At 73.2% G+C, this 57671-nt stretch carries 51 protein-coding genes and 2 pseudogenes (2 of these 53 cut by a window edge); 14 read left to right on the top strand and 39 right to left on the bottom strand.

Annotated elements, in window-relative coordinates; all coding sequences use genetic code 11:
* The 5 genes and pseudogenes from AC5K6T_RS05980 to hisI all read right to left on the bottom strand — a co-directional run.
* Positions 1-235 carry the 5' portion of a DUF2752 domain-containing protein gene (locus tag AC5K6T_RS05980; RefSeq protein ID WP_493206270.1) on the bottom strand. 218 nt of this gene lie to the left of the window's left edge, so only the first 235 of its 453 coding nucleotides appear in the window; the start codon lies at positions 233-235; the stop codon falls past the left edge of the window.
* Between the two features lie 155 nt (positions 236-390).
* Positions 391-666 carry an HGxxPAAW family protein gene (locus AC5K6T_RS05975; protein ID WP_493206269.1) on the bottom strand — a complete coding sequence of 92 codons (276 nt, stop codon included), beginning with the start codon at positions 664-666 and terminating at the stop codon, positions 391-393.
* Between the two features lie 349 nt (positions 667-1015).
* Positions 1016-1672: pseudogene (locus AC5K6T_RS05970) on the bottom strand (TIGR02234 family membrane protein); the annotation flags it as partial.
* A 148-nt stretch (positions 1673-1820) separates the two neighbouring features.
* Positions 1821-3317: pseudogene (locus tag AC5K6T_RS05965) on the bottom strand (anthranilate synthase component I); the annotation flags it as partial.
* Between the two features lie 11 nt (positions 3318-3328).
* On the bottom strand, positions 3329-3721 hold the full coding sequence (gene hisI / locus AC5K6T_RS05960; RefSeq protein ID WP_493206268.1) for a phosphoribosyl-AMP cyclohydrolase: 393 nt from the start codon (positions 3719-3721) through the stop codon (positions 3329-3331).
* Positions 3722-3975: 254 nt separating this feature from the next.
* Between hisI and AC5K6T_RS05955 the strand changes: the two genes are divergently transcribed.
* Positions 3976-4611, top strand: coding sequence for a TIGR03085 family metal-binding protein (locus tag AC5K6T_RS05955; protein ID WP_493206267.1), 636 nt, complete (start codon positions 3976-3978; stop codon positions 4609-4611).
* 72 nt (positions 4612-4683) lie between these two features.
* Here AC5K6T_RS05955 and hisF read toward each other — a convergent pair whose 3' ends face one another.
* Genes hisF through hisD form a run of 8 tightly spaced genes read right to left on the bottom strand, consistent with a single transcriptional unit; the run spans position 4684 to position 10490 of the window.
* The gene (hisF, locus tag AC5K6T_RS05950; RefSeq protein WP_493206266.1) at positions 4684-5439 is read right to left on the bottom strand and encodes an imidazole glycerol phosphate synthase subunit HisF; all 756 of its coding nucleotides are present in this window, start codon (positions 5437-5439) and stop codon (positions 4684-4686) included.
* On the bottom strand, positions 5436-5849 hold the full coding sequence (locus AC5K6T_RS05945) for a RidA family protein (RefSeq protein WP_493206264.1): 414 nt from the start codon (positions 5847-5849) through the stop codon (positions 5436-5438). Before AC5K6T_RS05945 ends, hisF begins: the two co-directional genes overlap by 4 nt.
* Positions 5846-6571, bottom strand: a complete 726-nt coding sequence (priA, locus tag AC5K6T_RS05940) for a bifunctional 1-(5-phosphoribosyl)-5-((5-phosphoribosylamino)methylideneamino)imidazole-4-carboxamide isomerase/phosphoribosylanthranilate isomerase PriA (protein WP_493206263.1) — start codon at positions 6569-6571, stop codon at positions 5846-5848. The genes AC5K6T_RS05945 and priA overlap by 4 nt, the downstream gene beginning before the upstream one ends.
* On the bottom strand, positions 6568-7302 hold the full coding sequence (gene hisH, locus AC5K6T_RS05935; RefSeq protein ID WP_493206262.1) for an imidazole glycerol phosphate synthase subunit HisH: 735 nt from the start codon (positions 7300-7302) through the stop codon (positions 6568-6570). Before hisH ends, priA begins: the two co-directional genes overlap by 4 nt.
* On the bottom strand, positions 7299-7463 hold the full coding sequence (locus AC5K6T_RS05930) for a hypothetical protein (RefSeq protein WP_493206261.1): 165 nt from the start codon (positions 7461-7463) through the stop codon (positions 7299-7301). The genes hisH and AC5K6T_RS05930 overlap by 4 nt, the downstream gene beginning before the upstream one ends.
* Positions 7460-8053 carry an imidazoleglycerol-phosphate dehydratase HisB gene (hisB, locus tag AC5K6T_RS05925; protein WP_493206259.1) on the bottom strand — a complete coding sequence of 198 codons (594 nt, stop codon included), beginning with the start codon at positions 8051-8053 and terminating at the stop codon, positions 7460-7462. The genes AC5K6T_RS05930 and hisB overlap by 4 nt, the downstream gene beginning before the upstream one ends.
* Positions 8050-9168 carry a histidinol-phosphate transaminase gene (locus AC5K6T_RS05920; protein ID WP_493206257.1) on the bottom strand — a complete coding sequence of 373 codons (1119 nt, stop codon included), beginning with the start codon at positions 9166-9168 and terminating at the stop codon, positions 8050-8052. The genes hisB and AC5K6T_RS05920 overlap by 4 nt, the downstream gene beginning before the upstream one ends.
* Positions 9165-10490 carry a histidinol dehydrogenase gene (hisD, locus tag AC5K6T_RS05915; RefSeq protein ID WP_493207371.1) on the bottom strand — a complete coding sequence of 442 codons (1326 nt, stop codon included), beginning with the start codon at positions 10488-10490 and terminating at the stop codon, positions 9165-9167. Before hisD ends, AC5K6T_RS05920 begins: the two co-directional genes overlap by 4 nt.
* A 228-nt stretch (positions 10491-10718) precedes the next feature.
* Here hisD and AC5K6T_RS05910 point away from each other — a divergent pair, with 228 nt between their 5' ends.
* The 4 genes from AC5K6T_RS05910 to ybaK all read left to right on the top strand — a co-directional run bounded on the left by AC5K6T_RS05910 (position 10719) and on the right by ybaK (position 15268).
* Positions 10719-12233: an oxidoreductase gene (locus AC5K6T_RS05910; protein WP_493207369.1), complete on the top strand. Its 1515-nt coding sequence runs from the start codon at positions 10719-10721 to the stop codon at positions 12231-12233.
* A gap of 686 nt (positions 12234-12919) precedes the next feature.
* Complete coding sequence (locus AC5K6T_RS05905; protein ID WP_493206255.1) at positions 12920-13999, top strand: hypothetical protein; 1080 nt, start codon at positions 12920-12922, stop codon at positions 13997-13999.
* Positions 14000-14010: 11 nt separating this feature from the next.
* Entirely contained in the window at positions 14011-14751 is a 741-nt protein-coding gene (locus AC5K6T_RS05900) for an LON peptidase substrate-binding domain-containing protein (RefSeq protein ID WP_493206253.1), read from the top strand.
* Positions 14752-14755: 4 nt separating this feature from the next.
* Positions 14756-15268, top strand: coding sequence for a Cys-tRNA(Pro) deacylase (gene ybaK, locus AC5K6T_RS05895; protein ID WP_493206251.1), 513 nt, complete (start codon positions 14756-14758; stop codon positions 15266-15268).
* A 213-nt stretch (positions 15269-15481) separates the two neighbouring features.
* On the opposite strand, the gene AC5K6T_RS05890 is transcribed toward ybaK, so the two are convergent.
* The 4 genes from AC5K6T_RS05890 to AC5K6T_RS05875 form a co-directional block, all read right to left on the bottom strand.
* Positions 15482-16141: an AAA family ATPase gene (locus AC5K6T_RS05890; RefSeq protein WP_493206250.1), complete on the bottom strand. Its 660-nt coding sequence runs from the start codon at positions 16139-16141 to the stop codon at positions 15482-15484.
* A gap of 34 nt (positions 16142-16175) precedes the next feature.
* Positions 16176-16997 carry an ABC transporter permease gene (locus tag AC5K6T_RS05885; RefSeq protein ID WP_493206249.1) on the bottom strand — a complete coding sequence of 274 codons (822 nt, stop codon included), beginning with the start codon at positions 16995-16997 and terminating at the stop codon, positions 16176-16178.
* A 109-nt stretch (positions 16998-17106) separates the two neighbouring features.
* Positions 17107-18081 carry an ABC transporter ATP-binding protein gene (locus tag AC5K6T_RS05880; RefSeq protein ID WP_493207367.1) on the bottom strand — a complete coding sequence of 325 codons (975 nt, stop codon included), beginning with the start codon at positions 18079-18081 and terminating at the stop codon, positions 17107-17109.
* A gap of 154 nt (positions 18082-18235) precedes the next feature.
* A complete protein-coding gene (locus AC5K6T_RS05875; protein ID WP_493206248.1) occupies positions 18236-19468 on the bottom strand; it encodes an NYN domain-containing protein in 1233 nt (410 codons plus the stop codon).
* 234 nt (positions 19469-19702) lie between these two features.
* On the opposite strand from AC5K6T_RS05875, the gene AC5K6T_RS05870 reads away from it, so the two are divergent.
* A complete protein-coding gene (locus AC5K6T_RS05870) occupies positions 19703-19870 on the top strand; it encodes a hypothetical protein (RefSeq protein WP_493206246.1) in 168 nt (55 codons plus the stop codon).
* A gap of 191 nt (positions 19871-20061) precedes the next feature.
* Here AC5K6T_RS05870 and dnaE read toward each other — a convergent pair whose 3' ends face one another.
* Positions 20062-23598: a DNA polymerase III subunit alpha gene (gene dnaE / locus AC5K6T_RS05865; protein ID WP_493206245.1), complete on the bottom strand. Its 3537-nt coding sequence runs from the start codon at positions 23596-23598 to the stop codon at positions 20062-20064.
* Positions 23599-23910: 312 nt separating this feature from the next.
* Between dnaE and AC5K6T_RS05860 the strand changes: the two genes are divergently transcribed.
* The 6 genes from AC5K6T_RS05860 (at position 23911) to AC5K6T_RS05835 (ending at position 30729) form a co-directional block, all read left to right on the top strand.
* Positions 23911-25245, top strand: a complete 1335-nt coding sequence (locus tag AC5K6T_RS05860; protein WP_493206243.1) for a DUF2252 domain-containing protein — start codon at positions 23911-23913, stop codon at positions 25243-25245.
* A 70-nt stretch (positions 25246-25315) separates the two neighbouring features.
* A complete protein-coding gene (locus AC5K6T_RS05855) occupies positions 25316-26002 on the top strand; it encodes a hypothetical protein (protein ID WP_493206241.1) in 687 nt (228 codons plus the stop codon).
* A gap of 200 nt (positions 26003-26202) precedes the next feature.
* Complete coding sequence (locus AC5K6T_RS05850) at positions 26203-27051, top strand: thioredoxin domain-containing protein (RefSeq protein ID WP_493206240.1); 849 nt, start codon at positions 26203-26205, stop codon at positions 27049-27051.
* Between the two features lie 144 nt (positions 27052-27195).
* Complete coding sequence (locus AC5K6T_RS05845) at positions 27196-27588, top strand: hypothetical protein (protein ID WP_493206239.1); 393 nt, start codon at positions 27196-27198, stop codon at positions 27586-27588.
* Between the two features lie 120 nt (positions 27589-27708).
* Complete coding sequence (locus tag AC5K6T_RS05840) at positions 27709-29370, top strand: alkaline phosphatase D family protein (RefSeq protein WP_493206238.1); 1662 nt, start codon at positions 27709-27711, stop codon at positions 29368-29370.
* Between the two features lie 321 nt (positions 29371-29691).
* Positions 29692-30729 carry a zinc metalloprotease gene (locus tag AC5K6T_RS05835; RefSeq protein WP_493206236.1) on the top strand — a complete coding sequence of 346 codons (1038 nt, stop codon included), beginning with the start codon at positions 29692-29694 and terminating at the stop codon, positions 30727-30729.
* A gap of 39 nt (positions 30730-30768) precedes the next feature.
* On the opposite strand, the gene AC5K6T_RS05830 is transcribed toward AC5K6T_RS05835, so the two are convergent.
* Positions 30769-31338 carry a dienelactone hydrolase family protein gene (locus AC5K6T_RS05830; protein WP_493206234.1) on the bottom strand — a complete coding sequence of 190 codons (570 nt, stop codon included), beginning with the start codon at positions 31336-31338 and terminating at the stop codon, positions 30769-30771.
* Positions 31339-31367: 29 nt separating this feature from the next.
* Between AC5K6T_RS05830 and AC5K6T_RS05825 the strand changes: the two genes are divergently transcribed.
* Positions 31368-32555, top strand: a complete 1188-nt coding sequence (locus AC5K6T_RS05825) for a mechanosensitive ion channel family protein (RefSeq protein ID WP_493206233.1) — start codon at positions 31368-31370, stop codon at positions 32553-32555.
* Between the two features lie 7 nt (positions 32556-32562).
* Here the strand turns inward: AC5K6T_RS05825 and AC5K6T_RS05820 are convergent, their stop codons facing one another.
* The 6 genes from AC5K6T_RS05820 to AC5K6T_RS05795 form a co-directional block, all read right to left on the bottom strand.
* Entirely contained in the window at positions 32563-33303 is a 741-nt protein-coding gene (locus AC5K6T_RS05820; protein ID WP_493206231.1) for an SDR family NAD(P)-dependent oxidoreductase, read from the bottom strand.
* Between the two features lie 146 nt (positions 33304-33449).
* Positions 33450-35036: a Na+/H+ antiporter gene (locus tag AC5K6T_RS05815; protein ID WP_493206230.1), complete on the bottom strand. Its 1587-nt coding sequence runs from the start codon at positions 35034-35036 to the stop codon at positions 33450-33452.
* 211 nt (positions 35037-35247) lie between these two features.
* Entirely contained in the window at positions 35248-35712 is a 465-nt protein-coding gene (locus tag AC5K6T_RS05810; RefSeq protein WP_493206229.1) for a GNAT family N-acetyltransferase, read from the bottom strand.
* Entirely contained in the window at positions 35709-36653 is a 945-nt protein-coding gene (locus AC5K6T_RS05805) for an RluA family pseudouridine synthase (RefSeq protein WP_493206227.1), read from the bottom strand. The genes AC5K6T_RS05810 and AC5K6T_RS05805 overlap by 4 nt, the downstream gene beginning before the upstream one ends.
* A gap of 258 nt (positions 36654-36911) precedes the next feature.
* Complete coding sequence (gene lspA, locus AC5K6T_RS05800) at positions 36912-37619, bottom strand: signal peptidase II (protein WP_493206226.1); 708 nt, start codon at positions 37617-37619, stop codon at positions 36912-36914.
* A gap of 61 nt (positions 37620-37680) precedes the next feature.
* Positions 37681-38892, bottom strand: coding sequence for a TraR/DksA family transcriptional regulator (locus AC5K6T_RS05795; RefSeq protein WP_493206224.1), 1212 nt, complete (start codon positions 38890-38892; stop codon positions 37681-37683).
* A gap of 598 nt (positions 38893-39490) precedes the next feature.
* Between AC5K6T_RS05795 and ileS the strand changes: the two genes are divergently transcribed.
* The gene (ileS, locus tag AC5K6T_RS05790; protein ID WP_493206222.1) at positions 39491-42634 is read left to right on the top strand and encodes an isoleucine--tRNA ligase; all 3144 of its coding nucleotides are present in this window, start codon (positions 39491-39493) and stop codon (positions 42632-42634) included.
* Between the two features lie 315 nt (positions 42635-42949).
* On the opposite strand, the gene AC5K6T_RS05785 is transcribed toward ileS, so the two are convergent.
* From AC5K6T_RS05785 to AC5K6T_RS05720, 14 genes are all read right to left on the bottom strand, one after another.
* A complete protein-coding gene (locus tag AC5K6T_RS05785; protein ID WP_493206221.1) occupies positions 42950-44098 on the bottom strand; it encodes a DivIVA domain-containing protein in 1149 nt (382 codons plus the stop codon).
* A gap of 55 nt (positions 44099-44153) precedes the next feature.
* Positions 44154-44441, bottom strand: coding sequence for a YggT family protein (locus AC5K6T_RS05780; RefSeq protein WP_493206219.1), 288 nt, complete (start codon positions 44439-44441; stop codon positions 44154-44156).
* Positions 44442-44500: 59 nt separating this feature from the next.
* The gene (locus tag AC5K6T_RS05775) at positions 44501-45142 is read right to left on the bottom strand and encodes a cell division protein SepF (RefSeq protein WP_493206218.1); all 642 of its coding nucleotides are present in this window, start codon (positions 45140-45142) and stop codon (positions 44501-44503) included.
* 128 nt (positions 45143-45270) lie between these two features.
* Complete coding sequence (locus AC5K6T_RS05770; protein ID WP_493206217.1) at positions 45271-45990, bottom strand: YggS family pyridoxal phosphate-dependent enzyme; 720 nt, start codon at positions 45988-45990, stop codon at positions 45271-45273.
* 6 nt (positions 45991-45996) lie between these two features.
* Positions 45997-46728, bottom strand: a complete 732-nt coding sequence (pgeF, locus tag AC5K6T_RS05765) for a peptidoglycan editing factor PgeF (RefSeq protein WP_493206215.1) — start codon at positions 46726-46728, stop codon at positions 45997-45999.
* Positions 46725-47918 (bottom strand): cell division protein FtsZ, encoded by a 1194-nt coding sequence (gene ftsZ, locus AC5K6T_RS05760; RefSeq protein WP_493206213.1) that lies wholly within the window; start codon positions 47916-47918, stop codon positions 46725-46727. The genes pgeF and ftsZ overlap by 4 nt, the downstream gene beginning before the upstream one ends.
* Before the next feature lie 279 nt (positions 47919-48197).
* On the bottom strand, positions 48198-48992 hold the full coding sequence (locus AC5K6T_RS05755) for a cell division protein FtsQ/DivIB (protein WP_493206211.1): 795 nt from the start codon (positions 48990-48992) through the stop codon (positions 48198-48200).
* A 52-nt stretch (positions 48993-49044) separates the two neighbouring features.
* On the bottom strand, positions 49045-50142 hold the full coding sequence (gene murG, locus AC5K6T_RS05750; RefSeq protein ID WP_493206209.1) for an undecaprenyldiphospho-muramoylpentapeptide beta-N-acetylglucosaminyltransferase: 1098 nt from the start codon (positions 50140-50142) through the stop codon (positions 49045-49047).
* A 6-nt stretch (positions 50143-50148) separates the two neighbouring features.
* Entirely contained in the window at positions 50149-51525 is a 1377-nt protein-coding gene (ftsW, locus tag AC5K6T_RS05745; RefSeq protein WP_493206208.1) for a putative lipid II flippase FtsW, read from the bottom strand.
* Between the two features lie 20 nt (positions 51526-51545).
* Positions 51546-53006 carry a UDP-N-acetylmuramoyl-L-alanine--D-glutamate ligase gene (murD, locus tag AC5K6T_RS05740; RefSeq protein ID WP_493206206.1) on the bottom strand — a complete coding sequence of 487 codons (1461 nt, stop codon included), beginning with the start codon at positions 53004-53006 and terminating at the stop codon, positions 51546-51548.
* Positions 52988-54058, bottom strand: coding sequence for a phospho-N-acetylmuramoyl-pentapeptide-transferase (mraY, locus tag AC5K6T_RS05735; RefSeq protein WP_493207366.1), 1071 nt, complete (start codon positions 54056-54058; stop codon positions 52988-52990). The genes murD and mraY overlap by 19 nt, the downstream gene beginning before the upstream one ends.
* Positions 54058-55488 carry a UDP-N-acetylmuramoyl-tripeptide--D-alanyl-D-alanine ligase gene (locus AC5K6T_RS05730; RefSeq protein ID WP_493206204.1) on the bottom strand — a complete coding sequence of 477 codons (1431 nt, stop codon included), beginning with the start codon at positions 55486-55488 and terminating at the stop codon, positions 54058-54060. Before AC5K6T_RS05730 ends, mraY begins: the two co-directional genes overlap by 1 nt.
* 4 nt (positions 55489-55492) lie before the next feature.
* Positions 55493-57148, bottom strand: a complete 1656-nt coding sequence (locus AC5K6T_RS05725; protein ID WP_493206203.1) for a UDP-N-acetylmuramoyl-L-alanyl-D-glutamate--2,6-diaminopimelate ligase — start codon at positions 57146-57148, stop codon at positions 55493-55495.
* Positions 57149-57187: 39 nt separating this feature from the next.
* On the bottom strand, positions 57188-57671 hold the final stretch of the coding sequence (locus tag AC5K6T_RS05720; RefSeq protein ID WP_493206201.1) for a peptidoglycan D,D-transpeptidase FtsI family protein. The gene runs 1484 nt beyond the window's last position; 484 of the gene's 1968 nt are visible here — the last part of the coding sequence; the start codon falls outside the window, past its right edge; the stop codon is at positions 57188-57190.

Below are 57671 nucleotides of genomic sequence, written 5' to 3'. Positions count from 1 at the left end.
CGAAGGCGTGCGCGCTGCGCAGCCCGCCGCAGCCGGGGCAGTACAGGCCGGTCAGGTGCAGCAGGGGGCAGACGGGGTAGTGGCCGGGTTCGTAGGGGTCGACGGTCCCGACGTAGGCGAAGGCCCCGGCGACGGCCGCGAGCATTCCGGCGGGTACGGCGAACCGGCGCAGGGGGCGGCCGTCGTGGTCGGCGGGGCGGGGCACTGGCCCGGGGTCGGCGTTCACGTCTCGCATTGTGCCCGCCGGGCGGTCTCCGGGCATGCCCGGGGGCGGCCCGGTCACCGGGCCGCCCCGTGGGTGAGCGGTTGCGCGAGTGCGCCGGGGCGCGGCCGCCCGCGTACGGCCGTGCCGGGCCGGTCGCGCCGGGCCGGTCGCGCCGGGTGCGGGGCTCAGCCCTCCGCGGGCACCGGCTCGCGGGACGCGGCCGCGGGGACCACGGGGGCGTCGGCCATGGCCAGCGGCTGGGCCTTGGGGGCACCCATGCCCATGGCGCGCATGGCGACACCGACGACGCCGCCGAGGACCACGACCACCATGCCGGCCCAGAAGCCGAGCGGGTTGTCCATCACCATGAAGGCGCCCGCGGCACAGAAACCGATGAAGGCGATGATGACACCCGTCCAGGCGGCCGGGGTGTGACCGTGACCGTCGCTGCTGCCCGCCATTGCTTGCTCCTCGTAGCTGTGTGCGTGTGTGAGCCTGACGCTCGTCGTCCATTGTCCCGTACGCGCGGGCGTGCGGGACGCGGGGGTGCGAACCGATCACGTCGGTTCCGTCACGTGGGTGGCGTCGCGTCCATGGCGTCACGTAGGTGGCGTCACGTCCATGGCGTCACGTCGGTGGCTCGCGCCCGCGGCACGGCCGTCAGGCCGGATCGGTGCCGGCGGAGCCGGTGCCCCTGCGAGCGGCACCCTCGGGGCCCGTGCCGGCGGGATCGGTGCCTGTGGGGTCGGTGCCGGTGAGGTCGGTGCCGGCGGGGTCGGTGCCGGCGGGATCGGTACCGGCGGGGTCGGTGCCGGTGGGGTCCTCGCCGCGGTCGAGCGCCTTCCACAGCTCCTCGGGCCGGTCGGGGTCGGCCGGCGGCCGGCCGCGGCGGGGGCGGGCGGTCCCGGCGCGCTCGTAGCGGCCGGACATCGCGGGCCAGTGCCGGCCGTGCCGCAGGGCGAGCAGCCCGGCGACCAGGATCAGCAGGCCGCCGGCCGCGGCCACGTAGGGCCAGGCCGTGTGGCCGAGCGCGCCGACCGTGGCGGAGGTGTCACCGGAGACCCGGGCGGCCTGCTCGTCGAGCGCGGAGCGGTCGGCGGCGCCCGCCAGGGCGGCCGCGACGGTACCGGCACCGGCCAGCGCGAGCAGCCCGGCGACCAGGAGGCGGCCGGCCCGGCGGACGGCGAACACGGCGACGAGCGCGGCCAGGCCCACCACCGCCAGCGCGGCGGGGACGCCGGTGACGTCGCTGCCGCTGACGCTCAGCGGGAAGTCGCCGCCGGCCACCGTCGCGGTGCCCTCCGACCAGCTGCGGCGGGTGGCCAGCAGCGTCACGGCCGCGCCGAGGGCCCCGCACAGCAGGGCGACGGCGAGGCTGCGGCGACCGCTCCGGGCGGTTCGGGCGGTTCGGGGGGTTCGGGCGGCTTCGGTACGGGGGTGAGGTACGGCAGCAGTCACGTACTCCACTATCACCCGGACCCCGGGTGAACCGGCACCCGGGGCCCGCGTGAGAAGCGCCCTAGTTTCCGCCCGGGACGCCGGGGGCGCCCCGCCCGGCCGCACCGCTCACCGCGGCCGGACCCCGCGAACCGCCCGGCCCGCCCGGGGCGTTGCCGCCGATCCGGTTCGCCGTGTGCACGGCGCGCAGCACCGCCGCCGCCTTGTTGCGGCACTCCTGGTCCTCGGCGGCCGGGTCGGAGTCGGCGACGATGCCGGCGCCCGCCTGCACATGGGCGGTGCCGTCGCGGAGCAGGGCGGTGCGGATGGCGATGGCGGTGTCGGAGTCGCCGGCGAAGTCGAGGTAGCCGACGCAGCCGCCGTACAGGCCGCGCCGGGACGGTTCCAGCTCGTCGATGATCTGCATCGCCCGCGGCTTGGGCGCGCCGGACAGGGTGCCGGCCGGGAAGCAGGCGGTGAGCACGTCGAACGCGGTGCGGCCGGGGGCCACCTTGCCGGTGACGGTGGAGACGATGTGCATGACGTGCGAGTACCGCTCGATCGACATGAAGTCGACGACCTCGACCGAGCCCGGCTCGCACACCCGGCCCAGGTCGTTGCGCCCGAGGTCGACGAGCATCAGGTGCTCGGCGCGCTCCTTGGGGTCGGCGAGCAGCTCGTCGGCGAGGGCCTGGTCCTCCTGCGGGGTGGCGCCGCGGTGCCGGGTGCCGGCGATGGGGTGCAGCATCGCCCGCCCGTCCTCGACCTTGACGAGCGCCTCCGGGGAGGACCCGACCACGTCGAAGGCGCCGCCGTCCTCGTGGGGCAGCCGGATCAGGTACATGTACGGCGACGGGTTGGTCGCCCGCAGCACCCGGTACACGTCCAGGGCGCTCGCCGTGCACGGCGTCTCGAACCGCTGCGAGGGCACCACCTGGAAGGCCTCGCCGGCCCGGATGCGCTCCTTGATGTCCTCGACGGCGTCCCGGAAGTCGGGGCCGCCCCAGCGGACGGTGTACTCCGGCAGCTCGGAGGGCGGCAGCACGGCCGGGGGCTGGGCGACCGGGCGGGCCAGGTCCGCCTCCATGGCGTCGAGGCGGGCGACGGCGTCCGCGTAGGCCTCGTCGACGCCGGTGTCCAGGTCGTTGTGGTTGATCGCGTTGGCGATCAGCAGGACCGAGCCCTCCCAGTGGTCCATCACCGCGAGGTCGCTGGTGAGGAGCATGGTCAGTTCGGGCAGCTTCAGGTCGTCGCGGTCGCCGGGGCCGATCTTCTCCAGGCGGCGCACGATGTCGTAGCCGAGGTAGCCGACCATGCCGCCGGTGAAGGGCGGCAGGCCCTCCTGGTGCGGGGTGTGCAGGGCCTCGACGGTGGCCCGCAGGGCGGCCAGCGGGTCGCCGTCGACGGGGACGCCGACGGGCGGGGTGCCGAGCCAGTGGGTACGGCCGTCGCGGACGGTCAGGGTGGCGGCGGAGCGGACGCCCACGAAGGAGTACCGGGACCACTGGTACGCGGCGCGTCCGTTCTCCGCGGACTCCAGCAGAAAGGTGCCGGGGCGCTCGGCGGTGAGCTTGCGGTAGAGCCCGACCGGGGTGTCGCCGTCGGCGAGGAGTTTGCGGGTGACGGGGACGACCCGCCGGTCGGTGGCGAGCTTGCGGAACGTGTCGAGGTCCATGGCGGCCGACCCTACTTCTCCCGGGCGGCGGCGCCGTCGCCCGCGTCCCCGAGCAGAACGGCCTCGTCGAAGCAGGTGCGCGCTCCCGTGTGGCAGGCGGCGCCCACCTGGTCGACCTTGACGAGCACGGTGTCGGCGTCGCAGTCCAGGGCCACCGATTTCACCCGCTGGACGTGGCCGGAGGTGTCGCCCTTGACCCAGTACTCCTGCCGGCTGCGGGACCAGTACGTGCAGCGGCCGGTGGTGAGGGTGCGGTGCAGCGCCTCGTCGTCCATCCAGCCGAGCATGAGCACCTCTCCGGTGTCGTACTGCTGGGCGATGGCGGGCAGGAGTCCGTCGGGGCTGCGCTTGAGGCGCGCGGCGATCTCGGGGGCGAGGCCGCTGGGCGGGGGCGTACTGGTCATGGGTGCCATTGTGCCGGGTGGTCCGGACGGTGACGGGCGGCCGTCCAGGGCGTGGACCCGGGGGCCGCGCTCCGGCCGGGTCCCCGGAGGCGTCCGGGAGGCGTCCGGGAGGCGTCTCGGGGGCGGCCCGGCGCCTTCGGTACCCGGGGCCGGCCGGCTGGGCCGCGCGGGCCTCCGGGGCCCGGGCCGGACGGGACGGGCGCGGGACGGAGCGTCCACTGGGCGGCCTCACCGTCCGGACGTAGGCTTGCCGCATGTCGACCTTCGCGATGCGTGAACGGCTTCTGCTCGCCGACCTCTTGGAAACCGCCGGACCGGACGCCCCGACCCTGTGCGAGGGCTGGCGCACCCGGGACCTGGCCGCCCACGTGGTGGTGCGCGAGCGCCGCCCCGACGCCGCCGGGGGCATCCTGATCAAGCAGCTCGCTCCGCGCCTGGACAAGGCGATGGAGGAGTTCGCGGCCAGGCCGTACGACGAGCTGCTCGACCTGATCCGCACCGGGCCGCCGCGGTTCTCCCCGTTCAGCCTCAAGCAGCTCGACGAGGCGTCCAACACGATCGAGTTCTATGTGCACGCCGAGGACGTGCGCCGCGCCCAGGAGGGCTGGACCCGGCGCGAGCTGGACCCCGTGTTCCAGGACGCGCTGTGGTCGCGGCTGGAGCGGACGGCCCGGCTGATGGGCCGCGGCGCCGCGACCGGGCTGGTGCTGCGGCGCCCGGACGGGCAGACGGCGGTCGCCCGCCGCGGCACGCCCGTGGTCACGGTGACCGGCGAGCCGTCGGAGCTGGTGCTCTACCTCTACGGCCGGCAGGCCGCGGCCGAGGTGGACGTGGAGGGCGACGCGGAGGCCGTCGCCCGGCTGCACGCGGGCAAGCAGCTCGGGATCTGACACCGGGGCGCGCCCCGGGCCCCTTCGCGGAGGGCCGGGGGCACGGCCCGGTCAGGCGGGCCGGGTGACGGGCTACCGGACGGGGTGGCCGGCCTCCCGCAGGGTCTGCTTCACCTCGCCGATGCGCAGGTCGCCGAAGTGGAACACCGAGGCTGCCAGCACCGCGTCCGCGCCGGAGTCGATGGCGGGCGGGAAGTGGCCGAGGCTGCCCGCGCCGCCGGAGGCGATCAGCGGCACCGACACATGCCTGCGGACGGCCTCGATCATCCGAAGGTCGTAGCCGTCCTTCGTGCCGTCGGCGTCCATCGAGTTCAGCAGGATCTCCCCCGCGCCCAGCTCGGCCGCCCGGTGCGCCCACTCGACGGCGTCGATGCCGGTGCCGCGGCGGCCGCCGTGGGTCGTCACCTCGAACGACCCGCCCGCGGTGCGCCGCGCGTCGACCGACAGCACCAGCACCTGGCGGCCGAAGCGCTCGGCGATCTCGCGGATCAGGTCCGGGCGGGCGATCGCGGCCGTGTTCACCCCGACCTTGTCCGCGCCCGCCCGCAGCAGCCTGTCCACGTCCTGCGCGGTGCGGACGCCGCCGCCGACGGTGAGCGGGATGAACACCTGCTCGGCGGTGCGGCGCACCACGTCGTAGGTGGTCTCGCGGTCGCCCGAGGAGGCGGTGATGTCGAGGAAGGTCAGCTCGTCGGCGCCCTCGGCGTCGTAGATCCTGGCCATCTCGACGGGGTCGCCCGCGTCCCGCAGGTGCTGGAAGTTGACCCCTTTGACGACCCGGCCGTTGTCCACGTCCAGGCAGGGGATGACTCGGACCGCCAGGGTCATGAACCGGACTCCTCCGACTGTGCTCGGTATGCCTCTATTTCCACTTCGACCAGGATGCGCGGGTCGATGAAGCCCTCCACGACGAGGAGGGTCGCCGCCGGGCGGACGGCGTCGAAGAACTCGTGGTGGGCCCGGCCGACCGCCTCGACGTCCCGCTGGTGCGTCAGGTACATCCGGGTCCGGATCACCGACTCGGGTCCCAGCCCGAACGCGGAGATCGCCTCCAGGGAGGTCGCGAACGCCGTTCTGGCCTGCTCGTAGGGGTCGCCCTCGCCGTGCAGCACCGCGCCGCGGAACGCCGTGGTGCCGCTGACCAGCACGCGGTCGCCGGCCGCGACGGCGCGCGCGTATCCGATGGACTCCTCCCAGGGGCTGCCGCTCTGCACCCGCCGTACGCCGTCGGACGTCATGACGCCACGGCCTCCAGCGCCTCTTCCAGGGTGAACGCCTCGGCGTACAGGGCCTTGCCGACGATGGCGCCCTCGACGCCGAGCGGCACCAGCGCGGCGAGGGCGCGCAGGTCGTCCAGCGAGGACACGCCGCCGGAGGCGACGACCGGGCGGTCGGTGGCCGCGCACACGTTCTTCAGCAGCTCCAGGTTGGGGCCCTGCAGGGTGCCGTCCTTGGCGATGTCGGTGACGACGTAGCGTGCGCAGCCCTCGCCGTCGAGGCGCTTCAGCGTCTCGTAGAGGTCGCCGCCGTCGCGGGTCCAGCCGCGGCCGCGGAGGGTGGTGCCGCGGACGTCGAGGCCGACGGCGATCCGGTCGCCGTGCTCGGCGATGACCCGCGCGACCCATTCGGGGGTCTCCAGGGCGGCGGTGCCGAGGTTGACGCGGGTGCAGCCGGTGGCCAGGGCTGCGGCCAGGGAGGCGTCGTCGCGGATGCCGCCGGACAGCTCCACCTTGATGTCCATGGCGCGGGTGACCTCGGCGACGAGTTCCCGGTTGTCGCCGGTGCCGAACGCGGCGTCCAGGTCGACCAGGTGCAGCCACTCGGCGCCGGCGCGCTGCCAGGCGAGGGCGGCCTCCAGCGGGGAGCCGTAGGAGGTCTCGGTGCCGGACTCGCCGTGCACCAGGCGGACCGCCTGGCCGTCGCGGACGTCGACGGCGGGGAGGAGTTCGAGCGTGCTCACAGGGTTCCGATCCAGTTGGTGAGGAGCTGGGCTCCGGCGTCGCCGGACTTCTCGGGGTGGAACTGGGTGGCCCACAGGGCGCCGTTCTCGACGGCGGCGACGAAGGGCTCGCCGTACGTCGTCCAGGTGACCCTGGGGGCGTCGATGCGCGGGTTGTGGATCTCCAGCGTCCAGTCGCGGACGGCGTAGGAGTGCACGAAGTAGTAGCGCGCGTCCGCGTCGAGACCGGCGAACAGCTCCGAGCCGGCCGGTGCGTCGACGGTGTTCCAGCCCATGTGGGGCACGACGCCGGCCCGGAGCGGTTCGACCGCGCCGGGCCACTCGTCGAGGCCCTCGGTCTGCACGCCGTGCTCGATACCGCGCGCGAACAGGATCTGCATGCCCACGCAGATGCCCATCACGGGGCGCCCGCCGGACAGCCGCCGGTCGACGACCCAGTCGCCGCGGGCCTCCCTGAGGCCCTTCATGCAGGAGGCGAAGGCGCCGACGCCGGGCACCAGCAGGCCGTCGGCGTTCATCGCGGTGTCGAAGTCGCGGGTGATCTCCACGTCGGCGCCGACGCGGGCGAGGGCGCGCTCCGCGGAGCGGACGTTGCCGAAGCCGTAGTCGAAGACGACGACCTTCTTGGACCGGGACCGGGACCCGGATCCGGTCCGGGATCCGGTCCGGGATCCGGTCTGGGATCCGGTCTGGGATCCGGTCTGGGATCCGGTCTGGGATCCGGTGCTCAATTCCACACCTCCAGCCGCACCACGCCGGCGAGCAGGCACATGCCGGCGCCGATCGAGAGGAGCACGATCAGGCTCTTCGGCATCTGCTGCTTGGCGAAGGAGATGATGCCGCCGACGAGGAACAGCCCGACGACGATCAGGACGGTCGACAGGCCGTTCACAGCGCGCCCTTCGTGGAGGGGAGGATGCCGGCCGCGCGCGGGTCGCGCTCGCTGGCGTAGCGCAGGGCGCGGGCGAGGGCCTTGAACTGGCACTCCACGATGTGGTGCGCGTTGCGCCCGTAGGGCACGTGCACGTGCAGGGCGATCTGCGCCTGGGCCACGAAGGACTCCAGGATGTGCCGGGTCATGGTGGTGTCGTAGGCGCCGATCATGGGGGCCATGTTCTCGGGCTCGGTGTGCACCAGGTAGGGCCGGCCGCTGAGGTCGACGGTGACCTGGGCGAGGGACTCGTCCAGCGGGACCGTGCAGTTGCCGAAGCGGTAGATGCCGACCTTGTCGCCGAGGGCCTGCCGGAACGCGGCTCCCAGGGCGAGGGCGGTGTCCTCGATGGTGTGGTGGGAGTCGATGTGCAGGTCGCCCTCGGTCTTCACGGTGAGGTCGAACAGGCCGTGCCGGCCGAGCTGGTCGAGCATGTGGTCGTAGAAGCCGACCCCGGTCGCCACGTCGACCTGGCCGGTGCCGTCGAGGTCCATCTCGACGAGGACCGAGGTCTCCTTGGTGACCCGCTCCACGCGTCCTACGCGGTTCATGCGCTCTGCTCCTTCTTCAGTTCACGGACCGCGTCCAGGAACGCGTCGTTCTCCTCGGGGGTGCCGGCGGTGACCCGCAGCCACCCCGGTACGCCGTTGTCCCGGACCAGGACGCCCCGGTCGAGGATCCGCTGCCAGGCGGCGTGGGCGCCGCCCTCGCCGTCGAAGCGGCCGAACTGCACGAAGTTGGCGTCCGAGGCCGTCACCTCGTAGCCGGTCGCACGCAGTTCGGCGACCAGCCGGTCCCGTTCGGCCTTGAGCTGCTCGACGTAGCCGAGCAGGGTGTCGGTGTGCTCCAGCGCGGCCAGCGCGGTGGCCTGCGTGACGGCCGACAGGTGGTACGGCAGCCGGACCAGCTGCACGGCGTCCACCACGGCCGGGTGCGCGGCGAGGTAGCCCAGGCGCAGGCCGGCCGCGCCGAACGCCTTCGACATGGTGCGCGAGACGACCAGGTGGGGCCGGCCCGCGAGCAGCGGCAGCAGCGAGTCGCCGTGGCTGAACTCGACGTACGCCTCGTCGACCACCACCATCGACGGCCTGGCCGCCTGCGCCGCCTCGTACAGCGCACGGACCGTGTCGGCCGGGACCGCGTTGCCGGTGGGGTTGTTGGGGGTGGTGACGAAGACGACGTCGGGACGGGTCTCGGCGACGGCGCGCTCGGCGGCCGGAAGGTCGATGCCGAAGTCCTCGCCGCGGGGCCCGGCGACCCAGCGGGTGCCGGTGCCCCGGGCGATGAGGGCGTGCATGGAGTACGACGGCTCGAAGCCGAGCGCGGTGCGGCCGGGGCCGCCGAAGGTCTGCAGCAGCTGCTGGATGACCTCGTTGGAGCCGTTGGCGGCCCACACCTGGTCCGGGCCGACCTCGTACCCGCAGCTCCGGGTCAGGTAGGCGGCGAGCCGGGTGCGCAGCTCGACGGCGTCGCGGTCGGGGTAGCGGTTGAGGTGGCGGGCGGCCTCGCGCACCCGCTCGGCGATCCGCTCGACCAGCGGCTCCGGCAGCGGGTAGGGGTTCTCGTTGGTGTTCAGCCGTACGGGGACGTCCAGCTGGGGCGCGCCGTAGGGGGACTTGCCGCGCAGCTCGTCCCGTACGGGGAGGTCGTCGATTCCGGGGTTCACTTGCTCGTCGGTACCTTCCAGCCGAACCGTGCCTTGACCGCTGCGCCGTGTGCGGGCAGATCCTCCGCCTCCGCCAGTGTGACCACGTGGTGGGCGACGTCGGCCAGCGCCTCGCGGGTGTAGTCGACGATGTGGATGCCGCGCAGGAAGGACTGGACGGACAGGCCGGAGGAGTGGCAGGCGCAGCCGCCGGTGGGCAGTACGTGGTTGGACCCGGCGGCGTAGTCGCCGAGGGAGACCGGCGCCCAGGGGCCGATGAAGACCGCGCCGGCGTTGCGCACCCGGTCGGCGACGGCGGCCGCGTCGGCGGTCTGGATCTCCAGGTGCTCGGCGCCGTAGGCGTTGACGACGCGCAGGCCCTCGTCGACGCCGTCGACCAGGACGATCGCGGACTGCTTGCCGCTGAGCGCGGGCATGATGCGGTCCTCGATGTGCTTGCTGGCGGCGACCTGGGTGACCAGTTCCTTCTCCACCGCGTCGGCGAGGTCCGGCGAGTCGGTGACCAGGACGGCGGCGGCGAGCGGGTCGTGCTCGGCCTGGCTGATCAGGTCGGAGGCGACGTGCGCCGGGTCGGCGGTGGCGTCGGCCAGGATCGCGATCTCGGTCGGACCGGCCTCGGCGTCGATGCCGATCCGGCCGGTGAAGTAGCGCTTGGCGGCGGCGACCCAGATGTTGCCGGGGCCGGTGACCATGGCCGCGGGCGGGCAGGACTCGGTGCCGTGGGCGAACATCGCGACGGCGGTGGCGCCGCCGGCCGCGTACACCTCGTCGACGCCGAGCAGTGCGCACGCGGCGAGGATCGTCGGGTGCGGCAGGCCGCCGAAGCCGGCCTGGGCGGGTGAGGCGAGCGCGACGGAGGCGACGCCGGCCTCCTGGGCGGGCACGACGTTCATCACGACGGACGACGGGTAGACGGAGCGGCCGCCCGGGGCGTACAGGCCGACCCGGTCGACCGGCACCCACTTCTCGGTGACCGTGCCGCCGGGCACGACCTGGGTGGTGTGGGCGGCGCGGCGCTGGGCGCGGTGGACCAGCCGGGCGCGCCGGACGGACTCCTCCAGGGCGGCGCGGACGGCCGGGTCGAGCTCGTCCAGGGCCCGGGTGAGCGCCTCCGCGGGGACCCGGACGGACTCCAGCCGCACCCCGTCGAACTGCTCCGCGAAGTCGATCAGCGCCGCGTCGCCGCGATGATGCACGGCCTCGCAGATCGGGCGCACCTTCTCCAGGGCGGCCTGAACGTCGAAGTCGGCTCGGGGCAGCAGGTCGCGCAGGGCGGGGCCCTCCGGGAGGGCGTCGCCGCGCAGATCGATTCGGGAGATCATTCGGGAGATCACGGTGCCAATTCTCGCAGACCGGCGTCCCGGGCCGTTCGCGCGTATCAATGGCTGATACAACCCCGGGTGCCTCACCGTCACCATCGGCGTTCGGCGCGTCACCCACCGGGCATGAACGGTCGTACCCGGCGTGCGTGACGCCGGGGAGGGAGGCGTTCGGTCGTGACCGAGGGGCACGGGGAGCCGCCGGAGGACCTGACGGCCGCCGAGGTGGGCATGTGGCAGGCGTTCCGCAACGGCAGCGTGTACGACCTGGGCAGCGGGGACCGGGCGGCCGACGATCCGCACGGCGGGCGGCCGTGGGGTCCGGAGCGGACCGTGCGGGCGCGGATCGTGTGCTGGCTGCTGCTGGACGGGCCGCCCGCGCTGGCCGGGCGGGTGTCGTCGCTGAAGCTGTCCGGGGTGCGGATCCGGGACACGGTGGACCTGGCGGGCGGCACGGTGGTGCCCTACGTCGAACTGCGCGGCTGCCGGTTCGACCGGGAGGTGCTGGTGCCGGAGGCCCGTTTCACCACGCTGCGGCTGGTGGACTGCGCGGTGCCGCGGCTGGAGGCCGCCCGGGTGCACACCGAGGGCGATCTGCACCTGCCGCGCTGCCGCTTCCCGCACGGCGTGCGGCTCACCGACGCGCACATCGGCACCGACCTGATGCTGAACCAGGCCGTCGTCGGCGCCGACCGGCACGGCCGCTCCATAGCCGGGGACGGCCTGAGCGTGGGGCAGGACGTGCAGGCCGAGCTGCTTCAGTCCCGCGGCGAGCTGCGGCTGCGCGGCGCTTCGGTCGGCGTGTCGCTGAGCCTGCGGGGGGCGCGGCTGGCCAACCCGGAGGGGCGGCTCGCGCTCAACGCGCCGCAGCTGACCGTGGGCCGCACGGTGTACATGACCCCGGCGGCGGTCGACGGCGGCCTGCTCAGCGGGCTGACGCCGCCGCGCGGGACGCGGATCCAGCCCTTCGAGTGCGTGGGCGGGGTCCGCCTGGACGACGGCCGGTTCGGGGACGCCGTGGACCTGGAGCGGGCCCGGCTGGAGCTGGCGGAGGACCAGGAGCTGTCGCTGCGCCGGGTGCAGACGCCCGAGCTGCGCTTCCTCGGTGAGGCGCCGCGGTTCGGCAGTGTGGCGCTGTCCGGGGCGCGGGTCGTGAACCTGGTGGACCGGGCGGCCAGCTGGCCGGGGCCCGGCCGGCTCCACATCGGCGGGTTCGCGTACGAGAACCTGGTCCCGCACGGGCCGTTCTCGCCCGCCCAGCGGCTGGCGTGGGTGGCCGCGGCGACCGCGGAGTACAGCCCGGAGCCGTACGAGCGGCTGGCGTCCGTGCTGCGGGCGGGCGGCGAGGACGTGGACGCCCGCAGGGTGCTGCTCGCCAAGCAGCGCCGCCGGCGCGAGACGCTGCCGCTGGGGCCCAAGGTGTGGGGGTACCTCCAGGACTGGGTGGTGGCCTACGGGTACCGGCCGGGGCGGGCCGCGCTGTGGATGGTGGTGCTGTGGGCGGCGGGCTCGCTCGCCTTCGCCTTCGCGGGCCGGCCCGCGGTGAAGGAGGACGCCGGGGACCCGCCGTGGAACCCGCTGCTGTTCGCCCTCGACCTGCTGCTGCCGGTGATCGACCTGGGGCAGGCCGGGATGTGGCAGCTGCGGGGCGGCTGGCAGTGGCTGGAGGCGGCGCTGGTCCTGCTGGGCTGGGTCCTGGCGACGACGGTCGCCGCGGGAGCCACCCGGCTGCTGCGACCGGGGTGACGCCGGGGCCGCCGCGGCCGGGCGCGCCCGCGGCGTCGCTGCGCGGCGAGGGCTCCCGGCACCGCGGCGGCCCCGGCGGTCCCCGAGGCCGCGGCCGGGCTCGGGACCGCCGGGGGCTCGGGGCCGCCGGGGGCTCGGAACCGCGGCCGGGCTCGGGACCGCGGGCCGGGCCGGGTACCGCGGTCGGGCCAGGGACCTGCGGTGTCTCCGGTGGCTGCCGCGGTCCGGGGCCCTGGGAACTGCTGTGGCCCGAGCGACCCAGGGGGCTGTTGAGGCCCGGGTGACCCCGGGGCCTGCTGAAAACGAAGGGCCTGCTGAGGTCCAGGGGCCTGCTGAGGTCCAGGGCCTGCTGAGGTCCTCCCGGGGGCCTGCTGAGGTCCAGGGGCCTGCTGAAGTCCAGGGGCCTGCTGAAGTCCAAGGGCCTGCTGAGGTCCAGGGCCTGCTGAGGCCCCAAGGGCCTGCTGAGGTCCCGGGGCCTGCTGAAAACGAAGGGCCTGCTGAGTTCCAGGGGCCTGCTGAGGTCCAGGGGCCTGCTGAGGTCCGGGGGCCCCGGGGGGCTGCCGGGTCCCGGCTGGCTCCTGAGGTGGCGCCCTTTACCCTTCCTTGACCGAGTGGTGTACAACCTTCGCCGGTTTGCGTACGGAGTCTGGCGCGGTCCGGTCCCGCGGACCTTGAATGGGCGGACCATGGCTCTGCTGCACCCCTTCCTCCGCGCCGTCGGGCTGTCCCGCTCCTCGTCCGGGACCGGCGGCCCCGCCGCCGGCCCGCCCACCGGCCCGTCCCCCCGCGCGCTCCGCACCGCCGGCCTGCCGGCCGACGACGACGTGCTGCTCGACGCGCCCGACGACCGCCTCGGACCCGCCCTGGTCGGCGCCGGCCGCGGCGAGTACGGGCCCGCCGCGGCGCTGCTCGCCCGGACCCGGATCCGCCGCGAGTGGGAGTCCCGCGACCGCTACACGGCGCGGCTGGCGTTGTTCGCACACGCGCGCCCGGAGTGGCTGCACGAGTGGCGTGCGGCCGCCCCGCACGACCCCGACGCGCTGCTGGTCGGCGCGCAGCTCGCGGTGGACCGCGTCTGGGCGTCACCGGCCCGCGCGGAGCTGCTGCGCGAGCTGAGCCCGGTGATCACGGCCACCGCGCACGGCGACCACCGCGACCCGGTGCCGTGGCGGCTGGCACTGGACCACGCCCGCGGCTCACGAGCCGGGCACACCTACTTCGGCGAGCTGTGGGAGGCGGCGGTCCGGCGCTGTCCGCACCACCACGGCTGCCATGTCGCGGCCCTGCGCTACCTCGCCGCGTCGTACCCCGGCTCGCACCGGGCCTGCCTCGACTTCGCCGACCGCGCCGCGCAGGACGCGCCCGAGGACTCCCTGGTGCAGGCGCTCCCGGTGCGGGCGGCCTACGCCTGCCTGGCCGACGGCTGCGGGCCCGAGGTGCCGCGCGCCCGGCTGCACGCGGCCGCCGACCGGGCGCTCGCGCTGTCGTCCCGGTTCCCGGCGGCCGACCCGTGGCCCGCGCAGGTCCGCAATCTGCTGGCCTGCGTGCTGGTGCTGCTGGGCCGTTGCGGGGACGCCCTGGAGCAGCTGCGGCTGACCGGCCCGTACGCCACGTCCTTCCCGTGGAGCCGGGTTGGGGAGGACGCGCTGGGGGTGTTCCTGCGGGTGCGCGCCGGGCTGCTGGCCGGGGGCCGCCCGGCCGGGCTGCTCCCCGTCCGACACCCCCACGCCGGACGCCCCGGACCCGCCCGCTCCGCCGACCATTAGGCTTTTGCGCCGTGACCACCGTCCGCCTGCCGCTCTTTCCGCTGAACTCGGTGCTGTTCCCGGGGCTCGTGCTCCCGCTGAACGTCTTCGAGGAGCGCTACCGCGCCATGATGCAGACCCTCTTGAAGACGCCCGAGGACGAACCCCGGCGGTTCGCCGTCGTGGCGATCCGCGACGGCCACGAGGTCGCGCCCAGCGAGCCGGGCCTGCCCGATCCGACCGCCGTGCCGGAGCACGGGCCCGCCGCCGGGTTCGGCGCCGACCCGGCCAAGGCGTTCCACGCGGTCGGCTGCATCGCGGACGCGGCGACGATCCGGGAGCGGCCCGACGGCACCTTCGAGGTGCTGGCCACCGGGACCACCCGGGTCCGGCTGCTCTCCGTCGACGCGACCGGGCCGTTCCTCACGGCGGAGCTGGAGCCGCTCGACGAGGAGCCGGGGGACGAGGCGGGGGCGCTCGCCGAGGGCGTGCTGCGCGCCTTCCGGCAGTACCAGAAACGGCTCGCGGGCGCCCGGGAGCGGTCCCTGACGACCGGGACCGAGCTGCCGGACGAGCCCTCGGTGGTGTCGTATCTGGTCGCCGCCGCGATGGTGCTGGACACCCCGGCCCGCCAGCGGCTGCTCCAGGCCCCCGACACGGCGTCCAGACTCCGGGACGAGCTGAAACTCCTTCGCGCGGAGACCGCGATCATCCGTAGTCTGCCGTCTCTGCCGGCACAGGACCTGACGCGCGGTCGTACGAGTCTGAACTGAGGACATGGCAAAGAAGCAGAAGCAGCAGAAGCAGAAGCAGCCGGGCGGGGGTACGCCGGCGACGGTGGCCCTCACGGCGGCGGGGGTGGACTACCGGGTGCACTCCTACGACCACGACCCCTTGCACCCCTCCTACGGCGAGGAGGCGGCCGAGGCGATGGGCGTCTCCCCCGACCGGGTCTTCAAGACGCTCGTCGCGGACGTGGACGGGTCACTGACCGTCGCCGTCGTACCCGTCGCGGGCTCCCTCGACCTCAAGGCGCTGGCCTCCGCGGTGGGCGGCAAGCGGGCGGCCATGGCCGAGCCCGCTCTCGCCGAGCGCACGACGGGGTACGTGCGGGGCGGGATCTCCCCGCTGGGGCAGCGGAAGAGACTGCCGACCGTCCTGGACTCCTCCGCCTCCTCGCACGCCACGATCTGCGTCTCGGCCGGGCGCCGCGGTCTGGAGGTCGAGCTGGCCCCCTCCGACCTGGCCGCCCGCACCGACGCGGTCCTCGCGCCCATCGCCCGCCTCTGAGCCCCTGCGCCCTCCCGGACCCGGGCCGCCCGTGGCCGGGTGCGCGGTTCCCCGAGCCCCCGGGGTGCGGCCGCGGGCGGGCGTGCCTGCCGGGCGGCGGCCCACCCGGCGCCGCCCCGCCCCCGCGTGCGCCCCGTTCGCGGGCCGTCCGGGGCCGGTCACGCGGATCCCCACCCCGGCCGGTACACCCGGCGGTCGGCTGCTCTCCGGCGGTCAGGCGGGGGGAAGCGGAGGTTCGGGGTCGGGGCGGGTGAACAGGGCGGTGAGGCCGAGGTGGGTCAGGAGGGCGGCGATCGGCCAGGCCAGCACCGCCACCCCCGCGTTCAGCTCCAGCGGCGCCGAGAAGGTCACCCCGGCCCCGACCTCCTTGGCGCGGGCCAGCACGTCCTGCGCGGGCCCGAGCCGCACCCCGAGCCACCAGGCCAGCAGAGAACCGAGCAGCCCGCCGAGCGCCAGGGCGGCGACCAGCGGTACGCCACCCCTGCGCCGGACGAGGAACACCGCCAGCGCGGTCACCGCGCCGAAGGCCAGCCCGAGCAGAGTGAACGTTCCGTCGGCCCCGATGGCCTGCTCCCCCTCGGTGTCCTTGACGTAGACGACCCAGTTCCCGTCGGTCAGCTCCCCGACCAGCGGGATCCGCGGGGCGAGCCAGCTCCACAGCACCCCGAGCAGCAGCCCGCACAGCGCCACCGCGACGGTGATCACCGCCGCCTCCCGCAGTTCCGTCTTCATCCCGGGACCGTCCTGTCCGTCCGCGTGTCCGGCCGTCCCGCCGTCCGGCGGCGGCCACGCACCGTACGGCCCGGAGGACCAGCGGTGCGCCGGCTGTTCGTGTTCGTGCGGTGGCGGCGGCGGATTCAGCGGTGCGGTCACCCTGACATCGTGCCAGGCCCGCCCGGCCGGTGCGTCACCGGACGGCGGCCCGGCGGTACGCCCAGGTGGCCACGGCCAGCGAGATCCCGCCGACCCCGGCGCACACGGCGAGGTCCCCGGCGACCGCGGCCCAGCCGGGCTGCGCGGAGAAGGTGCGGGCGTACGCCTCGACGCCGTAGGTCGAGGGCAGCAGATCCCGCGCGAACCGCACGAACTGCGGCATCCGCTCCGGCGGCAGCACGCCCAGCAGCAGCGCCGCCGACATGCCGAGCTGCCCCAGCACGGTGGCCAGCTCCGGCCGCGGCGCGAGCAGCCCGAGCGCGGCGCCCAGCCCGGACAGCGCGGCCCCGGCGAGCGGTACGACGGCGAGCAGCACCCACAGGTTGGTCAGCGGCAGCCCGAACAGCAGGCACCCGAACGCGGCCGTCACGAAGGTCCCGGGCACGGTGAAGGAGGCGTACGCCCCCGCCGCTCCGAGCACCACCGCCGCCGGCGGCACCGGCAGGGTCGCGTAGTGGTCGAGCCCGCCGGTCGCCCGCAGCTGCCCGAAGTACTGTGCGAGCAGGTTCAGCGCGACGAAGGCGACCACGAGCACCGCGGCGCCGGCCACCACGTGCTCGGCCTGGCTGCCGCCGTCGACCACCCCGCGCATCATGACCAGGATGCCGACCGACTGGAAGGTCGCCACGAACAGCAGCGGGATGCGCGCGACCCGCGCCCGGGACAGCTGTGCCCGGTACACGGCCGCCAGCGACGGCCACAGCCTCGCCCGCGGCCCGAGCTCGGCCGCGTCGGCGGCCCGCCCCTCCGGCTCCAGGGCGCTGCCCCGCAGCACCTGAGCGGGTACGGCACTCACTTCGCGCTGCTCCCCTTCCCGGGCTTGCCCGCGGTCGTCGCCCCGGACCCCGCATCGTCGCGCACGGCCCGCGCCGCATTCTCCCGTACGGTTCGCGCGGCCCGGCCGCTCACGCCTTCACCAGTCCCTGCCGCGCGGCCCCGCCCAGGGCCAGGTACACGTCCTCCAGGCTGGGGGTGGCGAGGGTGAAGTCGTCCAGGGCGGCGAACGCCGCGCCGCCGGTGACCGTGGCCACGACGGCGCGCGCCTCCTCCGGGCCGAGCCGCAGGGTCCAGCGGCGGCCCGCCTCCACGGCCGCCTCGCGCAGCGCGGCGACCTCGGGCACCTCCAGGGGCGCCCGGTCCCGCCACACCAGCTCCACCCGCACCTCGCCCGCCACCTGCTCCTTGAGCCCGGCCGGTGTGTCGCAGGCGATCACCCGCCCGCGGTCCAGCACGGCCACCCGGTCCAGGACCGTCTCGGCCTCGATCACGTTGTGGGTGACGAGCAGCACCGTCGTGGCGTGCTCGGCGCGGCGCCGGTCGACGGCGGACCAGACGGCGCGCCGTGCGACCGGGTCCATCGCGGTGGTCGGTTCGTCGAGCACCAGCAGCGGCCGGGGGCCGACCAGGGCGGCCGCCAGACAGGCCAGCCGGCGCTGCCCGCCGGACAGCTTCTTCAGCGGCCGGGAGGCGAGAGCGGTCAGGCCCAGCTCCTCCAGCACACCGTCCCGCTCGGTCCGCGCCCGGCGGGCGTCGAGCCCGCGCAGCCGGCCGGTCGTCTCGGCGGCGAGCGCCACGGTCAGGTCGTCCAGGGCGGTCGAGTCCTGCCCGAGGTACGCCAGGATGCGCGCGGCCCGTTCGGGATGGCGCACGATGTCGTGGCCGAGGATGCTCACCGCGCCCGCGTCGGGCCGCATCAGTCCGGTGAGCTGGCGGACCAGCGTGGTCTTCCCGGCCCCGTTCGGGCCCAGCAGCCCGAAGATCTCGCCGCGCCGGATGTCCAGCGCGATACCGTCGGTGGCGCGCACGGCGGGCGCGGCCGGCACTCCGCGGCGTCCGCGGGTCGCCGGATAGGTCTTGGTCAGCCCGCGCACCGAGCACACGACGTCCCCGGGGTGTCCCTCGGCCTGTGCCGCGCGCGTACTCACAAGGGACGAGCCTACGGGGTCACGGGCCCGCTCCGGTTCCCGGGGCGGCCCGCGCCGCACCGCATCCGCGCCCGCGGCGGACGGGCGGGCGGCGCCCGGCCGCGAGGGGTCACTCCCCCGCGGACGCGTGCTCCGCGCTCGCGGGGACGTCGAACTCGCGCCAGAACCCGGCGCGGATGGCGTACCGGTCGTGCTCGTCGATCTGGTCGTCCTTGTGGGCCAGCAGCCCGAAGCGGGCCGCGTACCGGAGCAGCTCCCCGTCGATGCGGTGCGGGATGCGCGGGTACATCGCGGCGAGCCGCTGGAGGTGCCCCTGGTCGCCCAGCCGCGCGATCCACCTGCGCGCGAAGACCTGCCCCACCTCGTACGGGTCACCGCCGACCGTGGTGATGTCCTCCTCCCGGTCGGCCCAGCGCTGCTCGGCCGTGGTGAGCTGGGCCAGGGTCGGCATGGAGGCGATCTCCGGCGGCTCCGCGGCGACGCCGGGCCGGTCCACCCATCCCTTGTCGGAGGACCAGCGCAGGGTGGCGCTCGCCGGGTGCTGGGGCGGATGCGGGGCGGGGTGCGCGCCGGGCCCGTGCAGGGCGGCGAGGTCCTTCGGCGTGGGAACGCCCTTGGAGGCGGGCGCCCGCTCCTCGGCGGGAGGCGGTCCGGCCCCGGCGGCCGGATGCGCGGCGGGCTCCTCGGCGGGGGGCTCGGCGGCCCTCGGGAGCGGCGCGTCCGGCAGCGGCGCGGCCAGGATCGCGGCGATCTCCGGCCGGGGCCCGGGCGGCGGCGGACACACGCCGGTCAGCTCCTTGGCCCGTACTGCCCGGGTGATCCAGGCCCGGTCCAGCACGCGCCGTTCGTCCGCCTCGGCCACGAGGTCCTCGGACTGGTTGTAGTCGCCGTCGGCGGCCTGTACGGCCCACAGGTGGACGGCGACGCCGTGTTCCTTGGCGGCCGTCATGCCGGGCAGCAGGTCGCCGTCCCCGGTGACCAGGACGATGTCCGAGCAGGCGTGGTTGCGGGCCAGTTCGGTGAGCTCGGCGTGCATGGCGGCGTCCACGCCCTTCTGCGCCCAGCGGCCGTCGCTGCGGGTCAGGGCGCCGAGCCGGACGGTGACCCGGGGCATCACCCGCAGCCTGCGGTGCTCGGGCTGTGGAACACGGTCGGGGGCGCCGTCGAACCAGTAGATGCGCAGCAGCGGCCGCTCGGTGTCGGACTCCGCGCGTTCCCGCAGTCCCTGGATCAGGGCGGCGTGGTCGACGGTGATGCGGGACCTGGAGGGTTCCCCGGCGAGGAGACTGGCGGCGGCCCCCAGCAGATACCCGGCGTCCACCAGGACGATGCAGCGGTCCACGCGACTCACCCTCTTCCTGGGAGGTTTGCTTCGGGCTTGCTTCGGGCTTGCTTCGAGTCTGCCCGACGGCGCGTGGGTTAACGGCCGGAACTCGATCTTCGGCGTGGCGTTTCGGGGAGGCGTCGCACCACCGGGCCTGTCACACAGGGTAATTCTCCGATATGCGTTCTTTGTCCGGCTATGTGAATCTGGTCCCGGCCCTGGCCCCTAGATCCCCCCAGGAGGCAGATCACCATGGCCAAGAACAAGAACCGTGAGCGCAAGCAGCCGCAGTCCCAGCGTGCGTCGCAGGCAGCCGCGCAGCCGGCGTCGGTGGACACGCAGGCGGAGCAGCATCTGGACCAGATCTCTCCGGCCGACATGGCGCGCAAGGGCCGGCAGAAGCGCTTCGGTCACAACTGACACCTTGCTGAAGGGCTGTTGAGACCCGGACACACCGAGGGGCGCACTCCGTACGGATACGGGGTGCGCCCCTGGCGCTGTGCGGGCGCAGGCCGTCCGGACCGTCCGGGCCGTCCGACCGGGGCCGCCTACCCGCTGCCGCGGCCCTCGCGGGCCGTCCCGCCCGGCCGCCGTCCTGCCCGGCCCGCCGCTCAGCCGGCCAGGCAGGACGGGCCGAGCAGCACCTTCAGGTCGCCGAAGAGCGCCGGATCGGGCTTGACCCGGTGCCGGTCCAGGCGCAGCACGGTGGTCCGGGTCGGCCCCTGGAGCCTGATGCGGACCTCGCTGTCCCCCTTGTGGTGGGAGAGGATCTCGCCGAGGCGGCCGACCATGGGCGGGGTGACCTTCATGGCCGGGATGGTGAGGACGACGGGCGCGTTGGTGCCCGCGGTGGACAGGTCGGGCACCATCAGTTCCATCGCCACCAGCCGCGGCACGTCCTCGCGCTTGTCGAGCCGGCCCTTCACGAACACCACCGCGTCCTCGACGAGTTGGGTGGAGACCAGCTGGTAGGTGGCGGGGAAGAACATGCATTCGATGGACCCGGCCAGGTCCTCGACGGTGGCGATGGCCCAGGCGTTGCCCTGCTTGGTCATCTTGCGCTGGAGGCCGGAGATGATGCCGCCGATGGTGACGACCGCGCCGTCCGCGTGCTCGCCGCCGGTGAGCTGGGCGATGCCGGCGTCGGCCTTGTCGGAGAGCACGTGTTCCAGGCCGAACAGCGGGTGGTCGGAGACGTACAGGCCGAGCATCTCGCGCTCCTGGGCGAGCAGGTAGGTCTTCTCCCACTCGTCGGGGGAGAACTCCACGTCGAGTCCGAAGCCCGGTTCGCTGGACTCCTCCCCCATGCCGCCGAAGAGGTCGAACTGGCCCTCGGCCTCCTTGCGCTTGACCGCGACCACGTTGTCGATCATCGGTTCGTACTGGGCCGTCAGACCCTTGCGGGTGTGGCCCATGGTGTCGAAGGCGCCGGCCTTGATCAGCGACTCGGTGGTGCGCTTGTTGCAGACCACGGCGTCGACCTTGTCGAGGTAGTCGGGGAAGGAGGAGTACTTCCCCTTGGCCTTGCGGCACTTGATGATCGACTCGACGACGTTGGTGCCGACGTTGCGCACGGCGGACAGGCCGAAGAGGATCACGTCGTCGCCCTGGGCGGCGAAGTTCTGCTCGGACTCGTTGACGTTCGGCGGGAGCACCCGGATGCCCATGCGGCGGCACTCGTTGAGGTAGATCGCCGACTTGTCCTTGTCGTCCTTGACCGAGGTGAGCAGCGCGGCCATGTACTCGGCGGGGTGGTTCGCCTTGAGGAAGGCGGTCCAGTAGGAGACCAGGCCGTACGCGGCGGAGTGCGCCTTGTTGAAGGCGTAGCCGGCGAACGGGACCAGCACGTCCCACAGGGCCTGGATGGCCTCGTCGCTGTAGCCGTTCTTGCGGGCGCCGCCCTGGAAGATGACGAAGTTCTTCTCCAGTTCCTCGGGCTTCTTCTTGCCCATCACGCGGCGGAGGATGTCGGCCTCGCCGAGCGAGTAGCCGGCGATGATCTGGGCGGCCTTCTGCACCTGCTCCTGGTAGACGATCAGGCCGTAGGTGACGTCCAGGACCTCCTTGAGGGGCTCCTCCAGCTCCTTGTGGATGGGGGTGATCTCCTGCTGGCCGTTCTTGCGCAGCGCGTAGTTGGTGTGGGAGTTCATGCCCATCGGGCCGGGCCGGTAGAGGGCCGAGACGGCGGAGATGTCCTCGAAGTTGTCGGGCTTCATCAGCCGCAGCAGCGAACGCATGGGGCCGCCGTCGAACTGGAAGACGCCGAGGGTGTCGCCGCGCTGGAGGAGTTCGAAGGTCGTGGGGTCGTCCAGCGGGAGGGCCAGGAGGTCGATGTCGATCCCCTTGTTGGCCTTCACCATCTTGACGGCGTCGTCCATGATCGTGAGGTTGCGCAGGCCGAGGAAGTCCATCTTCAGCAGGCCGAGCGACTCGCAGCTCGGGTAGTCCCACTGGGTGATGGTGACGTTGTCGGTGTGGCGCACCCAGACGGGGACGTGGTCGGTGATGGTCTCGCTGGACATGATCACGCCGGCCGCGTGCACGCCCATCTGCCGGACCAGGCCCTCGACGCCCTTGGCGGTGTCGATGACCTTCTTCACGTCCGGCTCGTTCTCGTACATCGCGCGGATCTCCCCGGCCTCCGAGTACCGGGGGTGCTGCGGGTCGGTGATGCCGGAGAGCGGGATGCCCTTGCCCAGGACGTCCGGCGGCATCGCCTTGGTGAGGCGGTCGCCCATCGCGTAGGGGTAGCCCAGCACGCGGGCGGAGTCCTTGATCGCGTTCTTGGCCTTGATGGTGCCGTAGGTGCCGATCATGGCGACCTTGTCGGCGCCGTACTTCTCCGTCACGTACCGGATCACCTCGACGCGCCGGCGCTCGTCGAAGTCGATGTCGACGTCGGGCATGGAGATGCGCTCGGGGTTGAGGAAGCGCTCGAAGATCAGGCCGTGCGGGATGGGGTCGAGGTCGGTGATGCCGAGGGCGTAGGCGACGATCGAGCCGGCCGCGGAGCCCCGGCCGGGGCCGACCGCGATGCCCTGCTTCTTGGCCCACATGATGAAGTCGGCGACCACGAGGAAGTAGCCGGGGAAGCCCATCGAGATGATGGTGTCCATCTCGTACTCGACCTGCTTCATGCGGTCGTCCGGGATGCCCTCGGGGAAGCGCCGCTGCATGCCGCGCAGGGTCTCCTCGCGGAACCAGCTGACCTCGGTGTACCCCTCGGGGATGTCGAACCTCGGCATCAGGTCGCGCTTCTCGAACATGCCGGCGGTGTCGACCTGCTCGGCGACCAGGAGGGTGTTGCGGCAGCCCTCCTGCCAGGCGTCCGAGGAGTCGACGGCGTACATCTCGTCGGTGGACTTCAGGTAGTAGCCGGTGCCGTCGAACTTGAACCGGTCGGGGTCGGAGAGGTTCTTGCCGGTCTGGATGCACAGCAGCGCGTCGTGGGCGCCCGCCTCGTGGGCGTAGGTGTAGTGCGAGTCGTTGGTGACCAGCGGGGGGATGCCGAGCTTCCGGCCGATCTCCAGCAGCCCGTCCCGGACCCGGCGCTCGATCTCGATGCCGTGGTCCATCAGCTCCAGGAAGTAGCGGTCCTTGCCGAAGATGTCCTGGTACTCGGCGGCCGACTTCAGGGCCTCGTCGAACTGGCCGAGGCGCAGCCGGGTCTGGAGCTCGCCGGAGGGGCAGCCGGTGGAGGCGATGAGCCCCTCGGACCACTGGGCGATGGTCTCCTTGTCCATCCGGGGCCACTTCTGCAGCCAGCCCTCGGCGTAGGCGTCGGAGGAAAGGCGGAAGAGGTTGTGCAGGCCGGTGGCGTTCGCCGCCCAGATGGTCTTGTGGGTGTAGCCGCCGGAGCCGGAGACGTCGTCCCGCTTCTGGTGCGGCTGGCCCCACTGGATCTTGCGCTTGTTGCGCCGCGACTCGGGGGCGACGTACGCCTCGATCCCGATGATCGGGGTGACCCCGGACTTCTGCGCGGTGTGGAAGAAGTCGTACGCGCCGTGCAGGTTGCCGTGGTCGGACATGGCGATGTGCGTCATGCCCATCTCGTTGCACGCGTTGAACATGTCCTTCAGCCGCGCGGCACCGTCCAGCAGCGAGTACTGGGTGTGGACGTGCAGGTGCGTGAACGGCGGCTTTGACACGGCTCGGCCTCCAAGGCGAACACTCGACGACGGGACGCAAACGGTCTGCGGACGGTCTGGGGGACAGGCCCGAAGTCTATGCCCGACCACCGACACCGGAGGCGGTTCCGGCCGCGCGGGTCGGCCCCGCCGCGGACCGGCCCCGCACCCGCCGCGGACCGGCCGGAGCCGCTCCCCGGGTGCCGCGGGGTCCCGCGGGGCGGGCACTCCCGCGTACCTTCGTCCGTTGGAGGAGGGCGGGGGGTCCTGCCGGGACGAAGGTCACACCTGCCCCACACGTCACGCACCACCTGCACCAGGAGGCATCCAGCGATGTCGGTTCCCCAGCTCAGCGCCGAGCGGAGGGGCGAGGAGATCCTCGCCGTCTTCGAGACCGCCTTCGGCGACCTCCTGGCCGCCGACCCGGGCGCGTTCCGGGTGAAGTTCCGGAAGATGGCGGCCTCGGCGTTCGCCTTCTACCGAGGGACGGCGTGCCTCTTCTACCACGACCTGAGCGCGGGGGACGGCCCGGCGGGCGACGGCGCGTACCTGGACGACCGCACCTCACGGGTGTGGATCCACGGCGACCTGCACGCGGAGAACTTCGGCACGTACATGGACTCCACGGGCCGGCTGATCTTCAACGTCAACGACTTCGACGAGGCCTACGTCGGCCCCTTCACCTGGGACCTGAAGCGGCTGGCCGCCTCGGTCGCGCTGGTCGGCTACGCCAAGGCGCTCAGTGACGGGCAGATCACCGAGCTGGTGGAGATCCTGGCGGCGGCCTACCGGGAGCGGATCCACGCGCTGGCCGCCGGGGCCAAGAGCGAGGAGGTGCCGCCGTTCACCCTGGACACCGCCACCGGCCCGCTGCTCGGCGCCCTGCACGACGCGCGGTCGCTGACCCGCTTCGGTCTGCTGGACTCGATGACCGAGATCCGCGACTTCGAGCGCCGCTTCGCGCCGGGCGGCGGCTCCGTCGAGCTGGACGCCGCCACCCGGTACAAGGTGCTGGCGGCCTTCGACGGCTATCTGGAGACGCTGCCGGAGACCTCGCTGGCCCGCCCGGACTCCTACCGGGTCAAGGACGTGGTGGGCCGCCGCGGCATCGGCATCGGCTCGGCCGGGCTGCCGTCGTACAACATCCTGCTGGAGGGCCCCAGCGACGCCCTGGAGAACGACGTGGTGATCTACGTCAAGCAGGCCCAGACGCCCGCGGTGTCCCGGCACGTCACCGACCCGGCGATCCGCGCGTACTTCCGCCACGAGGGCCACCGCACGGTGATCTCCCAGCGCGCGCTCCAGGCCCACGCCGACCCGTGGCTGGGCTGGACCGAGCTGGACGGCGCGGGCCAGCTGGTCGCCGAGGTCTCGCCGTACGCCGTGGACCTGGACTGGGGCGACCTCGACGACCCGGAGGAGATCGCGAGCGTCGTCGCCGACCTGGGGCGGGCGACCGCCTCGATGCACTCCGCGGCCGACGACACCTCCGGCGAGTCGCTGGTGCCGTTCTCCACGGAGCGGGCCATCGACGCGGCCATCGCGGCCGACGAGGAGGGCTTCGCCCCGGTGCTGGTGGACTTCGCGCACAGCTACGGCGGCCGGGCGCGGGCCGACCACCAGATCTTCGTGGACCTGTTCCGCAACGGCCGCATACCGGGACTGTGAGCAGTCCGCCGCATCTCACAGGGAACCCTTAGGGGTCCCTTATCCGAGCTCGTGCCACACTGCCTAGGCGATGGACATATCAGGGACCCAGCTCAGAGCCGTGCGCGCGGCGCTGTTCACGGCGGTGGTCGTGACGCTCAGCACCGCGTCGCACGTGCTGCTGTCCGGGATCCCGCTGCCGGTGGGCACGGTCGCGGTGGTCGCCGCCACCGTGTTCGCCGTCGCCTACGCCCTGGCGGGCGCCGAGCGGGGCTTCGGCCGGATCGCCGCCCTGCTGGTCCCGCTGGAGCTGGCCGCCGACACGGTCTTCACCACCGGCCAGCACACCTGCTACGGCCAGGCGGGCGGCCCGGTCGCCGGCCCCCTCCGTTCGGTCGGCCTCGATCTGCTGTGCGCCGGTGAGGTGGGCTCCCCGCTGGCCCGGGTGACCGCCGCCGGCACCGACCGGGTCGCCGCCGTGGTGACCCAGGCACCCCCGGCGACCGCCTGGCTGCTGCTCGGGGCGCACGTCGGGGTCGGCCTGCTGGCGGCGGCGTGGCTGCGCCGCGGTGAGCGGGCCCTCGCCCAGCTGCTGGGCGCGATGGCCGCGACCACGTTCCGGCCGCTGCTGCTGGCCGCCGCCGCACGGACGGTGCGGCTGCCCGCATCCGCCCCCCGGCTCCCCCGCACCGAGCGGCGCACGGCGCCCGCCCGGGATCTGCTGCTCACCCACACTCTGGGACGGCGCGGCCCGCCGCTCCGCGCCGCCTTCGTCTGACGGACCCGCCGTCCGGCCCCGAGGCGGGCCGGGGCCGCACCGTGTCGTGCCGCCCCGCCCGCGCGACGGGCCGCGCGTCCGGCGCTCCGCACCCGAAGGCACCGGGCGAGCGCGCACCCCCCCCTGGGCTGCGCGTCCTCATTCCCCCCCACCCACGTCAGCGCACGCGAGCGTGCGCATCCCTTACGGAGAACACCACCATGAGCAAGCGGAACAGCCAGGCGGCGAAGACGGCGGCCCGGGAGCGGCTTCGCGCCGAGCGCGAGCGCGAGGCGAAGCGGGCGAAGGTCAGGCGGCAGTTCGCCGTGGCCGGCGCGATCGTCGGCGTCCTGGCCCTGGCCGGCGGCATAGGCTACGCGGTCGTACAGGCCAACAAGCCCAGCCAGTGGGAGGCCGCGCTGGACGAGAAGATCGTCGCCCCGGCCAACACCACCGGCGAGAACGGCACGACCGTGGTCCTCGGCAAGGACAGCGCGAAGAAGACCCTGAAGGTGTACGAGGACCCGCGCTGCCCGGTCTGCGCCGCCTTCGAGCAGAGCGTCGGCCCGACCCTCAAGAAGGGCTACGACGAGGGCAAGTACAAGATCCAGTTCATCGGTGGCACGTTCCTCGACGGCGACAGCGACGACGACGGGAAGCTGGAGATCGGCCCCGGCGGCGAAGGCTCCAAGAACGCGATGAGCGCCCTCGGCGCGGCGTTGAACGTCAGCCCCGACGCCTTCCTCGCGTACAAGGAGGCGCTCTACTCGGCGGAGCACCACCCCGACGAGTCCGACGACAAGTTCAAGAGCGACGACTACCTGATCGAGATCGCCGACTCCGTGGACGCCCTGAAGGGCAACACCAAGTTCCGGAACGCCGTGCAGAACGGCACGTACGACGCCTGGGCGCTGGCCATGTCGCAGACGTTCAACACGAACAAGGACGACGTCAGCGGCACCCCCAGCCTCGTCATGGACGGCAAGAAGCTGACCGGCTCGGACGGCCGGAACGCCCCGATGACGGCCCCCGAGTTCACCACCGCGATCGAGGCCGCCCTCAAGGCCTGACCGCCCCTGCCCGACTGCGGCCGCCTCCGCCCCGGAGGCGGCCGCGGTCGTGAACTCGTTTGACACTCCCCGTTCACGCCGGATAGACGTGATCATTCAAACGATCTTGTGACCGAAGGTCGTTCCACTCCGGGGAGAAGTGAAGTGAACAATCGTGTCAGGACCCTGACAGGCACCTTCGTCGCGGGCGCCGCCGCCGTGCTGCTCGCGGGCGGTCCGGCCTCCGCCGGCACCGACATCTACGTCGACACCAGCGACCCGTGGAACTCGGCCGCCGCGGGCTTCGCGGCGGACGGCGAGATCTTCACGGTCTGCGACAACCGGGCCGACGGCAAGCGGGCCAGCGGCCGCATCGTCTGGATCGGCTCGGACGCCTCCCACAACATCCTGCTGGAGGACTCCAACGGCTCGGGCAACTCCTGCGCCCGCAAGGATCTGTCGATCGCCGAAGGCATCAAGGTGACCGTCGAGATCTGCCTCCGGGACGGCGCGAAGGGCACCAGGCACCACTGCGCGACCAGGCACGGCAGGTCGTAGGGGCCGCAGCGCCGCCAGAGGCCGGAGCGCACGGGAAGGGGGCGAACTGCTGCCCGTTCGCCCTCTCTTCGTGCGCCCGTCCCTTACCTAACGCGCTACCGATCAGTAATCTGATCGCCCGTGACCAGTCGCGAGAGATCTCATTCAGGCATCAACCCGTCCGCTCCGCGCCGCCGTTCGGTCGTCAAGGCCGCTGCGGCCTCGGCGGTGCTCGCCGCGCCGCTCGCCGCCGCGCTGCCGGCGCGCGCCGCGGAGTCGGCCCCCTCCTTCCTGCACGGCGTCGCCTCCGGCGACCCGCTGCCCGACGGCATCCTGCTGTGGACCCGGGTGACCCCGACCGCGGAGGCCGGGCCCGGCTCGGGCCTCGGTCCGGACACGGCCGTCAGCTGGGTCGTCGCCACCGACAAGGCGCTGGCCAACGTCGTCGCCCGGGGCTCGGTCACCGCGACCGCAGCGGCCGACCACACCGTCAAGGCGGACGTACGCGGCCTCGCCCCCGCCACCGACTACTTCTTCCGCTTCTCCGCGGGCGGCACCGACTCCCCCGTGGGCCGCACCCGCACGGCGCCCGCCGCCGACGCCGCCGTGGCGAACCTGCGCTTCGGCGTGGTCTCCTGCGCCAACTGGGAGGCCGGCCGCTTCGCCGCCTACCGCCACCTCGCCGACCGCGGCGACCTGGACGCCTGGCTGCACCTGGGCGACTACATCTACGAGTACGGCAACGGCGAGTACGGCACCCGCGGTACGGTCGTACGCCCGCACGCCCCGGCGCACGAGATCCTCAGCCTCGCCGACTACCGCACCCGCCACGGCCGCTACAAGACCGACGCGGACCTCCAGGCGCTGCACGCCGAGGCGCCGGTCGTGGCGATCTGGGACGACCACGAGATAGCCAACGACGCCTGGTCCGGCGGCGCGGAGAACCACACGGAGGGCGCGGAGGGCCGCTACGCCGACCGTCAGGCCGCCGCGAAGCAGGCGTACTTCGAGTGGATGCCGGTGCGCCCGGCGATCGCCGGGACCACCTACCGGCGGCTGCGCTTCGGCAAGCTGGTCGACCTCTCGCTGCTGGACCTGCGCTCGTTCCGGTCCCAGCAGGTCAAGGCCGGCAACGGCTCGGTGGACGACCCGGACCGCACGCTGACCGGCCGCGCCCAGCTGGACTGGCTGAAGTCCGGGCTGAAGTCCTCCGACGCCACCTGGCGGCTGGTCGGCAACTCGGTGATGATCTCGCCGTTCGCCGTCGGCGCGCTCACCGCCGACCTGTTCAAGCCGCTGGCGGAGCTGCTGGGCCTGCCGAAGGAGGGCATCGCCCTCAACACCGACCAGTGGGACGGCTACACGGACGACCGCCGCGAACTGCTGTCGCACCTGCGCTCCCACGGCATCCGCAACACCGTGTTCCTCACCGGGGACATCCACATGGCGTGGGCGAACGACGTGCCGGTCAACGCCGGGACGTACCCGTTCTCGGCGTCCGCGGCCACCGAGTTCGTGGTCACCTCGGTGACCTCCGACAACCTCGACGACCTGGTGAAGCTGCCCGAGGGCGCCGTCTCCGCCGTCGCCTCCCCGCTGATCCGCGCCGCCAACCGGCATGTGCACTGGGTGGACACCGACCGCCACGGCTACGGCGTGCTGGACATCACCGCCGACCGCGCGCAGATGGACTTCTACGTGCTGTCCGACAAGACGGAGGCGAACGCCGCGTCCTCCTGGGCCCGCTCGTACCGCACCCGCAGCGGCACGCAGAAGGTCGAGCGGACCTACCACCCGGTGTGAGCCGGACACCTCGGCGACTGTTTTCGGCCAAGCGCGCTGTGCTACTGAGCCGTTAAGGCCGGATCACGTCGCTACGGCGGGTGGTGTGCGCCACACACCCCAATCCGGACACACCACCCGCGCCGGCCCCTCCCCTGTTACATCCGGACACCGGACCCCGGTCGCACGGATCGTTCATCCGCCCGATCCTCCCCGTTCGCCGGGTTCTCGATCGGGCCGGAACCTCCCTCCTGTCAGATCGTCATGTCCACGTAATCTCCGGGCGGCGGCCAGGAAGATCCCTGGCTCAACCATCTCCCCACCACCCCGCTTGGAGCCAGCATGCGTGCGCTCGCCCGGATATCCCCCCACCTGCGCAGACGCCTTCTCGGCACGGCCGTCGCGGCCGGAGCCCTGCTCCTGACCCCGCTGTCGGCGCCCACCGGCGCCGCCGCCGCGGGTCCGGCCACCTCCGACGCCTCCCCCGCCTCCCCCGCCTCCCCTGCCTCCCCTGCCTCCCCTGCCTCCGACTGTGACGACACCGGCAGCGCGGCCGCCCGTCAGGCCCGGCCCGGCGCCGTCCGGCACGCAGCCGAGCCCAACGAGGTCAGCACCGCCAAGGCCGAGGCCATGGACGCCGACCTGGCGAAGAGGCTCGACAGGCTGCACTCCGGCGGCAGGCGCCTCACCGCCGCCGCCGCCGCGAGCACCACGATCCCCGTCTACTTCCACGTCATCCACAGCGGTACGGCCGGCAAGCTCAGCGCCACCGACGTCAACGCCCAGATGAACGTGCTCGACGCGGCCTACTCCGGACAGGGCTCCGGCAACACCGACTCCGGCTTCCGGTTCACGCTCGCCGCCACCGACTACACCGACAACGCGTCCTGGTACAACCTCAGCTCCGGCTCCAGCGCCGAGAAGGCGATGAAGTCCGCGCTGCGCCGGGGCGGCGCGAACGCCCTCAACATCTACACCGCCAACCTCGGCGGCGGCCTGCTGGGCTGGGCCACCTTCCCCAGCTCCTACAACTCCAGCCCCTCCATGGACGGCGTGGTCGTGCTGGACGCGTCCCTGCCGGGCGGCTCGGCCGCCAACTACGACGAGGGCGACACCGCGACCCACGAGGTCGGCCACTGGCTGGGCCTGTACCACACCTTCCAGGGCGGCTGCCACGGCAAGGGCGACTACGTCTCGGACACCCCGGCCGAGAAGAGCGCCGCCTACCAGTGCCCCACGGGCCGCGACACCTGCACCCGCAGCGCGGGCGCGGACCCGATCCACAACTTCATGGACTACACGTACGACGCCTGCATGTACCAGTTCACCGCGGGCCAGGTGACCAGGATGCAGCAGAGCTGGGCCGCCTACCGCGGCTGACGGGCCGGCACGGCCGGCGGACGGCCGGCGGACGGCCGGCTACAGCGTCCCGAGGAAGCCGAGTGCCACCCGCCAGGTGGCCTCGGCGGCCTCCGGGTCGTGGTCCGGCAGGCCGGGGTCGGTGTACAGGTGACCGGCCCCGGCGTAGCGGTAGACCTCCACGTCCGCGCCCGTGCGGCCCATCCGGAGGTACCAGGAGCCGAGCCAGTCGTCCGTCTCGAACGGATCGGGCTCGGCCACGTGCAGCTGCACCGGCAGCCCGTCCACGGAGGCGTTCGGCGCGATGTCCGAGGTGCCGTGCAGGAGCAGCAGGCCCCGGGCCCGCTCGTCGCCGAGCGCGAGGGTCTGGGCGACGGAGGCGCCCATCGAGAACCCGGCGTACACCAGCCCGCGCGCGGAGTACGGCGCGGCCGCCAGCACGGCCCGCCGCAGCAGCTCGTCCTTGCCGATCTCGTCCTTGCCGGCCATGCCCTCCTCGACCGTCCCGAAGGTGCGCCCCTCGAAGAGGTCCGGCGTCCACACCTCGTGACCTGCCTCACGCAGCCGGTCCGCCGCGTCGCGCACCGCGGGCCGCAGGCCGTAGGCGGAGTGAAAGAGCATGATGTCCATGACGCCATCGTGCCAGTACGGTCGGAGTCATGGAGAACGTACTGCGCCCGCTGATCGTCGCAGGCGGATCGGTCGTCCTCACGCTGCTCATCGGCTGGGCGACGGACCGACTGCTGCTCAAGGCGGACCGGCGGCACAGCGAGACCCCCCTGTGGGGGCTCCTGCGCCGCGGCCGTGTCCCCTACCAGCTCGTGCTCTGCGCCGCTCTGTTGAGGAGTTCGTTCCAGGAGGCACGCCTGTTCCCGGACCACCGCGTCGCCGTGGGCCGGCTGCTGACCCTGGTGCTGATCGGCTCGGCCGCGTGGCTGGTGGTCCGGATCGCCGCCGCCGTGGTCGAGACGTCGTACACCCGCTTCGCCCGCTCCCAGAACGACCCGGCCCGGGTCCGGCGGGTGCGCACCCAGGTGACGTTGATCACACGGGTGGTCACGGCCGTCGTCGGTGTGATGGCCGCCGCGGCCATGCTGCTGACCTTCCCGGCGATGCGCGCGGCCGGCGCCTCCCTGCTCGCCTCGGCCGGCATCGTCGGCATCGTCGCCGGTGTCGCCGCGCAGTCCACGCTGGGCAATCTGTTCGCCGGGCTCCAGATCGCCTTCGGCGACATGGTGCGCATCGGCGACACGGTCGTGGTGGACGGCGAGTGGGGCGCCGTCGAGGAGATCACCCTCACCTTCCTGACCGTCCGGACCTGGGACGAGCGCCGGATCACCATGCCGGTGTCGTACTTCACGTCCAAGCCGTTCGAGAACTGGTCGCGGGGCACCCCGCAGATGACCGGCATCGTCTACTGGCATCTGGACCACTCGGCGCCGCTGGAGGCGATGCGGGAGAAGCTGCGCGACATCCTGCGCGCGTGCCCCGCCTGGGACGGCCGCGGCTGCTCCCTGGACGTCACCGACGCCACACCCAGCACCCTGGAGGTGCGGGCGCTGATGACGGCGAAGGACTCCGACGACGTGTGGCGGGCGCGGGTCACCGTCCGCGAGCAGATGATCCGCTGGCTGGTCGAGGAGCACCCCTACGCGCTGCCCCGGGTCAACACCGCCGACGCGGTGCTGCCGGATCCGCGGCCGGCTCTGGAGGACCCGTCGGACGGCGCGGCCCCGGACGGCGCGGCCGGCCACCTCACGGCCGACAGCCCGCCGGGCCGCCGGACCGCCGACGGCTCGGCGAACCGCCGCGCGGTGGTCCGGCCGCACCGGCCCGACCGGGGCTGAACCGGCTTCAGTGGCCGCGTTCGGCGCCGCCGTTGACCTGGACGATCTGAGAGGTGATGTGGCCGGCCCCCGGGGACGCCAGCCAGTGCAGGGTGGCGGCGACGTCCCCCGGCTCGCCGGGCCGCCCGGTGGAGGTCTCCGCCACCAGCCGCTCCCGGCGCGCCGCGTCGACGGGCCCGCCGAAGAACCCGGTGTCCTCGACGTAGCCGGGCGCGACCGCGTTCACGGTGATCCCGCGCGGGCCGAGCCGCCGGGCCAGGTCGTGGAGGTAGGGGTGCAGCGCCGCCTTGGACGCGGCGTAGGCCCCGCTGCCCGAGCCGCGGAAGGCGGCGATGGAGCTGAGGAACAGCACCCGCCCTCCGGGCTCGGCGAGCCGTTCGGCGAGCGCCTCGGTCAGCAGGACGGCGGTGAGCGTGTTGAGCCGGAAGTTCACCGTCCAGTCCCGTACGACGACGTCGAGCGGGTCGGTGCTCCCGGACGGCGGTTCCAGTCGGCCGTTCCCGCCCGCGCTGTGCACCAGCACGTCGACGGTGCCGACCTCGTCGCGCACGAACCGCGCGACCCGCCGTACGTCCCCGGCCTCGGTGAGGTCGGCGGGGCAGGTCAGCGCCCCCGGCACGGCGGCCCGCTGCAGCACGTCGGCCCGCCTGCCCAGCAGCACCACCTGGTCCCCGTCCGCGGCGAACAGGCGCGCCGCGGCGAGCCCGATCCCGGTGCCCCCGCCACTGATCACAATGTTCCGCGTCATGATCACAGCCTACGGACGGGTGGCCGCCGGGGACGGGGGACGCGAACGGAAAGTCCCGCCCACCACCCCGGCCGGACGCGTGGGCACCGGCCGGGGGCCGGCACCGGAGGGACCGCCGGCCGGTGCCGCGCCCCTCGCGGCAGCCGTCAGCGCAGGCTGCGCACGTCGAGCCGGCGCAGCACCCGGTCGACCACCTCGGGGTCCGCGCCCGGTTCGCCGCGCGCGGCCAGCACCTCGTGCCGGGCGGCACTGAGCATCTCCCCCTCGATCCGGCGCAGCCGCTTGGCCCGGCGCAGCCGCTGCTCGTGCGGCTCGCGGCGTTCCTCCTCCGCCATCACGGGGGAGATCCGCACCCCGATGTCGAAGGCCCGCCGCAGCATCCGCTCGGACACCTCCTCGGGCAGTTCCTCGACGTCCTCGATCTCGCGCAGCCTGCTCCGGGCGGCCTTCGCGGCCCGCGCCGCCAGGGCCCGCTCCAGGGCCTGCTCCCGCTCGGTGTCGGCACGCACTCCCAGGCGCTTGACCAGCCAGGGCAGCGTGAGCCCCTGGAGCACCAGCGTGGCCATGATCACGCCGAAGGCGATGAAGACGATCTCTCCGCGGTCGGGGAAGGGCGATCCGTCGTCGGTCTCCAGCGGCAGGGCCAGGGCGAGCGCCACGGACGCCACCCCGCGCATCCCCGACCACCACATGACGACGGTCTCCCGCCAGCTCACGGGGATGTCCTCGTCGTGGTCGCGCCGTGCGTGCAGGCGCTGGGTGAGCCAGGTCGCCGGCAGCAGCCAGACCAGCCGTACGAGGATCACGACCGCCGCGACGGCCGCCGCCCGGGCGAGCATCTCGCCCCACCGGCCGGACGCGGTCCGCACGGCGCTGTGCAGTTCCAGTCCGATCAGCCCGAAGGCGACACCCGTGACCAGGGTGTCCACGACCTCCCAGACGGTGTGCCCGGCCAGCCGGGTCATCACGTCGTCGGCGTCGGAGGCGTACTCGGCCAGGAACAGGGCGGTGGTGAGCACGGCGAGCACTCCGGAGCCGTGCAGTTGCTCGGCCAGCACGTAGGAGGCGTACGGCACCAGCAGCGTCAGCCCGATCTGCAGGGTGGGGTCGCCGAGCAGGTCCAGCAGCCGGTTCGCGGCCCAGCCGAGGGCGATGCCGGCCGCCACCGCGACGACCGCGGACAGCACCAGGTCCAGGCCCGCCCGCCACGGGGAGAAGCTGCCCGTGACGGCCGCGGCGACCGCCACGTGGTAGAGCACGATGGCGGTGACGTCGTTGAAGAGGCCCTCGCCCTCCAGGATGGACACCAGCCGCCGGGGCAGTCCGAGCTGTCCGGCGACGGCGGTCGCGGCGACCGGGTCGGGCGGCGCGACCAGCGCGCCGAGCGCGAAGGCGGCGGCGAGCGGCAGGCCCGGCACGATCGCGTCGGCCACGGCGGCGACGCTCAGCATGGTGACGAACACCAGCGCCACGGCCAGCAGGAAGATCGGCCGCCGGTTCGCCGCGAACTGGCGCCACGAGGTGCGCCGTACGGCCGCGTAGAGCAGCGGGGGCAGCAGCAGCGGCAGGATCAGGTCCGGCGGTACGTCGACGTCGGGGACGAAGTCCGCCAGGGCCAGGGCGCCGCCGAACAGCGTCATCAGCACCGGCGACGGCAGGCCCAGCCGGTCCCCGAGGGGGACGCTCAGCAGGGCGCCGAGCAGCAGCAGGAAGACCAGGCCCAACTGTTCCACGCGCGGCGCCCCCGGCGGCTCGGACGATCACTCGGCAGGTCCCCAGCCTGCCACGGGCCGATCCGCCGGCGTGGCGCGCCGCCGCGTGCGGGTGTCGCGTCCGGCGGACAGCCTGTGCCGCCGCGTCCCGGGAATCCCGCCGGCACCCCGTCTGCGCGGACCATCTGCGCGGACCGTCCGCGGTCGCTTCGGGAACGGTCCCCGAGGAGCGCTACAGGGTGCGCCGCATCGCCCGGTGCGGGATGCCCGCGTCGGGGAACTCAGGGCCGTACGCCGCGTAGCCGAGCCGCTCGTAGAAGCCGAGGGCGTGGGTCTGGGCGTGCAGGTCGACGGCGGCGAGGCCCCGGTCGCGGGCCGCGTCCTCCAGGGCGCGCACCAGGGCCGCGCCGACACCGAGGCCGCGGGCCGCGCGGGTGACGGCCAGCCGCCCGAGCGAGCCCACCGAGGCGTCGCCGCCGGTCCTGGCCGCCGCGTCCGGGCCGTGCAGCAGCCGTCCGGTGCCCAGCGCGGTGCCGTCCTCCCGCACCGCCAGCACATGGACGGCGGCCGCGTCGTGGGCGTCGTACTCGATCTCCCGCGGGACGCCCTGCTCGGTGACGAACACCTCCCGGCGGACGGCGAAGCACGCCTCGCGGTCGGCGGGGAGGCCGGCCACCCGGACGGTGTAGGGGCTCACCCGTAGGTCTCCTCACGGACCAGGTCGAGGGCCTTCTGCAGGTCAGCCGGGTAGTCGCTGCCGAACTCGGCCCAGCGGCCGTCCCCGGGGTGCTCGAAGCCGAGCCGGACCGCGTGCAGCCACTGGCGGGTCAGCCGCAGCCGCTTGGCGAGCGTGGGGTCCGCGCCGTAGGTCAGGTCGCCGACGCAGGGGTGCCGGTGGGCGGCCATGTGGACCCGGATCTGGTGGGTCCGGCCCGTCTCCAGCTTCACGTCGAGGAGGGAGGCGGCGCGGAAGGCCTCGATCAGGTCGTAGTGCGTGACCGACGGCTTGCCGTCGGCGGTGACCGCCCACTTGTAGTCGTGGCTGGGGTGGCGGCCGATGGGGGCGTCGATGGTGCCGCTGGTCGGATCCGGGTGCCCCTGGACGAGCGTGTGGTACCGCTTGTCGACCGTGCGCTCCTTGAACTGGCGCTTGAGCGAGGTGTACGCGCGCTCGGACTTGGCGACCACCATCAGGCCGGAGGTGCCCACGTCCAGGCGGTGCACGATGCCCTGGCGCTCGGCGGCCCCGGAGGTGGAGATGCGGTAGCCGGCCGCCGCGAGACCGCCGATCACGGTCGGGCCGCTCCAGCCCGGCGAGGGGTGGGCGGCGACGCCGACCGGCTTGACGACGACCACGACGTCCCCGTCGTCGTGGATGATCTCCATGCCCTCGACCGGCTCGGCCACCACCTGCACGGGGGCGGCCGCCTGCGGCATCTCGACCTCCAGCCAGGCCCCGCCGCTGACCCGTTCGGACTTGCCGACCACCGTGCCGTCGACCAGCACCTTGCCCGCGGCCGCCAGTTCCGCGGCCTTGGTACGGGAGAAGCCGAACATGCGGGAGATGGCGGCGTCGACGCGCTCGCCCTCCAGGCCGTCCGGCACGGGCAGGGTACGGATCTCGGGAATCGTGCTCACCCGTCGAGTATGCCGGACGGGCCGGACCCCTCCGCACGCCCGCCCCGTCCGTCCGCGGGCCCGTCCGTCCGCGGGCCGCGGCCCGCGAGGGATCCGCCGGGTGTCCGGCCCGGCTCCGGCGCGGACCTCCGGGTTCCGCCCGGATCCCGCGCGGGATCCGTCCGGAATCTGTCCGGGGTCCGGGTCCGGGTCCGGGTCCGGGTCCGGAATCTGTCCGGGTCGGGTCCGGGGTCCGTCCGGGATCCGCCCCGGTCCCGCTCAGTCCCGGTGGACGGTGCCGTCCGGGTCGAGTCCGCGGAAGGACAGCAGCACGATCAGGATGCCGCCGCACACGATCGCCGAGTCGGCGAGGTTGAAGACGGCGAAGTGCCTGGGTGCGATGAAGTCGACGACCGCGCCCTCGAACACCCCCGGCGCGCGGAAGATCCGGTCGGTGAGGTTGCCGAGGGCGCCCCCGAGCAGCAGGCCGAGCGCGATCGCCCAGGGCAGGCTGTACAGCTTGCGGGCGAGCCGGAAGATCACCACGATCACGGCGGCCGCGATCACGGTGAAGATGATCGTGAAGGCCTGGCCGAAGCCGAAGGCCGCACCGCGGTTGCGGATCGCGTCGAGCTTCAGCCACTCGCCGAAGATCTCGATCGCGTCCTGGTGCTCCAGTTTCGCCACCACGATCATCTTGCTGACCAGGTCGACGAGGTAGGCGAACGCGGCGACCGCGAACAGGACGGCGATCTTGCGCCGCCCGCGCGGCCGCTCCGCAGGCGCCTCAGGGCCCTCCCCGGGAGTCTCACCGGGAGGCTCCTCGGGGCTCTCCTCGGCGGGCCGGGTGCCGTCCGCCGCACCGGCGTCCGCGGAGTCCGCCGGGGTGTCCGACCGCGCCTGCGTTCCGTCGTCGTCCCGCTCCTGCGCGGCCGGTGCCGCCTCGGGGATGCCCGGCGTACCGATGATGCGCTCCGCCTCTGCCACGTGAGTCCCTCAACCTAGGTGCCTGACTGAGGACGAGGGTACGTCACGCCTGCCCGGTCGATCAGTACCGGCGTTCCTGCTTCTGCTTGCACTCCACGCACAGCGTGGCCCTCGGGAAGGCCTGCATCCTGGCCTTCCCGATGGCCTTGCCGCAGTTCTCGCAGAGGCCGTACGTGCCCGCGTCCAGCCGCTCCAGGGCCCGCTCGCTCTGCAGCAGCATCTCGCGGGCGTTCGCGGCAAGCGCCAGCTCGTGCTCGCGGGTGATGTTCTTCGAGCCGGTGTCGGCCTCGTCGTCGCCCGCCCCGTTCCCGGAGTCCCGCATCAGACCGGCCAGCGACTCCCGGGAGGACACCAGCTCGGCCTGGATGCGCAGCATGTCGCCGGTCAGGCCGGCGCGGGCCTCCTCGACCTCCTCGGCCGTCCAGGGGTCCTCGCCGGGGCGTACGGGCAGCTCGCCCGGCTCCACCGCGGCGCCGCGCGCCTTGGGAACGGCCTTCGCCGTGGCCGGGGCCGCGCCCGGTGTCTTCTTCGCACCCACCGTGGGGGCTCCCGTCTGCTCCGCGGCTCTCGCCGCGCCCGCCTTCTTCGTCGACCTGCTCGTGGTGCCGCTGGTGCCGGTGCTGCTCGTGGTGCTGGTGCTGCTCGTGGTGCCGGTGCTGCTCGTGGTGCCGGTGTTGCTCGTGGTGCCGGTGTTGCTGGTGCTGGTCGTGCCGGTGGGGCTTGGCGTGCTCTTCCGTCCGGTGCCGGCGCCGACACCGGCGGCCGCGCCCCCGCTCGCCCCGGCCCTCTTCGCGTCGGCCCCCCTCGCGGCCGGCTTCCTCGCGGGCGCCTTCTTCGTGGTGGTCTTCTTCGCCGTGGCCTTCCTCGTGGTGGCCTTCTTCGTGGCCTTCTTCGTGGTGGTCTTCTTCGCGGCTCCCCCGGCAGGAGCCTTCCGGGCCGCCGTCTTCTTCACGGCGGTCTCCCCGGTCGCGGCCTTCCCGGTCGCGGCCTTCCCGGTCGTCGCCTCCCCGGACGCGGTCTTCTTCACCGCCGCCTCCCCGGTCGCGGCCTTCTTCGCCGAGGGCTTCCGCGCTGCCGTCGTCCCCGCCGGAGCAGGCCCGGCCGGGTCCGCCGCTCCCACCGGGTCCACCAGCGTCCCCGGGTCCGTCGTGGCGTCCGCGTCTCTCCCGGAGGCCGCCTTGGGCGCCTGCCTGATCCCGCCGGTGTCTCCGGCCGCGGAGCCGGCGGACCCTCGGGACGCCGACTGCTGTGCGGCGGTCTTCTTCGCCACCATGGCCGCGGCCCCTTCACATATTGTGATCTTGCACGCGAATCGTGCTGGGACGATAAATCGACTCGGGTCCCGCGGCAACGGGGCACGCCGCCCGATTCGCCCGGCCCGCGTGCGCCGCGCGGCCGGCATGCATCCGTTGTGCCCAGCTCCCCGCCGGGTAATCCGGCGGGCGGGGCCTCCCGGAACCCACGGCCCCGCACCGGGCCGATCGGGTCATCCCGGACACCCTCCGGCCCGGCCCCCGGACGGCGCGGAAACGGGTCGGCCGGCACCCCCGGAGCGCCGTACACTGGGCGGAGCGAAAAGCGTGGATGGGGACGAGTAGCGGCGTACGCAGCCCAGAGCGACCCGGGGACGGTGGAAGCCCGGGGGCGAGCGCGACGTGAAGATCACCCCGGAGCCGCCGGAAGAAAGCCGCAGCCACCGGGCGGGCGGCGAGTAGACCCGGCATCGCGGCCCCAATGAGGGGGCCCACCGGAGCACACCCGGCACCGGAGGGCCAAGGAGGGTGGTACCGCGGGAGCGCGCCGCACACGGCGTACGAACGGCTCTCGTCCCTCCGACGGAAGGCAGCACGTCCGCCGGAGGAAGCTCGCTGATGACATCGCCTACGTACCGCCAGGTGCCCGCCCAGGTCGACCTGCCCGCCCTCGAGCACGGCGTGCTCGACTTCTGGCGCGAGCAGAAGATCTTCGCCAAGAGCCTGCAGCAGTCCGAGGGGCGCCCCGAGTGGGTGTTCTACGAGGGCCCGCCCACCGCCAACGGCATGCCCGGTGCCCACCACATCGAGGCCCGGGTCTTCAAGGACGTCTTCCCCCGCTTCCGCACCATGCGCGGCCACCACGTGGCCCGCAAGGCCGGCTGGGACTGCCACGGCCTGCCCGTGGAGCTCGCGGTGGAGAAGGAGCTCGGCTTCTCCGGCAAGCAGGACATCGAGGCGTACGGCATCGCCGAGTTCAACGCCAGGTGCCGCGCGTCGGTGACCCGGCACACCGACGCGTTCGCCGAGCTGACGACCCGCATGGGCTACTGGGTCGATCTCGACGACGCCTACCGCACCATGGACCCCGAGTACATCGAGTCGGTCTGGTGGTCGCTGAAGCAGATCTTCGACAAGGGCCTGCTCGTCCAGGACCACCGCGTCGCCCCCTGGTGCCCGCGCTGCGGCACCGGCCTGTCCGACCACGAGCTGGCCCAGGGCTACGAGACGGTCGTCGACCCTTCGGTCTACGTCCGCTTCCCGCTGACGTCCGGACCGCTGGCCGGCCGGGCGGCCCTGCTGGTGTGGACGACCACCCCGTGGACCCTGGTGTCCAACACGGCGGTCGCCGCCCACCCCGAGGTCACCTACGTGGTCGCCACGAACGGCGAGGAGCAGCTCGTCGTCGCCGAGCCGCTCCTCGCCAAGGCGCTCGGCGAGGAGTGGGAGCCCACCGGCGAGACGTTCACCGGAGCCGACATGGAGCGCTGGACCTACCGGCGCCCCTTCGAGCTGGTGCCCTTCCCCGAGCCTGCGCACTTCGTGGTGAACGCCGAGTACGTCACCACCGAGGACGGCACCGGCCTCGTCCACCAGTCCCCCGCCTTCGGCGAGGACGACCTCAGGGTCTGCCGGTCCTACGGCCTCCCCGTCGTGAACCCGGTCCGCCCCGACGGCACGTTCGAGCAGGACGTCCCCCTTGTCGGGGGCGTCTTCTTCAAGAAGGCGGACGAGCGGCTCACCGAGGACCTCCAGCAGCGCGGCCTGCTCTTCCGGCACCTGCCGTACGAGCACAGCTACCCGCACTGCTGGCGCTGCCACACCGCGCTGCTGTACTACGCCCAGCCCTCCTGGTACATCCGCACCACGGCCGTCAAGGACCGCCTGGTCCAGGAGAACGAGCAGACCAACTGGTACCCGGAGACGGTCAAGCACGGCCGGTTCGGCGACTGGCTGAACAACAACATCGACTGGGCGCTGTCCCGGAACCGCTACTGGGGCACCCCGCTGCCGATCTGGCGCTGCGCGGAGGACCACCTCACCTGCGTCGGCTCCCGCGCGGAGCTGACCGGGCTGACCGGCACCGACCAGTCGGGCCTCGACCCGCACCGCCCGTACATCGACGACGTCGTCTTCACCTGCCCGCACGAGGGCTGCGACAGCACCGCCACGCGTGTGCCGGAGGTCATCGACGCCTGGTACGACTCGGGTTCGATGCCGTTCGCGCAGTGGGGCTACCCGTACAAGAACAAGGAACTGTTCGAGGCCCGCTACCCGGCGCAGTTCATCTCCGAGGCCATCGACCAGACCCGCGGCTGGTTCTACACGCTGATGGCCGTCGGCACCCTGGTGTTCGACAGGTCGTCCTACGAGAACGTGGTCTGCCTCGGCCACATCCTCGCCGAGGACGGCCGCAAGATGTCCAAGCACCTGGGCAACATCCTCCAGCCGATCCCGCTCATGGACCAGCACGGCGCCGACGCGGTGCGCTGGTTCATGGCGGCCGGCGGCTCCCCCTGGGCGGCCCGCCGGGTGGGCCACGGCACCATCCAGGAAGTCGTCCGCAAGACCCTGCTGACGTACTGGAACACGGTCGCCTTCCAGGCGCTGTACGCCCGCACGTCCGGCTGGGCCCCCTCCGCCGCGGACCCGGTCCCCGCCGAGCGCCCGGTGCTCGACCGCTGGCTGCTGTCCGAACTCCACGCCCTCACCGACCAGGTGACCGAGGCCCTGGAGTCCTACGACACCCAGCGCGCCGGGAAACTGCTGTCCGCGTTCGTCGACGACCTGTCCAACTGGTACGTGCGCCGCTCCCGGCGCCGCTTCTGGCAGGGCGACAAGGCCGCGCTGCGCACCCTGCACGAGGTCGTGGAGACCGTCACCAGGCTGATGGCCCCGCTGACCCCGTTCATCACCGAGCGGGTGTGGCAGGACCTGGTCGTCCCGGTGACACCGGGCGCGCCCGAGTCCGTGCACCTGGCCTCCTGGCCGGAGGCGGACCTGTCCGCGATCGACCCCGGGCTGTCGCGGCAGATGGTGCTCGTGCGGCGGCTGGTGGAGCTGGGCCGGGCCACCCGTGCGGAGTCGGGCGTCAAGACGCGGCAGCCGCTGCGCCGCGCGCTCGTCGCCGCGGCCGGCTTCGACACGCTCGACCCCGGCCTGCACGCCCAGATCACGGAGGAGCTGAACGTCGAGGGGCTGGCCTCGCTGAGCGAGGTGGGCGGCTCCCTGGTCGACACCACGGCCAAGGCGAACTTCCGTGCGCTCGGCAGGCGGTTCGGCAAGCGCGTGCAGGACGTCGCCAGGGCCGTGGCCGACGCCGACGCCGCCGCCCTGTCACTGGCCCTGCGCGAAGGCACGGCCTCGGTGGAGGTCGACGGGGAGACCGTCGCCCTCGCACCCGACGAGGTGATCATCACCGAGACGCCCCGCGAGGGCTGGTCGGTGGCCTCCGACGCGGGCGCGACGGTCGCCCTCGACCTGGAGATCACCGAGGATCTGCGCCGGGCCGGACTCGCCCGGGACGCCATCCGGCTGATCCAGGAGGCGCGCAAGAACAGCGGCCTGGACGTGGCGGACCGGATCGCGCTGCGCTGGACCGCCACCGACCCGGCCGTCGTCGCGGCGCTGACCGAGCACTCCGCGCTCATCGCCGACGAGGTCCTCGCCACCGACTTCGCCCAGGGCGAGGCGGACGCCGGCTACGGCGACCCGTTCACCGACGGGGGCCTGACCCTCACCTTCCGCCTGCGCAAGGCGTGACCCCCCGGGCGCCCGACGCCCGCGGACCAGCAGCGGCGGCCGCCCCGCGGCGGCCCCACCGCCCGTGGCTGCACGCACCTCCCGCGCCGTCGTACGCACGCACCTCCCGGGCAGTCGTACGCACACACCTCCCGGGCCACAGCCGTCGGCGGCACCACCCCTGGCGGTGCTCCCGCGCCCGGGGACCGCCCGCGCACCCACCGGCCGCCGAGCCGAACACCGCGCTCAACACGCGTAAAAGGGGCGGGCCCCGGATCAGATCCGGGGCCCGCCCCTGAGTGAACGCTGCCGGCGTCTACACCGTACTGACGTACGTCAGTTGTCGTCCTCGTCGATCAGAAAGCCGCGCATCGGAGACGGAGCCTGACCCATCGGGGACGGACCCTGCGGCCGGACCGGGGCCATCGGCTGGGTCATCGCGGGGGACATCTGCTGCTGGCCGCCGTAGGACGGAGCGGACGGAGCCGGGGCGCCGCCCATCGGCGCGTTGCCGCCGTAGGACGGGGCGCTCGCGCCGGCCGGGGCCATGGAGGGCGCCGGGGACGGCGGCAGGGACGCCGTGGCCGGGGTGCGCGGCGGGGCGAGCGAGTCGTCGGCCTGGGTCTCCAGCTGGCGCAGCTGCGACTCCAGGTACGACTTCAGACGCGTCCGGTACTCGCGCTCGAAGCCACGCAGGTCCTCGACCTTGCGCTCCAGCGTGGCGCGGGCGGACTCCAGGGAGCCCATCGCGACACGGTGCTTCTCCTGGGCGTCCCGCTCCAGGGCGTCGGCCTTGGCACGGGCGTCCCGCTCCAGACCCTCGGCGCGGCTGCGAGCCTCACCGACGATCTTGTTGGCCTCGGAACGGGCCTCGGCGATCGCCTGGTCGGCGGTCTGCTGGGCCAGCGAGAGCACGCGGGCCGCGCTGTCGCCGCCGGGAGCACCGCCCATCGGACCGCCGCCCATCGGACCACCCATGGGGCCGCCCATCTGCTGCGGCATGGGAGGCTGGCCCATCGGACCGGGACCCTGGCCCATCTGCCCCGGACCCTGGCCCATCTGGCCCTGGCCCATCTGCCCGGGACCCTGGCCCATCGGACCGGGACCCTGCGGACCCTGACCGCCGGGACCGGCGGGCAGCTGCGGGGCACCGCTCGGCAGCTGGGGCGGGCCGCCCATGGGGCCGCCCATCTGCTGCTGCGGCGGGCCCGATATGCCGGCCGGCACCGGAGCGCCGGGGCCTCGCATGCCCTGCGGCGGCCCGTCCTGCTGTTCTGGAGGCTTCCGCATGTTCTGCTGGTTCTGCGCGGCGGCACGCGTGGCCGCGGCCAGCTTGGCGCGCAGGTCCTCGTTCTCGCGGAGCAGTCGGGTCAGTTCGGCTTCGACCTCGTCGAGGAAGGCATCGACCTCGTCCTCGTCATAGCCTTCTCGGAGGCGGACGGTCGTGAACTGCTTGTTCCGCACGTCCTCGGGGGTCAACGGCATCTCTTCACCTCAACGTATTCGTCGGCAGTCGGCAAGACCGTAGCTGTCACATCGCTCACATCGCGCTCCGCACGAGCGTGATCAGGATGTAGACGATGATCATCAGTACGAAGAAGGACAGGTCGAGCGCCACGCCCCCGAGACGCAACGGCGGGATGACCCGCCGCAGAAGCTTGAGCGGTGGATCGGTGACAGTGTAGGTGGCCTCCAGAACGACCACCATCGCCTTGCCGGGTTGCCACGAGCGGGCGAACTGGAAGACGTAGTCCATGACCAACCGGAAGATCAGCACGAGTAGGAACACCATCAGCGCGATGTAGAGAACCTGCAGAACCACGCTCATGACCGGTGCTTCCCTCTCCCCTGTTCCCTGTTTCCGTGCTGTCGTTCCGGCGGTGCGTCTCAGCTCTGGTTGAAGAACCCGCCCTCTGCGATGCGGGCCTTGTCCTCCGCCGTGACATCGACGTTAGCAGGCGACAACAGAAACACCTTCTGCGTCACCCGCTCGATGCTGCCGTGAAGACCAAACACCAAACCCGCCGCAAAGTCGACAAGTCGCTTGGCGTCTGTGTCGTCCATCTCAGTCAGATTCATGATCACCGGGGTGCCCTCACGGAAGTGTTCCCCGATGGTACGGGCCTCGTTGTAGGTCCGCGGGTGAAGTGTGGTGATCCGGTACGGCTCTCGTTCCGACACGACCTTGGGCATGATCACCGGTGCGTTCTTCTCCAGGCTCTGACGTTCTTGTGTGATGGACGCCACGGGCGCGATGCGGGCCGGGCGGCCGGATTCCGCGGCGAGCGAAGCGGATCGGGCGACCGGTTCACGCGGCGCGGGAGGCTGCGCGATTCGCACCTCTTCGTCCCTTTGGGACTGATGTGCGACGTGCGGCGGATGCGACGGCTCGTGCCGCCGGTGCTCCCGCTCGGGCTCGGGGTCGAGTTCGGGCTCGAAGTCGTCGTCGGGGTCGAACCCCCGGCCGTCGTACCCATCGTCCTCCACGAGGCCGAGGTAGACCGCCATCTTGCGCATCGCGCCGGCCATGCTCTGAGTCCTCCGCTCTGTGGTGGATCGACCGTTGGCTCTCAAGTGCCCGCGATCCACGAGGTCGTTGCGCCGCCTTTCGGTGGCAATGACCATATTTTCTGCTGTGGTCCGACTTCCTGGCGACGTTACCCGAGCCCGGCGCGGACTCCGAGTACCGCGGTGCCGACGCGTACATGTGTCGCCCCGGCCGCCACGGCCTCCTCCAGGTCCGCACTCATCCCTGCCGAGACCATGTTCGCAGCCGGATGGGCCCGGCGCAGGCCAGTCGACAAATCCATCAACCGCCCGAACGCGGCTCGTCGGCGCCCGGCGAACTCGCCGGTCAGCGGTGCCACGGTCATCAGCCCGTCCAGCCGCAGTCCCGGCGAACGGGCGACGAGGTCGGCCAGTTCTTCGATTCCGGCGGGGGCGACCCCGCCCCGCTCCCCGCGGTCGCGCTCGCCGGCGTCCAGCGCGACCTGGATCAGACAGCCCAGCGTGCGCCCGGTCCGCTCGGCCTCCCGGGAGAGCGCGGTCACCAGCCGGGCCCGGTCGACCGACTGCACCACATCGGCGTAGGCGGCCACGGAACGCACCTTGTTGGTCTGCAACTGACCGACGAAATGCCAGGTGAGGGGCAGATCCGCGCAGGCGGCGGCCTTCGGGGCGGCGTCCTGGTCGCGGTTCTCGGCGACATGCCGCACCCCCAGCCCGGACAGGATCCGCACGTCGTCCGCCGGGTAGGTCTTGGTGACGACGATCAGCGTCACGTCCTCGCGCGGCCGGCCCGCCGCCGCACAGGCGGCGGCGATCCGTTCCTCCACTTTCGCCAGGTTCGCGGCGAGTTCGTGCTTACGGTCCGTCATGCCCCATCAGTCCAGCCACACATAGCCCGCGAGCCGTCCGGTGGTGCGGTCGCGACGGTACGAGAAGTGGTCCGGCGACCGGAGCGTGCACACCGGGGACTGCGCCCGGTCGCCGACCCCGAGCCGCTCCAGTTGCGCGTGCACGCCGGCGGCCACGTCGACCGCGGGTGTGCCCCAGGAGGTCTCCGCGTACGCCGCCGGTTCCGCCGCGGCGACCTCGGCGCGCATCGCCTCCGGCACCTCGTAGCACCGGCCGCACACCGAGGGACCGGTGCGGGCGGCGATCCGCGCCGGATCGGCGCCGAGCGCGGTCATCGCGCGGACGGCGGCGGGCACCACCCCGGCGACCAGCCCGGGCCGGCCCGCGTGGGCCGCCGCGGCGACCCGGGCGACCGGGTCGGCGAGCAGGACGGGCACGCAGTCGGCGGTGAGGACGGCGAGGGCCGCGCCGCGCACGGCCGTGACCAGCGCGTCGGTCTCGGGGACGGCGGCGCCGGCCGGCCAGGGTCCGGCCACGACGGTCACGGCCGCGCCGTGCACCTGGTTCATCCAGACCACGCGGGCCGCGTCGACGCCCAGCGCCCCGGCGGCCAGCTCGCGGTTGGCGCGCACCGCGTCGGCCTCGTCGCCGACGGCGCCGCCGAGGTTGAGCTCCTCATACGGAGCGGCGCTCACCCCGCCCCACCGGTCGGTGAAGGCGAAGTGCGCGCCGCTCACGCTCTCGCGCTGTCCTATCACTTGAGGAAGTCCGGGACGTCCAGTTCCTCGGCCGCGCTGTCCGCGTAGCTCCGCGAGGACGGGACCGGCGGGGCGACCGGAAGGTCGGCGACCGGCTCGGGCGCGGGCTCCGGCTCCTCCTTGGGCTTGACGCTGCCCAGGGAGCCGAAGGCCGGGCGGGTCTCGGCCTGCCGGGCCGGCGGCGCGGGCTCCTCCCGCTTGACCGAGGAGGAGCCGAGGACGTTGTCCCGCTTGGCGGGCGGCTGGCCGCCGTCGAACCCGGCCGCGATCACGGTGACCCGCACCTCGTCGCCGAGCGCGTCGTCGATCACCGCACCGAAGATGATGTTGGCCTCCGGGTGGGCGGCCTCGCTGACCAGCTGGGCGGCCTCGTTGATCTCGAACAGGCCGAGGTCGGAGCCGCCGGAGATGGAGAGCAGCACGCCGCGGGCGCCGTCGATGGAGGCCTCCAGCAGCGGCGAGGAGATCGCCATCTCGGCCGCGGCCACCGCGCGGTCGTCGCCGCGGGCGGAGCCGATGCCCATGAGGGCCGAGCCGGCCTCGGACATGACCGACTTGACGTCGGCGAAGTCCAGGTTGATCAGGCCGGGGGTGGTGATCAGGTCGGTGATGCCCTGGACGCCGGAGAGCAGCACCTGGTCGGCCGACTTGAAGGCGTCGAGGACCGAGACCTGGCGGTCCGAGATGGACAGCAGCCGGTCGTTCGGGATGACGATGAGGGTGTCGACCTCTTCGCGCAGCTCGGCGATGCCGTCCTCGGCCTGGTTCGCGCGGCGCCGTCCCTCGAAGGTGAACGGGCGCGTGACGACGCCGATGGTGAGCGCGCCCAGCGAGCGGGCGATGTTGGCCACGACGGGCGCGCCGCCGGTGCCGGTGCCGCCGCCTTCACCGGCGGTGACGAAGACCATGTCGGCCCCCTTGAGGACCTCCTCGATCTCCTCGCGGTGGTCCTCGGCGGCCTTGCGGCCGACGGCCGGGTTGGCTCCGGCGCCGAGTCCGCGGGTGAGTTCACGGCCGACGTCCAGCTTGACGTCGGCGTCGCTCATCAACAGCGCCTGCGCGTCGGTGTTGATGGCGATGAACTCGACACCCTTGAGACCGACCTCGATCATCCGGTTGATGGCATTGACACCACCGCCGCCGACACCGATGACCTTGATGACTGCGAGGTAGTTCTGCGGTGCTGCCACGTCGAAGGCCTCTCGCCTCGAATTACGTTGCCGCCGCAGCGCGGTCCCCCGCGCTCCGACGACAGATGCCGAATGGGACGGTCCGTAGCGCCGACCCGAACCCTAACGCTGAAGTTTAGGGTTACCAGTGTGTCTGTTCCTTGAAGTCTTCTGAACGAGACACTAAGTCGACAAGTGGCGCGCGTTCAACGAACACGCCGAACCTCCCGTTTTTCTTTTCACCCTATGTGATCAGCCGTAGCAGTGCCCAACCAGGGTGCTGGCCTGCGCTGATGTGCGTCAACTCCCTGATGACGCGGGGGCGGTGGGAACACTCACGTCGAAGTGCCGCGCCCCCGGGGCCGCTTTCATCAGTGCGGAGAGCGTACGGCCCTTCGCGCGCCCCTTCTCGGCACTCCCCCAGGCGACGGTCCGCCCGTCGGCCAGCCTGAGCGAGATGGCGTCGTAGGAGCGCACCTCGACGGTCCGGGTGGCGCGGGCGACCGGGGCGGGCAGCGCGCCGACCACCCGCACCGCCTCCCGGACCAGCCGTGGTTCGCCGAAGCGGCGCAGGCTGGCGGCGGCCGAGGCGGACCGGGAGACGGTCACGTCGAGCAGCGGAACGCCCTCGGGTGCCTCGGGGACCGTGGCGAAGCGGACACCGTCGTCGTCGACTTCGACGAAATCCTTGCCCTGGGCGATCAGCAGGACCGGCGTCCGCTCGGTCACCTGCAGGCTGATGCCGTGCGGCCAGGAGCGGACCACGTCCACGGTGTCGATCCGGGGCAGTTCCCGGCGCAGCCGGTCCGCGACGGCGTCGGTGTCGACCGAGACCAGCGGGTCCCCGACCGGGACCCGGGCCGCGTCGCGCACCTGACGCGGCCCGAGTACCTCGGTGCCGGAGACCGTGACCCGCTCGACGCGCAGCCACGGGGAGCCGTACAGCAGCCAGACGCCGCCCGCCGCGAGCGGCACGGTGAGGGCCGCGGCGGCGACCGCCAGGCGCAGGCGGCGCCGGCCGGGGCGCCGCGCGGACGGCGGGCCGGACGGTTCCTGCTGACGGTCACCGCGCTCGGCGGTGGTCGATCCGGCCACGCACGCTCCTTCCGGGGCCCGTTCGCCCGAGCCTCACGCGCCGCTGTGTTCGCTACGGATGTGCACGACGGGCGGCGATCGCCTCGTACACCATGCCGACGAGCAGCTCGTCGGCGTCGCGCCGGCCGAACTCCCCGGCGGCGCGGGACATCTGGTACAGCCGGTGCGGGTCGGCGAGCACGGGCAGGACGTTCTGCTGCACCCACTCGGGGGTGAGGTCCGCGTCGTCGACCAGCAGGCCGCCGCCGGCCTTGACCACCGGCTGGGCGTTCAGCCGCTGCTCGCCGTTGCCGATGGGCAGCGGGACGTAGGCGGCAGGGAGCCCGACGGCGGAGAGTTCGGCGACGGTCATCGCGCCGGCGCGGCAGAGCATCATGTCGGCCGCGGCGTACGCGAGGTCCATCCGGTCCAGATAACTTACCGGGATGTAAGGGGGCATTCCCGGCATCTGCTGTACCTGCGGCAGGTCGTTCTTCGGGCCGACCGCGTGCAGGATCTGGATCCCCGCCTGCTGGAGCCAGGGGGCGACCTGCTGCACGACCTCGTTCAGCCGGCGCGCGCCCTGGGAGCCGCCGGTGACCAGCAGCGTCGGCAGGTTCGGGTCGAGCCCGAAGGCGGCACGGGCCTCGGGGCGCACGGCGGCCCGGTCCAGGGTGGCGATGGAGCGGCGCAGCGGGATGCCGATGTAGCGGGCGCCGCGCAGCTTGCTGTCGGGGGTGGAGACGGCGACCTGGGCGGCGTAGCGCGAGCCGATCTTGTTGGCCAGGCCCGGACGGGCGTTCGCCTCGTGGATGACGATCGGCACGCCGAGGCGCTTGGCGGCCAGGTAGCCGGGCAGCGCCACATAGCCGCCGAAGCCGACGACGGCGTCGGCCTTGGTGCGCTCCAGGATCTGCTCGGCGGCCTTGATCGTGCCGCGCAGCCGGCCCGGTACGGTGATCAGTTCGGGCGTGGGCTTGCGCGGCAGCGGTACCGCCGGGATGAGCGCGAGTTCGTAGCCGCGCTCGGGGACGAGCCGGGTCTCCAGGCCCCGCTCCGTGCCGAGGGCCGTGATCCCCACGGTCGGGTCCTGCCTGCGCAGGGCGTCCGCGAGGGCGAGCGCGGGCTCGATGTGGCCGGCGGTCCCCCCACCGGCGAGTACGACATGCACCGAAATTCACCGCTCTCCGGACGGGCGCGCGGTCGCGCGCCGTCGCATCGTGTTCCATCTGCGGGGACTGCCGTCTCCGGACGCACCCGCCCCGGAGACCCCCACCCCCCGCTTTCTACCAAAGCGGGGTTGCCGCATCGCAAGCGCCGCCCGCGCAGCGGGCTCGTCGCGCGCGAAGGCGATCAGCAGCCCGATGGCGAACATGGTCGGCAGCAGGGCGGATCCCCCGTAGGAGAACAGCGGCAGGGGGACGCCGGCGATCGGCAGCAGGCCGAGCACCGCACCCATGTTGACCACGGCCTGGGCCGTGATCCAGGTGGTCACGCCTCCCGCGGCGTACCGGACGAAGGGGTCCTCCGTGCTGCCGGCCACGCGGATACCCGCATAGCCTAGAGCGGCGAACAGGGCGAGGACCGACAGCGTCCCCGCCAGGCCCAGTTCCTCCCCGGTGACGGCGAAGATGAAGTCGGTGTGCGCTTCGGGCAGTTGGCCCCATTTCTCCACACTCGCTCCGAGTCCGGAGCCGAAGATGCCGCCGGAGGCGAGGGCGTAGATGCCGTGCACGGCCTGCCAGCAGTCGACCGGGCCGTTCTGCGGTTCGGTGGCGCCGAGGCAGGCCAGCCGGGCCATGCGGTTGGAGCTGGAACGGATCAGGACCGCGCCGATCACGGCGGCCACCGAGAGCACCCCGACGAACAGCCGGGTGGGGGCCCCGGCCAGCCAGAGCAGGCCGAACAGGATCGCGGTCAGGATGATCGCCGTGCCCATGTCCCCGCCGAGCATGATCAGCCCCAGCACCAGGAAGGCCACCGGGACGAGCGGGACGAGCATGTGCTTCCACTGGGTGAGCAGCTTCCTGTCCTGCTTGCGGGCGAGCAGGTCGGCGCCCCACAGCACCAGGGCGAGCTTGCCGAACTCGCTGGGCTGGAGCTGGAAGGGGCCGCCGACGGAGATCCAGTTCTGGTTGCCGTTGACCGACATCCCTATCCCGGGGACCTGCACCAGCGCCATCAGGAAGACGGCGCCGGCCAGGATCGGGTAGGCGAGCGCCCGGTGCAGCCTGACCGGCATGCGGGAGGCGGCGACCAGCAGTCCGGCGCCGATGGCGGCGGCCAGCAGCTGCTTGCGGAAGAAGTACGACCCGGGCAGGGACATCTGCAGCGCCTTGATCTGGGAGGCCGAGTAGACCATCACCAGACCCAGCACGGTGATCAGCAGACTGCCGCCGAGGATCAGGTAGTACGCCGTCAGCGGCCGGTCCCAGGCCTTGCGGGCGCGGGTGTGGAGACGGAGCAGCGGGTTGTCGCGCGAGGTGCGGGGGGCGGGGGGCCGGGCGGCCGCCCGCTGGGCGGGCGGCCGGCGGCCGGTACGGCTACTGGGCATCAGCGCCTCCGCTACGTCGGTCAGGCGCCGAGTTCGCGAACCGCCTCCGCGAACGCGTCACCGCGCTTGGTGTAGTTGGCGAACATGTCCATGGAGGCGCAGGCGGGGGCCAGCAGTACGGTGTCGCCGGGCCGCGCGAGCCGCTGGGCCTCCTGGACGGCCTGGAGCATCGCCCCAGTGTCGGTCCGGTCGAGGTCGACGACGGGTACCTCGGGGGCGTGTCGCGCGAGGGCCTCGCGGATCAGCCCCCGATCGGCACCGATCAGCACGACGGCGCGCAGCCGCTCGGCGGAGGCCGCCACCAGTTCGTCGAAGGTGGCGCCCTTGGCGAGGCCGCCCGCGATCCACACGACCGGGTCGTAGGACGCCAACGAGGCCTGCGCGGCGTGCGTGTTGGTGGCCTTGGAGTCGTTCACGTAGGCGACGCCGGACACCTCGGCCACGTGGGCGATGCGGTGGGCGTCCGGGGTGAAGGCGCGCAGCCCGTCGCGGACGGCGTGGGCGGGCACGCCCCAGGCGCGGGCGAGGGCGGCCGCGGCCAGGGCGTTGGCGATGTTGTGCGGGGCGGGCGGGCGGACGTCGGAGACCTCGGCGAGCTCCTGGGCGTTCTTCTGGCGGTTCGCCACGAACGCGCGGTCGACGAGGATGCCGTCCACGACGCCGAGTTGGGAGGGTCCGGGGGTGCCGAGGGTGAAGCCGACGGCCCGGCAGCCCTCCTCGACGTCGGCCTCGCGCACCAGGTCCTCGGTGGCCGGGTCGGCGGCGTTGTAGACGCAGGCGACGCGGTTGCCCTGGTAGATCCGGCCCTTGTCGCGGGCGTACGCCTCCATGGAGCCGTGCCAGTCGAGGTGGTCGGGGGCCAGGTTGAGCACGGCGGCGGAGTGGGCGCGCAGCGAGGGCGCCCAGTGCAGCTGGTAGCTGGACAGCTCCACGGCGAGGACGTCGTACTCCTCCTCGCCGAGGACGGCGTCGAGCAGGGAGACCCCGATGTTGCCGACGGCGGCGGTGCGCAGGCCGGCCGCCTGGAGGATGGCGGCGAGCATCCGGGTGGTGGTGGTCTTGCCGTTGGTGCCGGTGACGCAGAGCCAGGGCGCGGGGGTGCGGCCGTCCTGGCCGCGCAGCCGCCAGGCGAGTTCGACGTCGCCCCACACGGGCACGCCGGCGGCGGCGGCCGCGGCGAACAGCGGCTTGCCGGGCTTCCAGCCGGGCGCGGTGACGATCAGCTCGGTGCCCTCGGGCAGGGTGTCGCCGTCGCCGAGGCGGACGGCGACGCCGAGGGCGCGCAGTTCGGCGGCCTGTTCGCGGGCGCGGGCGTCGTCGCCGTCGTTGACGACGGTGACGTCGGCGCCGCGCGCGTGCAGCACACGGGCCGCCGGCACGCCGGAGACGCCGAGTCCGGCGACGGTGACGCGCCGGCCGCGCAGTTCGGCGGGTGCGGCGTGGTCCGAGGACACCGAGGAGGTCACTTGTGCGCTGCCCATCCCGCGTAGAAGAGGCCCAGTCCGACGATCACACAGATGCCCTGGATGATCCAGAAGCGGACCACGACGAGCACTTCGGACCAGCCCTTGAGTTCGAAGTGGTGCTGCAGCGGCGCCATCCGGAAGACGCGCTTTCCGGTCAGGCGGAAGGAGCCGACCTGGATGACCACGGACATGGTGATCAGGACGAACAGGCCGCCGAGGATGGCGAGCAGCAGTTCGGTGCGGGAGCAGATGGCCAGTCCCGCGAGCACACCGCCGAGTGCGAGCGAGCCGGTGTCCCCCATGAAGATCTTGGCGGGCGAGGTGTTCCACCACAGGAAGCCGAGGCAGGCGCCCATCAGCGCGGAGGCGACCACGGCGAGGTCGAGCGGGTCGCGCACCTCGTAGCAGGCGCCGGGGTTGGTGAGGGTCTGCGCGTTGGCGCAGGACTCCTGGAACTGCCAGACGCCGATGAAGGTGTAGGCGCCGAAGACGAGGACGGAGGCGCCGGTGGCGAGGCCGTCGAGGCCGTCGGTGAGGTTCACGCCGTTCGACATGGCGAGGATCATGAACAGCGCCCAGACCACGAACAGCACCGGGCCGATGGTCCAGCCGAAGTCGGTGATGAACGACAGCTTGGTGGAGGCCGGGGTGTTGCCGCGGGCGTCCGCGAACTGCAGCGAGAGCACCGCGAAGCCGATGCCGACGATCAGCTGGCCGGCCATCTTCGCCTTGGCCCGCAGCCCGAGCGAACGCCGTTTGACGATCTTGATGTAGTCGTCGAGGAAGCCGACCAGGCCCATGCCGACCATCAGGCCGAGCACCAGCAGGCCCGAGAAGGTCGGCGAGTAGCCGGTGATGACCTTGGACAGGAAGTACGCGGCGACCGTGGCCAGGATGAAGGCGATACCGCCCATGGTCGGCGTACCGCGCTTGCTGGCGTGCTCGCGCGGGCCGTCGTCGCGGATGTACTGCCCGTAGCCCTTGCGCGCCAGCAGCTTGATCAGCAGCGGGGTGCCGATCAGGGTGAGGAAGAGGCCAATGACTCCCGCGAACAGGATCTGCTTCATCATCGGGAGGCGACCTCACCCTCGGCACCGGTCTCCAGCAGCGCCTGGGCCACCGTCTCCAGACCGACCGAACGGGACGCCTTCACGAGCACGACGTCCCCCGGGCGCAGCTCGCTGCGCAACAGGTCGACCGCCGCCTGTGCGTCGGACACGTGCACCGACTCCTCACCCCACGAACCCTCGTTATATGCGCCCAGTTGCAGCCAGGCGGCTTCCCTGCCCCCGACCGCGACGAGCCTGCCGACATTGAGCCGGACGGCGAGCCGTCCGACCGCGTCGTGCTCGGCGAGCGCCTCGTCCCCGAGTTCGGCCATCTTGCCGAGCACCGCCCAGGTGCGCCCCCCCTTGGCCTCGGCGGCCTCGCCCATCGCCGCGAGCGCACGCAGCGCGGCTCGCACGGACTCGGGGTTCGCGTTGTAGGCGTCGTTGACGATCGTCACGCCGTCCGGGCGCTCGGTGACCTCCATCCGCCAACGGGAGAGGGTGCCCGCCCCGGAGAGCGCGGTGGCGATCTCTTGCGCGGACATGCCCAGCTCATGGGCGACGGCGGCCGCGGCGAGCGCGTTCGACACGTGGTGCTCACCGTACAGGCGCATGGTCACATCGCTTGCACCGGAGGGTGTGTGAAGCCTGAACGCGGGCTGTCCGCTGTCCGTGAGTCGTACGTTCTCGGCACGTACGTCCGCTTCGTCGCTCTCGCCGAACAGGACGACCTTCGCCCTGGTGCGGGAGGCCATGGCCCGTACGAGGGGGTCGTCGGCGTTGAGGACGGCCGTGCCGCCGTCCTCCGCGGCGGGCAGCGCCTCGACGAGTTCGCCCTTGGCCCGGGCGATCTGCTCGCGGCCGCCGAACTCCCCGATGTGGGCGGTGCCGACGTTGAGCACCACGCCGATCCGCGGCGGGGTCAGGCCGGTGAGGTAGCGGATGTGGCCGATGCCGCGGGCGCCCATCTCCAGGACGAGGAAGCGGGTCTCCTCGGTGGCGCTGAGCGCGGTCAGCGGCAGCCCGATCTCGTTGTTGAACGATCCGGGCGTCCACACGGTCGGCGCCCGGTGCTGGAGGACCTGGGCGATCAGGTCCTTGGTGCTGGTCTTGCCCGCGGAGCCGGTGAGGGCGACGAGGGTCGCGCCGAGCCGGGCCACGACATGGCGGGCGAGGGCGCCGAGGGCGGCCTGGACGTCGTCGACGACGACGGCGGGGACTCCGACGGGCCGGGAGGCCAGCACGGCGGCCGCGCCCGCCTCGACGACGGCCCGTGCGAAGTCGTGGCCGTCGACGTGCTCGCCGGCGAAGGCGACGAAGAGGCTGCCGGGCACCACCTCGCGGGAGTCCCGGACGACCGGCCCGGTGACCTGGGCGGCCGGGTCCGGTATGTCGTACGTCTGCCCGCCGACGGCTGCTGCGATCTCGGCGAGGGAGAGGGCGATCACAAGTTCATCCCTGGGTCTGCTGGATAGCTTCGCGGAGCACCTGGCGGTCGTCGAAGGGGCGGACCACACCGGCGATGTCCTGGCCCTGCTCGTGGCCCTTGCCCGCGACGAGCACGGTGTCGCCGGGGCGGGCACGCTGCACGGCGGCGGCGATCGCGGCCGCCCGCTCCTCGAACAGCAGCACCTCGCCGCGCTCGTACGCGGGCACGGACGCCGCGCCCTGGAGCATGGTGGCGAGGATCGCCAGGGGATCCTCCGAGCGGGGGTTGTCGGAGGTCAGCACGGCCGTGTCGGAGAACCGCGCGGCGGCGGCGCCCATCGGGCCGCGCTTGGTGGTGTCGCGGTCCCCGCCGCAGCCGAGGACGACGTGCAGGCGGCCCTTGGTGACCTTGCGCAGCGCCTTGAGCACCGACTCCACGGCGTCGGTCTTGTGGGCGTAGTCGACCACCGCGAGGTAGGGCTGGCCGGCGTCGACGCGTTCCAGCCGGCCCGGCACGCCCGGCACCGCGGCGACGCCGTCGGCGGCCTTTTGCGGGGCGAACCCGGCGGCGGCCAGGGCCGCGATCGCGGCGAGGGTGTTGGCCACGTTGAACGGGCCGGGCAGCGGGGAGCGGGCGGCGATCCGCTCGCCGTCCGGGCCGAGCACGGTGAACGTGGAGTCCAGCGGGCCGACTTCGACGTCCTCGGCGCGCCAGTCGGCGTCCGGGTGGCCCTCCGCGGAGAAGGTGACGACGGGGACGGTGGCCTGCGCGGCCAGCCTGCGGCCGTAGTCGTCGTCGAGGTTGACCACGCCGAGCCTGCTGCGCCGCGGGGTGAACAGCTGCGCCTTGGCCTGGAAGTAGTCCTCCATGTCGGAGTGGAACTCCATGTGCTCCGGGCTGAGGTTGGTGAACACGGCGACGTCGAAGACGCAGCCGTCCACCCGGCCCAGCACCAGGGCGTGGCTGGAGACCTCCATGGCGACCGCCTCGACACCGCGTTCCCGCATGACCGCGAACAGGGCCTGGAGGTCGGTGGCTTCGGGGGTGGTGCGCTCGGACTTGATGCGCTCGTCGCCGATGCGCATCTCGACCGTGCCGATCAGCCCGCTGCTGCGGGAGGTGCGCAGACCGCCCTCGACGAGATAGGCCGTGGTGGTCTTGCCGGAGGTGCCGGTGATGCCGATCTGGAGCAGGCCGTCACCGGGACGGCCGTAGATCTCGGCGGCCAGCTCGCCCATCCGGGCGCGCGGCGCGTCCACCACGAGGACGGGCAGTCCGGTCGCGGCGGCGCGCTCGGCGCCCGACGGGTCGGTCAGCACGGCCGCCGCGCCGAGGCCCGCGGCCTGGGCGGCGAAGTCGGCGCCGTGCACGCGGGCACCGGGCAGGGCCGCGTAGAGGTCTCCGGGGCGGACCGCGCGCGAGTCGTGGGTGATGCCCGTGACCTCGGCGGCTCCCTCGGGCGCGGTGGCGCCCAGCCGGCCGGCGAGGTCCGCGAGGGGTGTCGCGGCGGCCCGGTCCGGCCGCGGGGGTCCCGGATAGGCCGCGGCGGCGCCCCTCTGGGTGGTGGAGGACTGATCAGCGTGTGGCACGGCGGTGAGCGTACCGGGCTCACCCGCTCCGGGGCGAAAGGAGGGGCGGGAGGTGCTCTGGTTCCCGGGTTCGGGGGTGATCGTTGTCACGGGCTGGTTCCTGGCTGTTCGAGTGCCGATCAGATCGGGTCAGGGTCGGTAGGTCACGGGCAGGTCGGCGGGGGCGGCTCCGGTGGGCGGGACCTGGAGGGTCTTGAGGGCGAACGTCATGACCTGCTGGTAGATCGGGCCGCAGATCTGGCCGCCGAAGTAGTTGCCCTTGGTGGCGTTCTGGATGACGCAGTAGACGGTGACGCGCGGCTTGTCGGCGGGGGCGAAGCCGGCGAACGAGGACGTGTAGCCGTGGTACTTGCCGGTGGCGGGGTCCACGCGGTTGGCGGTGCCGGTCTTGCCGGCGACCCGGTAGCCGGGGATGCGGGCCTTGTTGCCGGTGCCCTCCTCGTCGTCCACGACCGACTCCAGCATCCGGGCCAGGGTCGTGGCCGTCTTCTCGCTGACGACCCGGGTCCGCTCGGGTTCGGCGGCGGGGGTGAACCGGCCGTCGGGGCCCCTGGTGCCGCGCACCAGCGTCGGTTCGACGCGGACGCCGCCGTTGGCGATGGTCGAGTACACG

The sequence above is a fragment of the Streptomyces sp. B8-7 genome (assembly GCF_058833805.1).
Note: the sequence above shows the minus strand (reverse complement) of the source record. Positions and strands in the feature narration are given on the sequence as shown.

Coding starts and splice junctions, on each gene's coding strand:
- AC5K6T_RS05795 (WP_493206224.1), bottom strand. CDS start 38,892: ATGGTGGCGAAGAAGACCGCCGCACAGCAGTCGGCGTCCCGAGGGTCC.
- AC5K6T_RS05945 (WP_493206264.1), bottom strand. CDS start 5,849: ATGACGTCCGACGGCGTACGGCGGGTGCAGAGCGGCAGCCCCTGGGAG.
- hisI (WP_493206268.1), bottom strand. CDS start 3,721: ATGACCAGTACGCCCCCGCCCAGCGGCCTCGCCCCCGAGATCGCCGCG.
- ybaK (WP_493206251.1), top strand. CDS start 14,756: ATGGCAAAGAAGCAGAAGCAGCAGAAGCAGAAGCAGCCGGGCGGGGGT.
- AC5K6T_RS05975 (WP_493206269.1), bottom strand. CDS start 666: ATGGCGGGCAGCAGCGACGGTCACGGTCACACCCCGGCCGCCTGGACG.
- hisD (WP_493207371.1), bottom strand. CDS start 10,490: ATGATCTCCCGAATCGATCTGCGCGGCGACGCCCTCCCGGAGGGCCCC.
- AC5K6T_RS05775 (WP_493206218.1), bottom strand. CDS start 45,142: ATGGCCGGCGCGATGCGCAAGATGGCGGTCTACCTCGGCCTCGTGGAG.
- ileS (WP_493206222.1), top strand. CDS start 39,491: ATGACATCGCCTACGTACCGCCAGGTGCCCGCCCAGGTCGACCTGCCC.
- murD (WP_493206206.1), bottom strand. CDS start 53,006: ATGGGCAGCGCACAAGTGACCTCCTCGGTGTCCTCGGACCACGCCGCA.
- hisF (WP_493206266.1), bottom strand. CDS start 5,439: ATGACCCTGGCGGTCCGAGTCATCCCCTGCCTGGACGTGGACAACGGC.
- AC5K6T_RS05855 (WP_493206241.1), top strand. CDS start 25,316: ATGGACATATCAGGGACCCAGCTCAGAGCCGTGCGCGCGGCGCTGTTC.
- hisB (WP_493206259.1), bottom strand. CDS start 8,053: ATGAACCGCGTAGGACGCGTGGAGCGGGTCACCAAGGAGACCTCGGTC.
- AC5K6T_RS05910 (WP_493207369.1), top strand. CDS start 10,719: ATGTGGCAGGCGTTCCGCAACGGCAGCGTGTACGACCTGGGCAGCGGG.
- AC5K6T_RS05785 (WP_493206221.1), bottom strand. CDS start 44,098: ATGCCGTTGACCCCCGAGGACGTGCGGAACAAGCAGTTCACGACCGTC.
- AC5K6T_RS05830 (WP_493206234.1), bottom strand. CDS start 31,338: ATGGACATCATGCTCTTTCACTCCGCCTACGGCCTGCGGCCCGCGGTG.
- AC5K6T_RS05780 (WP_493206219.1), bottom strand. CDS start 44,441: ATGAGCGTGGTTCTGCAGGTTCTCTACATCGCGCTGATGGTGTTCCTA.
- AC5K6T_RS05860 (WP_493206243.1), top strand. CDS start 23,911: ATGTCGGTTCCCCAGCTCAGCGCCGAGCGGAGGGGCGAGGAGATCCTC.
- AC5K6T_RS05905 (WP_493206255.1), top strand. CDS start 12,920: ATGGCTCTGCTGCACCCCTTCCTCCGCGCCGTCGGGCTGTCCCGCTCC.
- AC5K6T_RS05825 (WP_493206233.1), top strand. CDS start 31,368: ATGGAGAACGTACTGCGCCCGCTGATCGTCGCAGGCGGATCGGTCGTC.
- AC5K6T_RS05850 (WP_493206240.1), top strand. CDS start 26,203: ATGAGCAAGCGGAACAGCCAGGCGGCGAAGACGGCGGCCCGGGAGCGG.
- mraY (WP_493207366.1), bottom strand. CDS start 54,058: ATGAAGCAGATCCTGTTCGCGGGAGTCATTGGCCTCTTCCTCACCCTG.
- AC5K6T_RS05770 (WP_493206217.1), bottom strand. CDS start 45,990: ATGACGGACCGTAAGCACGAACTCGCCGCGAACCTGGCGAAAGTGGAG.
- AC5K6T_RS05955 (WP_493206267.1), top strand. CDS start 3,976: ATGTCGACCTTCGCGATGCGTGAACGGCTTCTGCTCGCCGACCTCTTG.
- AC5K6T_RS05820 (WP_493206231.1), bottom strand. CDS start 33,303: ATGACGCGGAACATTGTGATCAGTGGCGGGGGCACCGGGATCGGGCTC.
- AC5K6T_RS05835 (WP_493206236.1), top strand. CDS start 29,692: ATGCGTGCGCTCGCCCGGATATCCCCCCACCTGCGCAGACGCCTTCTC.
- AC5K6T_RS05870 (WP_493206246.1), top strand. CDS start 19,703: ATGGCCAAGAACAAGAACCGTGAGCGCAAGCAGCCGCAGTCCCAGCGT.
- ftsW (WP_493206208.1), bottom strand. CDS start 51,525: ATGCCCAGTAGCCGTACCGGCCGCCGGCCGCCCGCCCAGCGGGCGGCC.